The organism is Lacibacter sp. (genome assembly GCF_035299325.1).
Taxonomy (GTDB): Bacteria; Bacteroidota; Bacteroidia; order Chitinophagales; family Chitinophagaceae; genus Lacibacter.
The window spans coordinates 1-57671 of sequence record NZ_DATGWT010000026.1 but is presented as its reverse complement, the minus strand read 5'-3'; the positions used below and the strand labels follow the sequence as shown (position 1 = coordinate 57671).

Here is a 57671-nt window from a genome sequence, read left to right as displayed (position 1 = left end):
AACATTGTCAGCACTTGCGCTGAAATGGATACTGGATTTTGATGCGGTAAGCACAGTTATCCCGGGCGCTTCAAAACCTGAACAGGTAACACGCAATCTCGAAGCATTGAATGAAGCATCACTCAGCAGCGGGCAGCTGCAACAGGTGCAGGCTGTGTACGAAAAATATATCAAAGCATCGGTGCATCATTTGTGGTAGGATGATGATGCCGTCTGACGCCCTCGTCTGACGGATGAAATAATTTGCCATGATGCACGGAAATCACGGAATAAAATGAAGTTGAATAGAAATACTTTACTTGTTATTGCATTCCTGTTGTTGAGTTTTATTGCATCAGCACAGGTTCGTTCGGTCGTAAATTTCAACAACGGCTGGAAGTTCCTTTTAGGCAATGATAGTCTTGCGAGTAATACAAACTACAATGATTCCAAATTGCGGAGTTTGAACCTTCCGCACGACTGGAGTATTGAAAGTAATTTTTCTTCTTCATTTCCTGCAACCAATCAAGGTGGTGCATTGCCGGGTGGTATTGGTTGGTATCGTAAAACTTTTACTGTTCCTCTTGCATCAAAAAGCAAAACAACACGTATTGAATTTGATGGCGTGTATAAGAACAGTGAAGTATGGATCAACGGGCATTACTTAGGGAAACGTCCTTTTGGGTATGTCAACTTCTCTTATGATCTCACTCCACATTTGAATTATGGCAAACCCAATGTGCTTGCAGTAAAAGTCGATAACAGTCTGCAGCCCGACTCCAGATGGTACAGTGGCAGTGGTATTTACAGGGATGTTAAATTGGTGACTACAAATAAAGTAGCGATTGCAGAGGCTGGTGTATTTATTACAACACCCATCATCAACAGCAGCAAAGCAACCGTTTCAATTCAATACACTGTTGCAAACACCGGTAAACAAAATGAAATCGTCAACCTGTATACCGATGTGTATGATGCAGCAGGAAAGAAGGTTGCTACATCAAAAAATATCGTGAAGCGCACCATACCTGTTGGCGGTTATTCGTATGCCAGTCAATTACAAATTAATACACCCATTCTTTGGTCAACAGCAAATCCTTACTTGTATAAAGCAATTACAAGAATTGAACACAATGGTCAACTCGTCTATGAAGTAAAAACAACATTCGGTATCCGTTCATTCCGTTTCGATGCAGCCAATGGTTTCTTCCTCAACAATCAACCCTTAAAAATTCAAGGCGTATGTATGCATCACGATCTGGGTGCATTGGGTGCAGCCTATAATCATGCAGCAGCAAAACGCCAGTTGAAGATTTTAAAAGAGATGGGCGTGAATGCCATCCGCTTCTCCCACAATCCACCTGCAGCAGCAATACTAGATCTCTGCGATGAAATGGGTTTTTTGGTGCAGGTGGAGGCATTCGATATGTGGAAGAAAAAGAAAAACAAGTTCGATTACAATCTCTACTTCGATGAATGGCATGCACGTGATATTCAGGCCATGGTGCTGCGTGATCGCAACCATCCTTCCGTTTTTATGTGGAGCATCGGTAACGAAATAAGAGAGCAGTTCGACAGCACCGGTACAACCATCGCCAAACGTTTGGTTGACTTAGTAAAAGCCATCGATACAACACGTCCTGTTACCTGTGCATTAACCGAAAATTTCCCCGAGAAAAACTTCATCTGGAAATCGGGTGCATTGGATGTACTCGGCTTCAACTATAAGTTGTACGATTATGCAGATTTGCCCAAGCGTTTTCCCGGCCAATCATTTGTTGCAACAGAAACAGCATCAGCATTAGCATCAAGAGGTTCATACGATATGCCCAGCGACAGTAACCGTATCTGGCCTCCCGATGGTAAAACTCCAACAGTAAAAGGTAATGCAGATATGAGCGTTTCGGCATATGATCATGTATATGCTTACTGGGGTTCTTCACATGAAACAGCATTGCTGGCGGTGAATAAATACAAATTCATGTCGGGCATGTTTGTATGGAGCGGGTTCGATTTTATTGGTGAACCCGTGCCGTATGCATGGCCTGCACGCAGTTCGTATTACGGTATTGTTGACCTTGCGGGTTTCCCGAAAGATGTGTATTATCTCTATCAAAGTGAATGGACAACAAAACCTGTTCTGCATTTATTCCCGCACTGGAACTGGAACAAAGGCGATACGGTTGATGTGTGGTCTTATTATAATAATGCCGATGAGGTGGAATTGTTTTTAAACGGCAAATCATTAGGCAGCAAATCAAAAACAAAAGATGTCTTACATGTTAAGTGGCGTGTGCCTTATCAACCGGGTCTGTTAAAAGCGGTATCAACGAAGAACGGAAAAGTAATACTTACAAAAGAGATCAGAACTTCAGGTGCACCTGCAACAATTCAACTCATTGCCGACCGAACGAAACTCAAAGCCAATGGAACAGATATGTCGTTCATTACAGCGAGGCTGTTAGACAAACATGGCAATCTTGTACCCAACACTGATCAACTCATTCAATTCACTGTTACCGGCGCCGGTTTTTTAGCAGGTACCGATAATGGTTTTCAGGCCGATAGTCTTTCACTCAAAAGTTCTCAACGCAAGACCTGGAAAGGCATGGCATTAGCAATTGTGCAATCGCAAAGAAAAAAGGGAAATATTACCGTTACTGCAAAATCTGCCGGATTACCAATATCAGTTATTTCGGTAAAAAGTGAGTGATCACAGGTATAAAAGGGTTACGGGAACGATTGCGTATTTTTTTGGCGAATAGTAAAATGTTCCATCTTAATAGCAAAACCTTACATTTTTAAGGCTGACAGCAAATGTACCTTTAGTTCGTGAATGAGTTGATTGGATCTGTTCTGAAATCATTCGCTAAAAACGATTAAATGCTGTAGAATGAAAAGAAAGTTGCTTGCATATAATTCTTGTGTTTCAAACAAACTGATCAGTAGCGTTTCTCAATCGCTTCGTTTGTTTTCTGCAGGCAAAATCCTCCATTTACTTATTGCTTTTTTATCAGTAGCAGTTGTTCAAGGGCAGGAAAATAAAGCAGCTGATGCCAATTATATTAAAGTTATCACCGAACGTTCAGCAAAGATCGTCAATACACTTTCTATTAAAGATTCAGTACAGTATAAAAATGTATTAGCTGTACTAGTACAACAGTATAACAGTATTAATAATATACACGAAGAAACTAAACTCGCTTTAGCAGCAATCAAACAGCAATCGATCACCGCTCAGGAATCTGCTCTTCAGGTACAAAAGCAAGAAGAAAAAAAAGCTGCGCAGCTTCAGCAACTGCACAACTCTTTTCTTGCCGGGTTACAAAAGGTTATTTCTGAAGAGCAGATTGAGCTGGTGAAAAATGGCATGACTTACAATGTGCTGCAAGTTACCTACACTGCTTACCTCGACATGATCCCCACCCTTAAAGAAGATCAAAAAAAGAAAATTTTCGAATGGCTGACAGAGGCAAGAGAATTGGCTATGGACGGCGAATCAGCAGATAAAAAACACGCCATCTTTGGAAAGTATAAAGGCCGCATCAACAATTATCTTTCTGCCGCCGGTTACGATCTTACCAAAGAAAGAGAAGAATGGCAGAAAAGAATAAAAGCAAAACAAGAGTCTTCTAAATAAACAACTACTGATCATTTTCATTCAACCCCAAAAGCAAAATGCCATATAATATGAAGTATTTGCGACATCCAAAACTGCTGTTACTGACTGTCTTTTCATTACTGACAGTTACCATTTTTGCGCAGGAAGTTTCTATTACCGGAACGGTAACAAGTAAAGAAACCGGCGAAGCCCTCGAAGGTGTAAGTGTAAGAATTAAAAATTCTACTACGGGTACAACCACTAACAATCGTGGTCAGTTCTCAATTAAAGCTCCGTCTTCAGAATCCATCCTTTCATTTAGCTATGTAGGCTTTACAATTTATGAACGTAAAGCAGGACAGTCTGGTTCAATAACAATTGAAATGGACAAAAGCAATGACCGTCTTGATGAAGTGGTTGTGATTGGGTATGGCACTAAAAAGCGTGTAAACGTGCAGGGGGCAGTTGCCACAATCAAGGGTAAAGAAATTGAAGATTTGCCGGTGGCGAATCTTGGAAGTGCGTTAATCAATCGTATTCCGGGTGTATCGGTGAATTATTCTTCTGGTAAGCCCGGTTCAACCACTGATATTAATATCCGTAACTCCATTACGTTTCCCGGCACTGCTTCAGGAGTTACCACACAACCATTGTATGTTATTGATGGTATTATTATTAACCCGCAACCTTGGGCACAATCAGGCAATCCTGATTTTTTTGAAAACTTAGATGCCAGCCAGATTGAGGACATCACGTTTTTGAAAGATGCCTCGGCTGCCATTTATGGAGCTGCAGGTGCAAAAGGTGTAATATTAATTACCACCAAAAAAGGAAAAGCAGGTAAACCAAAGATTTCTTACTCAGGTTATTTTGGTACGTCTAATGAAGCAGTTAAATCACCAACACTCAGTGCTTACGAACATGCCAAATTACTCAATACAGGCTATGAGTTAAATAACTCACCTGCCAATCAGCGTTTTTCAGAAGCAGATCTTACACGCCTCAGGGCTATGCCAAATGAAAGCTGGTTCGATAAGTTATGGAGCCCCGGTAAAGTAAACAGGCATACCATGAATATTTCCGGAGGTTCAGACAGAATTACATTTTTCATGGGTGGAAGCTATTACAATGAAAAAGGAAACTTTGGCGATATTGATGTAAACAAATACAGCGTAAGAGGTTCTGTAACGGCTAAGATCATCGATGGTCTTACAGCTAACATGAACTTTGCAACTGATTATAACCAGGAGTTCAGAAATACATTGAGAGCATCAAACAGCGAAACAGATGATCTGAATATCCGTGCTTTATATTTAACACCAAAATGGGTGCCTTTGGAGATCAATGGTATTCCAACATTGTGGAATGGTCCCAATCCCCCGGGCAACTGGAGTATGATGGGTGTGTTAGGTTCGGGCAATTACGATCGTAGCCGTTCACAGGGTATTAGTTTTAATACATCACTAGAATACAAACCTAAATTCATTTCAGGTTTAACTGCTAAAGTTCAGTTTGGTCAAAATAACAGGAACGATGTATCAAAACAATATTACCCTCCTTATACAGTTGGTAATTTCATAAGGGATGGTAATAATGGGTTGCTTTATTCTGATCAGTTAAATGCAACAACTCCTTACACATTGGTGCAAAATAACAACAGGCTTTCAGAAGGTACTACCGTTGGCTCAAACTATCAGATCATTGGAACACTCAGCTATCAGAAAAAATTGGGCGATCATGATTTTTCAGCCATGGTGGGCATGGATATGGGCGAAGCGCAAGGCCGCAATATCTTCCTCACCAAGTTTACGCAATTGGTTGGTGGCGTTGATGAGTTCTGGGCCTTCAGTAACGATCTGTCAGGTATTGCATCTATTACAGATGTAATCAGAAACCCACAGGCAATTGCCAATTCAAAATTATCATACATCAGCCGGGCCGATTATTCATTTCAGGGTAAGTACTTTGTTGAATTCATTGGCCGTATGGACGCTTCGGCAAACTTTGCACCTGCAACCAGGTGGGGCTTTTTCCCAACAGTTGGTTTAGGTTGGAAAATAAGCGATGAAAAATTCTTCAGTAACAACATTGATTTCATCAATACACTGAAACTGAGAGCTACATTAGGTCTTGTAGGTGAAGATCGTGTTGCAAACAGAACGTATGTAAACCGGTTTACCCAAACTACAGGTTTCCTTTTTGGAAACACCATGACTAATGGATTGGATCCAAACATTTATCCAAATCCTGCTGCAACTTGGGAAAAGGCAAGAACGTTCAATGCCGGTTTTGATGCTACCCTTTTAAGAAATAAACTGTCAATCGGTTTCGACTTTTACCACCGCTACACCTACGATGCATTTAACCAGATGTCGGCAGCAGACCTTCCGCTTACTACAGGTTTAATTGCAGGTGTTGTAAACTACGGGCAGGCAGTTGCCTGGGGCTCTGAGTTTATGGTTGGATACCGTACCGATCTTGGTCGTGATTGGAGTATTAGTGCCGATGTCAACTTTGCATTTACAAACAGCCGTATTATCAGGCAGTTCTTTTCTCCAACAGATTTTGGATTATATGGTAACCGTGGGTTTGAAAATCCTATCGGAAAAGATCCCCGTCGTTATAATGGCAGCAATTATGGATATATTTCAAAAGGTCTCATTCGTACACAGGAAGAAGTGGATGCCCTGTTAGCAAAAAATCCAAACTACTTAATTGGTAATGCAAAACCTCAGGTAGGATTTATGGACTTTGAAGATATCAATGGCGATGGTAAAATTGATGACAACGATATTACGTTGATGTTTAACCGTACCAATGCTGCATTTTCATCAGGTATTACACTTGGTGTAACCTATAAGGAATTCAGACTGCAAACAAATATTAACCTCCGTGTTGGTGGTAAATTGATTTATGATAGCGAAGCAAGAAAAGTGGCAACCACAACGCAGAATGTACCGGCCTTTTGGGCCGATTCCTGGAGCCCCGAAAACCCCAATGCAAAATATCCCAGGGCCGATGCTCCGCTTGCGAGAGAAAACTCAACATTCTGGGCAGTTGATGGCACTATGTGCCGCATTAACAATGCAGTATTGTCATACTCCTTACCAAAGCGACTTGTGAGTCAGTATAAGTTACCCGATATGCGGGTCATGTTAACAGGTACAAATTTGTGGACGATTATCAATCCGTACAAATACAAAGATCCTTACACAGGCAACTTTGCAAGCTATCCTATTCTCAGAACTATTTCGCTTGGTGTTAACGTAAGCTTATAATAACAACAAAACAACAACACATGTTATTTACAAAATATAAAACAGCAGTTAAAGCCCTTTTGGTTTGCATTGGTATATCATCTGTTGTGGCTTCCTGTAAAAAAGATTTTTTTGAAATACCTGATCCAAACGGTTTAGATGATGCGATCATGTGGAAAGATGCGGGTGCTATCAACCTTTTTCTTAACAGAACCTATCAACTGGTGATACCCCAATGGCCAACATTAGGTGGCATCCACAACACATCGGATGAAGTGAACAATGCCAATACAGCTTTCCTGTATGGTACGTTGGAGGAAAATTCTGTAACAGATATTGGTACCAGCACAAGTATTACCGCCAACCGTTATGCAGATATCAGGAGATGTAATGTGGCAATTGAAGGAATCAACAACGGTGCTTTATCGCAAGCCGATAAAGATCGTTTGAAAGGACAGTTCTTTTTCCTGCGGGCTTACACTTATTTTAAATTGGTTCGCCTGTATGGTGGCGTTCCACTTATTTTAAAGGCCCAGAATATTGACGCAGAAGAACTGCAGGTTCCAAGAGCCAAAACAAGTGAATGTGTGGCGGCAATAGTGGCCGATCTTGATTCTGCTGCCTTGCTGTTACCCAAAACATGGCCGGCAACAGATCGTGGACGAATTACTTCAGCAGCAGCCCGTGCTGTAAAAGGGAAAGTGTTGTTATATTGGGCAAGCCCGCAGTTTAATCCTAACAATGATCAGGCTCGTTGGACAGCAGCTTACACCGCCAATAAGGAAGCCTATGATACATGCGTTGCACACGGTTATCAACTTCTGTCAAATTATGCAAATATTTTTTTAACGGAAGATAACAATGAAGTGTTGGTTGTTAGAAAATATGCACCCAACAAAGACCTTGGTCACAACATTGAAAACTTAACACGACCTTTTTCTGAATCAACAGGTGGTAGCGGATCAAATCAACCAACCTGGAATTTAGTACAGGCTTACACCATGAAAAATGGGTTACCTATTACAAATCCTTCATCAGAATATAATGCCATTCAATTTTGGTTAAACAGAGATCCTCGTTTTGATGCAACCATTGCTTACAATGGTGTAGTATGGCCATTGAGCGGAAAAGCAACACGTAAGCAATGGTCTTACACAGGTGTTTTAGATGAAACATCTGGTACCATTGTTACGGGTTTTTATTGCCGTCGTTTTTGTAACCCATCTATCAGTGCCGCAAATGCTGTTTATAACTCTAACAGCGGTGGTGGTAGTGGAATGGATTGGATTGAAATGCGTTTTGCTGAAGTGATTTTAAATCTTGCAGAATGTGCAAATGAGACAGGTAATTTAGCTGAAGCAAAAAACATGGTTCGTTTAACCAGGCAAAGGGCAGGCATTGTTCAGGGAACGGCAGATTATGGATTGGATATTGCTACAGACAAAACCTCAATGCAGTCATTAATTTTAAATGAGCGCCAGGTAGAATTTGCATTGGAAGGCATGCGTAATTTTGATTTAAGAAGAACCAGAAATCTCCATTTAATTACTGCAAGACTTGCTTATAAGATAGCACCAAAGGCGCCTTATTTTGCCGGTACCGGAACTGTTGCAGGAAGAATTTACTTAGATAAACCTGATGCATTTGGTGTAAGACCGAGAGATACAGCTAATCTCAACAATATCTCGGTTTACACAGCTATGTTCTCTGTTCCGCCAACACTCACAAACCTTGAAGGTTCAAATACCATCAACCTTCCGGACAGATATTATGCTTATCCAATGCCAAACATATTTATGCAAACACCAGCCATTCAGCAAACTATTGGCTGGGCCGGCGGTACTTTTAACCCATTTGAATAAGATTAAATAAATATTAATTATGAAACTGAAATCTTTCTTCATATTCTTATCTGCCGGGGTTATAATGAGTGCCTGCGATAAAGGGGCGCAACCGGTAGATGGAAATAATGCAACAGTAGAATTGAAAAGTGATGGTGTAAAGCAATTTGTAACAGGAAATATTACTGTAAATCCCAAGGATAGTATATTCTTCAATTATACAATTACATCGTCAATTGATATGGGTTACGTAAGCATTCAGAAAAATCCGGTAAATCAAACCGCTTTCGTTTTACGTGATACATTGAATGCATCGCAGAAAAATTCTTTTTCAGCGATAAAAGGATTACGTGCCGACAGCATTAACGGTTCATTTATTTATCGCATTGTGGCGCATACATCCAGAGGAGCTTACATAGGTCATAAAGATGTTATTGTAACAGTGAACCCTGATTTTAATTTCTGGTCGTATCGTATTTTACAAGTACCTGACTCTGTAAGTAAAACCAATAAATGTTATTATTCAACCAAGGATGGAAAACTTTACAGTTATACTGATGGTGCTGCAAATTCAGCTTCTATTGATTTTGGTTATTATTGGGACACCACGGGAAGAGGTACCACTGCAACCAATGACGATGTAAAACACTCTTTCTATTCGTTAAGTGCAGCACAACCACAATTAGGTTTTTATGATATCTCATCATGGACAAAAAAAGTTACGTTGTTAAAGAAAATGCCTAGCTCTGTAAATTTCGTAAGCCAATTAACATCTGCAGGCGCCATTCAAACATTGATCGGCGGTAATATGAATTCCGGCACATCTTCTAAGGTTACGTTATTGAGCACAACGGGAGGTAGTAATGTGATTGGGTTTAAAACGGCAGAGGGTAAATTTGGAGCAGTATCGATCCGTTATGTAAACGGTGATTCGCCAAATAAAGAAACATCTATTGAAGTAGATGTAAAAGTGCAGAAATAATTAGTTGTATAACACAAAACAGAAAAGAGAAAGTGTTATCACTTTCTCTTTTCGTTAGAGCAAGATTCAGTGTAAGAAATCGTCATAAAAAGACATAAATTAAGAGTATGAATTTCCTTCGCAAGAGAATTTACACAGCAGTAGTTTGTTTAGTGACAGCCGGAAGTGTAGTTGCACAGTATCCTGATATTCCCAAAGATGTGCAGCAGAAATCTGATTCATTAATGCGTGCAGCCAATAAACATTCCGATTCGGCATGGCAGGTGGCATGGCCCATTATTCAGAAAGAAGCAAGAGAAGGCAAACCTTATATTCCATGGGCTTCACGTGTGGATGAATTGCCGCAATCAGATATTCTTGCATTTCCCGGTGCAGAAGGTGGCGGCCGTTTCAGCTTTGGTGGCCGGGGTGGTAAAGTATATGTTGTTACAAATTTAAATGATGATGGTCCTGGCAGTTTACGTTGGGCTTGTGAACAGGGTGGTGCAAGAATTATTGTATTCAATGTTGCAGGAATTATCCGTTTACAAACGCCCTTGATTATTCGTGCGCCATACATTACCATTGCCGGACAAACTGCACCAGGTGATGGTGTATGTATTGCAGGTGAAAGTGTGTGGATCAATACACATGATGTCATCATCCGCTACATGCGTTTCCGTCGTGGTGAAACATGGGTTGGCAGAAGAGATGATGCAATTGGTGGTAATCCCATTGGCAATATCATTATCGATCACGTAAGTGCAACATGGGGGCTTGATGAGAACATGAGTATGTATCGCCACATGTATAATGACAGTACAGGAAAAATCGAAGATAAATTCGGCACCGTAAATATTACAATTCAGAATTCCATTTTTGGTGAAGCTCTCGATACATGGAATCATGCATTCGGCAGTACATTGGGTGGAGAGAATTGTACCTTCATGCGTAACCTTTGGGCAAGTAATGCCGGTCGTAATCCATCTGTTGGTTGGAATGGTATTTTTAATTTCGCCAACAATGTTGTTTTTAACTGGGTGCACAGAAGCATTGATGGTGGCGATTACAGAGCACAGTTTAATATCATCAATAATTATTTCAAGCCAGGTCCTGCTACTCCAAAAACTGCAATTGCTTATCGCATTCTGAAACCGGAAAGCGGACGAAGTAAACTGAAAGAAAAATATTATGGCCGTGCTTATGTAAATGGAAATATTGTGGAAGGCTATCCTGCAGTTACGAAAGACAACTGGAATGGTGGTGTACAAATAGAAGGTGAAAATGATAAAGTTGAATTTGATGCGAGTATGAAATGGCCAAAACCATTACCAATGGCGCCGATTACAATTTTATCAGCTGCTGACGCAAAAACTTATGTATTGGCAAATGCGGGTGCAACATTGCCAAAGCGTGATGCAGTTGATGCACGCATTGTAAAACAGGTTGCAACCGGTAAAGTGGAAGTAGATCCGAATGTAAAACCACCGGCAACGCAATTCAAGCATCGTCGTATGCCGATTGATTCGTACAAGATCGGTATCATTACCGATCCTTCACAAGTGGGTGGTTATCCCGAATACAAAGGAACTCCTTACACCGACAGTGATAACGATGGTATGCCGGACGCTTACGAAATGAAGAATCGTTTGAATCCGAAAGATGCTGCTGATGCAGCTAAAATTGCAAAGAACGGTTACAGCAATATTGAAAATTATCTCAACAGCGTAGTGGATGTAAAAAATGTGAAACCCATCCCGCCTGTTGTAAAGAAATAAAGATTCGGCAGTACATACTGTTTTTGTATCTTATAATCAGTTTGAAAGGAATGAATAAAAGAACAGTATATCGTTATTTAATTTTAATCAGTCTTATAACAGGTCAACAGGCTTTACTTGCGCAAAAGCAGGTAAAGCCTGTTCCTCCTTTATACAGTGAGAAAGGGAAATTAATTTATACCCCTGATCAACTGGGCAACCGTATTCCCGATTTTTCTTATTGTGGTTACAAAGCATCGGAACAACCAATACCGAATATTGACGTGAAAGTTGTGGTGCCTGTGAAAGCAGGTGATGCAACCTTGCGTATTCAATCAGCATTGGATTATGTAGGTTCATTACCAGCTGATGCAAACGGTTTTCGTGGAGCAGTATTATTACAAAAAGGAATTTATGAAGTGTTGGGTCAGTTACGTATTACTGCATCAGGTGTGGTATTGCGTGGAAGCGGCGTCCATGCAACAACTATTGTTGGTGCAGGAACAGGACGGTTAGCATTGATCAAGATCGTTGGAAAGAATACAATTGAAAAACAACTTTCCGGTTTAAAAATTACCGATGCGTATGTGCCGGTAAACGCCATGAGTTTTCACGTTGATCAATCCATCAACATAAAAGATCATTCAGATAAAATTATTATCCGTCGTCCATCAACAGCCAACTGGATCAACTTATTAGGTGCTGATCATTTTGGTGGAGGCATTACTGCATTGGGTTGGAAACCCGGCGAAAGAGATTTGTTTTTCGACAGAACAATTTCAAAGATTGAAGGCAATACAGTTTACATTGATGCGCCGATTACCACTGCACTCGATACAACTTATGGCGGTGCTTCAATTTATTTTTACAACAACGATGGTCGCATCAATAACTGCGGCGTAGAAAATATCAAACTGATCTCCTCTTTTAATAAAGCAAATCCAAAAGATGAGGATCATCGCTGGAATGCTATCAACATTGAAAATGCAGAGGACTGTTGGGCTCGGCAAATAACGTTTCAGCATTTTGCAGGCAGTGCAGTGAGTGTATTGGAGACTTCAAAAAGAATTACGGTTGAAGATTGTATTTCATTAGCACCCGTTTCAGAAATTGGCGGACAACGTCGGTATGCTTTTTTAACTACCGGTCAGCAAACGTTGTTTCAACGTTGTTATGCTGAGAATGGCTACCATGATTTTGCTGTTGGATTTTGTGCAGCAGGTCCGAATGCATTTGTGCAATGCGAATCTATCTTGCCATTCAGTTTCAGCGGAGCGATCGACAGCTGGGCAAGCGGCGTTTTATTTGATGTGGTGAATGTGGATGGGAATGCATTACGTTTTGGTAATCGAGGACAGGATGCAAATGGAGCAGGCTGGTCGGTAGCCAACAGTGTGTTCTGGAACTGTAGTGCAGCACGCATCGATTGTTACAAACCACCAACCGCACAAAACTGGGCATTCGGCAGCTGGAGTCAGTTTGCAGGCGATGGTTACTGGAATGAAAGTAATAATACCATTACTCCAAGAAGTCTATACTACGCACAGCTGCGTGAACGCATCAATAAAAATGTAGATGCGCAGGCACAGATCATGGATGTGCCTACAGAAGCAAGCAGCAGCCCATCTGTTGATGTTGCACAGGCGCTTACAAAAGAAGCATCGAAACCAAAGCAGCAATTAAAAGATTTTATTGCACAGGCATCTGCACGAAGCAAAATTTCGATTGCATACAATAATGTAAAATCGATCGATGAAATTGGTATACCGCAAAAAATAAAACCAACGCTTGCGCCTGCTTTACAAATTAAAAACGGCGTATTGGTAAGAGGAGATGAATTGGTAACAGGTAAACGTTCCGGTGTACAGTGGTGGAGCGGTGGTTTACAGTCAAAAGATATTCAGCAAGCGAAATGGCATATCACACGTTTTGTTCCGGGTCGCAGCGGAAAAGGTTTAACGGATAACCTTGATGAAGTGGTAACAGAAATGAAAGCAACGAATCATGTTGCAATCGAACATAATTACGGATTGTGGTACGACAGGAGAAGAGATGATCACCAACGTGTACGCAGAATGGATGGCGAAGTATGGCCACCATTTTACGAGTTGCCTTTTGCAAGGAGCGGAAAAGAAACAGCATGGGATGGATTGAGTAAATATGATTTAACGAAGTATAACCTGTTTTACTGGACTCGCTTGAAACAGTTTGCTGATCTTGCCGATCAGAATGGATTAGTGCTTGTACATCAGAATTATTTTCAGCACAATATCATTGAAGCTGGTGCACACTATGCCGATTTCCCCTGGCGTACGGCGAACAACATCAACAATACCGGGTTTAACGAACCGGTGAATTATGCCGGTGATAAACGTATTTTTTATGCTGAACAGTTTTACGATCTGTCGAATCCAGTGCGTAAAGAGTTACATAAAAAATACATCCGTCAGTGTTTGGCCAACTTCAAAGACAACAACGGTGTCATTCAACTTATCGGTGAAGAATACACAGGTCCATTGCATTTTGTAAAATTCTGGCTCGATGTGATTCGTGAATGGGAAAAGGAAACAGGCAAGCATCCGTTAATTGCATTGAGTGTAACCAAAGATGTACAGGATGCGATATTGGCATTGCCTGCTTATGCTGCAGTTATTGATATCATCGATATCCGTTACTGGCATTACCAGGCCGATGGTACAGCCTATGCACCAAAGGGTGGAGAAAATTTAGCACCACGTCAGCATGCTCGTTTGCTCAAACCAAAGAAAACAAATTTTGAGCAGGTGTATCGTGCAGTGAAAGAATACCGTACAAAATATCCTACCAAAGCAGTGATGTACAGTGGCGATAATTATCCGGAATTCGGTGTAGCAGTGTTAATGGCGGGAGGAAGTATGCCTGTGCTGCCTGAAACAATTGATGGAGCAATTTTAAAAGCTGCTCTTGGTATGAAGCCTGTTACATCAACCAATGCCAACGAGTATGTACTGAGTGATGGGAAGAGCAGCATAATTTATAATTCAGAAACGAGAAAATTTGAAAGACGTTAAGTGATGAAGAACAGATTGACAGTTTTGTTTTTAGTATTTGCCTTGTTTGCAAACGCACAGGTGAAGCAACTCAAAGTTTCGGCCAATAAACGTTTTTTTCAAACAGTTGATGGTAAACCTTTCTTCTGGATTGGCGATACCGGCTGGTTGTTGTTTGTAAAGTGCAGCAGGGAAGATGCTATCCGTTATCTCGAAACAAGAAAGCAGCAAGGGTTTAATGTGGTGCAGGTAATGGTGCTGCATGATATGAATAACACAAAGAATGTGTATGGCGATTTTGCATTGATTAACGAGGATGCATCAAAGCCGAATGTTACTCCGGGAAATAATTTCGCCGATACTGCTGCTTATGATTATTGGGATCATGTTGATTTTATTGTAGATGAAGCAGCAAAGCGTGGCATTTATATGGCGATGGTTCCGGTTTGGGGCAGCAATGTAAAAGCAGGTAAAGTAAATGCACAACAGGCCGAAGTGTATGCAAAATTTTTAGCTAATCGCTATAAAAACCGAACAAACATCATTTGGTTGAATGGTGGTGATGTACGGGGAACAGAAGGCATGGAAGTGTGGAAAGTGATTGGCCCTACCTTGAAGAAATACGATCCCAAACATTTGGTTACCTATCATCCACGTGGAAGAACTTCATCAAGCGATTGGTTTCATAACGAAGCCTGGCTCGACTTCAATATGTTTCAAAGCGGTCATAAAGATTATGCGCAGGATACCAGCAGCAACGAAACCAATCATTACGGCGAAGACAACTGGAAGTTCATTGCTGTTGATTACAACCTAAAACCGGTGAAGCCAACATTGGATGGTGAACCATCTTATGAAAATATTCCACATGGTTTGCACGACAGTTTGCAGCCTCGCTGGACAGCTGCTGATCTGCGTCGCTACGCCTACTGGAGTGTGTTTGCAGGTGGTGCAGGTTTTACTTATGGTGAAAATGCAACCATGCAGTTTAATAAAATGGGCGACTGGACAGCGAACTATGGTGTAACCATGAACTGGAAGCAGGCGCTTCTATCACCCGGTGCAACACAAATGGTTCATTTGAAAAAACTCATGTTGAGTAAATCGTATTACGATCGTGTACCTGCACAGGAATTGGTTGTTGACAGCGGTGAACGTTACAATCGTGTTGCTGCAACAAGAGGAACAAACTATGCGATGATCTATGTTTATAATGGAAGAGATTTTAAAATAGATGTATCGAAGCTGAAGTTTGTGCCAACGAAAGCAAACTGGTTTAATCCGGCTACAGGAAAACAGCAACCGGTTGAAGCATACAAAAAAGGTACAACAAGTTTTGATCCTCCCGGTGAACAGAAAGAGGGGAATGATTGGGTATTGATTTTAGAGAAATAGGCCATGCATAGGAAAATATTAATTATTAATTGTTCATTATTAATTCTGCTGGCTTCGTGCAGTAGCAAAGCTTACCTGTTCACTTCCTTTCACGAACCGGCCGATGCGGGTTTACGGATGCTGTACAGTTATGATGGAAAAAACTGGACGGATTTAGACACAGTTCTTTTACAACCGAAAGTAGGTAATCAAAAAGTGATGCGTGATCCAAGTATGGTGCAAGGACCTGATGGAACCTTTCATTTAGTATGGACCAGCAGCTGGCGTGGCGATCTGGGTTTTGGTTATGCTTCATCGAAAGATCTGTTGCACTGGAGTGAGCAACAGTTTATTCCGGTGATGAAGAACGAACCAACAACAGTGAATGTATGGGCGCCTGAATTGTTTTATGATGATGAAGCAAAGCAATACATCATCATTTGGGCCAGTTGTATTCCGGGGCGTTTTGAACGGGGTATTGAAGAAGACAGCAACAATCACCGTATGTACGTGACAACAACAACTGATTTTAAAACATTCAGCGATACAAAATTATTTCTCGATCCGAAGTTCAGTGTAATTGATGCGGTGATTGTAAAACGAAAAAAGGATGACTATGTATTGGTGCTGAAAGATAATACAAGACCTGAGCGGAATATTAAAGTGGCGTTCGGCACATCGCCGCTTGGTACGTGGACAAATATTTCAAAACCATTCTCCGGCAATTTCACCGAAGGACCTTCGGTAGTAAAGCTGAAAGATGAATGGCTGATCTATTTCGATTCGTACCAAAAGAAAATTTATGAAGCAGTCGCAACGAAAGACTTTGTGACGTTTGAGAACGTAACCACAAATGTGAAAGTGCCGGAAGGGCATAAGCATGGAACAATTGTACCGGTGAAGAAAAAAGTCATCAGGAAACTGATAAAGAAATAAATATGAGGATAGCATTTTCGATATTATTCATTATCAATTATTCATTATTAATTGCCCAGGACACCGTTCGGTACACAGGTACAACTTTATCGAACGTGGATTATCATCACGGGCAATTATCGCCTGCTGTTGGTGTACACAATATTCAAACCATGCGGGCCAATCGTGCAGATACCGGTGCAACATCATGGACCTACAATCATGCGCCCATGCTGGCGTACTGGAACAATACTTTTTACCTTGAATATTTAAGTGATCCTGTTGGTGAACATATTCCTCCCGGTCAAACATTGTTGCAAACATCAAAAGATGGTTACAGCTGGAGCAATCCTGTTGTGATCTTTCCCCCTTACAAAGTACCCGATGGTTTTGTAAAGCCCGGCAAAACAGATACTGCAAAGAATGCGTATGCAGTCATGCATCAACGGATGGGCTTTTATACATCCAAGTCGAAGCGTTTGTTTGCATTGGCGTTTTATGGAATTGTATTAGGACAAAAAGATGATCCGAATGATGGGAATGGTATTGGCCGTGTGATCCGTGAAATAAAAGCAGATGGAAGTTTAGGCCCCATCTATTTCCTGCGATACAATCACTCCTTCAATGAAAAGAATTCTTTGTATCCGTTTTACAAATCATCAAAGGACAAAGGCTTTGTTGCAGCTTGCGAAGAAATTCTGGGTACAGCTTTGTTGATGATGCAGACAGTGGAAGAAGCTGATCGAAACGATCCGTTGATTCCGCTGCGTAAAGATTTCAAAGCATTCAACTATTATCATCTGCCGAATGGCAATGTGGTAGCACTCTGGAAATATGCGTTGACCAGCATCAGTAAAGATGAAGGTAAAACCTGGCAGTACAACCCAACAAGAGCGCCCGGGTTCGTGAATGCCAATGCAAAGATCTGGGGACAACGCACCAGCGATGGCAACTATGCAACGGTGTACAACCCATCAGAATTTCGTTGGCCTTTGGCCGTTAGTGTAAGTGATGATGGTTTGAATTATAAAAATCTATTGCTGGTAAATGGAGAGATCACTTCCATGCGTTATGGTGGCGCCTACAAAAGTTATGGTCCGCAATATGTACGTGGTATTCAGGAAATGGATGGTAAACCTGCCGATGGAAACATGTGGGTAACCTACAGCATGAACAAAGAAGATATATGGGTGAGCAGGATTGCAGTTCCGGTAAAAAATAAAGTAGCAGCACCTGTCAACGATGTATTCAATAATCTGCCTGCAGGCAAAGAACTGAACGAATGGAATCTTTACAGTCCGCTTTGGTGCAGAACAGTTATTGAACAGCACAATAATCAAAAAGTATTGGCACTGCACGACAGTGATCCGTTCGATTATGCAAAAGCAGAACGCATTTTTCCTGAATCGAAAAATGTGGTGATTGAATTTACGTTAACAGCCAATCAAACAAACACCGGTAGCCTGGAAATTGAATTGCTGGATAAAAAAGGGATGGCGACACTCCGCATCATACTTGATTCAACAGGAAGTATTTTAACCAAGCAGGGATATCGTAACAAAAGCCTGGGCAAATACAATGCGGGTGAACAAATCCATTTCAAAGTTGGGTTGAATACCACGACACGTTTTTATACGGTGACCATCAACAATGGCAAACCGAACCTGAATGTATTTTTCCAGCCGGTTGAATCAGTGGAGCGGTTATCGTTCCGGACAGGATCTGTGCGTCGTTTCCCCAATGCAGATACGCCAACTGATCAGGATTACGATCTGCCCGGTGCAGATGCTAAGGCGAAAGAAGCAGTTTATTTTATTCATTCAGTAAAAAGTCTGAACCACGATTAATGGGATTAATAGGATGAAGAAGATGAAATACAGTCTATCAAGTAATATTAAGCCAAACAGAGGGATGGAACGGAAGCGAAAGTTCTTTGTGTTTCTCTGTGTCTCCGTGTCTCTGTGGTTCAATACTTCTGCTCAACTAAAACCATTTGTACTTAAACAGGACCAGTTCAAACACTACGTTGATTATTTCAATACAATGGAAGAACCGAATATTGAGCAGGCCATTCCCAATGTAAAAAGCTGGGAGTGGATGAAAAAGAATATTCCGTTGTTTGAATGTCCGCAGCAAAATTTTGAAGAAATCTTTTACTATCGCTGGTGGACCTTACGTAAACACATCAAGAAAACAGAAAAAGGATTTGTGTTTACTGAGTTTTTGGTGCAACGTAGTTATGCGGATAAATACAATCTCATCTCCAGCGGACTTGGTCATCATATTTATGAATCAAGATGGCTGCATGATAAAGCCTACATGGATAACAATCTGCAGGTGTGGTACCGTGGCAACGATGGTAAGCCCTTAAAGAAACTGCGTTTTTATAGCGGCTGGAATGAAGATGCGATTTACAATCGTTTTTTGGTGAATGGCGATAAAAATTTTATGCTTGATCTGTTACCGGATCTGCTAACCAACTATGCTGCTTGGGAAGCCGAACGGAAAAGAGGAGATGGTTTGTTCTGGCAGTATGATGTGCGTGATGCAATGGAAGAAACCATCAGCGGCGGCCGGACGGAAAAAAATCCACGGCCTTCCATTAACGGCTATATGTTCGGTAATGCCAAAGCCATTGCAGCAATGGCAGCAATGAAAGGCGATGCAGACGTTTTTGCTTTGTACAACCGTAAAGCCGATTCGTTAAAACAACTTACCCAAGCCAAACTCTGGAACAGCAAGCACACCTTCTTTGAAGTATTGAAAGAAAAAGGCGATACAGCTGCGAATGTAAAAGAAGAGATCGGGTTTATTCCCTGGTATTTCAATTTGCCTGATACGCAATACAGCAAAGCATGGCAAAGCCTGATTGACACGAAAACATTTTGTGCGCCATTTGGTATCACCACTGCCGATCGCAGTCATCCGGAGTTTCGCACACATGGTTGCTGCAAATGCGAGTGGGATGGTGCGGTATGGCCTTTTGCAACAGCACAAACATTAACAGGCATGGCCAACCTGCTGAATAATTACCAGCAGGATTATGTGGCTGACAGTAATTATTTCAGTTTATTGAATACGTATGTTGAATCGCAGTACTACCGTGGCCGTCCGTACATCGGTGAATATCTCGATGAGAAAACCGGCTTTTGGTTAAAGGGTGATGAAGAACGCAGTCGTTATTACAACCATTCAACATTCAATGATTTGATCATTAGCGGATTGGTTGGTCTGCGACCAAGAGCGGATAATACGATTGAGGTAAATCCTTTGCTTCCTGAAAATAAATGGAACTGGTTCTGTTTGGATAATGTGTTGTATCACGACAAGATCGTAACGATTATTTGGGATAAAGACGGATTGAAATATAAAAAAGGAAAGGGCTTGAGTGTGTGGGTGAATGGAAAGAAAGTGGCTTCATCGTTGAAGCTGGAAAAAATAACTGGAAAATTATGATTGGTTTATTTGCCACAAAGTCACAAAGACAGAAATCAGCACAAAGAAAATCCTTTGTGCATCTCTGTGTTCTTTGTGTCTCCGTGGTTCTCTTTTATCCTTTGTTTTCTCGTTCGCAGCAAACAGAAAAGGTTTATCTCTCTGGTACCGGCAGCGATCAAACGGTGCAATGGGATTTCTTTTGTACAGGTGGTATGAATGCCAACAAGTGGACAAAGATCGCTGTACCCAGCTGCTGGGAATTACAGGGCTTTGGAAAATACGATTATGGTTTTGCAAAAGAAAGTGTACGTGGAAAAGAAAAGGGTTTGTACAAACATCGGTTTAATGCGCCTGCCAACTGGAAAGGAAAAGTCATCAACATCGTGTTTGAAGGTGTGATGACCGATGCAGAAGTAAAAATAAACGGCAAATCTGCAGGGGAAGTTCATCAAGGTGCGTTCTATGCTTTTAAATACGATATCAGTAAACTGCTCAACTACGGAAAAGAAAATCTGCTTGAAGTAACTGTTGCCAAACATTCAGCTAACCAATCGGTGAATGAAGCAGAACGTAAAGCTGACTTCTGGATTTTTGGTGGCATCTTTCGTCCGGTGTGGCTGGAAGTGTTGCCTGCTGTGCATATTGAACAAGTGGCGATCAATGCAAAAGCAGATGGCAACTTCACAGCAAACATCAAAACAAATACAGCTCCTGAATCTGTATCGCTGCAATTATATACTTCAACTAATGAAAAGTTTGGCAACCCGATTGCCATGCAATGGGATAAAACAAGTGCTGCAATTGTTTTAAAGAATCAATTCACATCACACAAGCAATGGAATCCTGAATTACCTATTTTGTATAAAGCTGTTTTTACCATTTATAAAAACGGAAAAGAGTTTCATACAGTAACAAAACAATTCGGTTTCCGAACCGTAGAAGTAAAACAGCGTGATGGTATTTATATAAACGGTGTGAAAGTAAAAATGAAAGGTGTGAACCGTCATGCATTTCGTCCGGAAACTGGGAGAACCACCAGCAAACAGATCAGCATTGAAGATGTAAAGCTGATGAAGGATATGAATATGAATGCTGTGCGGATGAGTCATTATCCACCTGATGATCATTTCCTGGATGTGTGTGATTCGCTGGGTTTGTTTGTAATGGATGAACTTGCTGGCTGGCATGGCAACTACGATGAACCGACAGGGAAGAAGTTGCTGAAAGAAATGATCGATCATGATGTGAATCATCCTTCCATTATCATTTGGGCAAACGGCAATGAAGGCGGTCACAATTTTGCACTCGATAAATATTTTACAGATTTTGATCTTCAACAACGGCCTGTGGTGCATCCCTGGCAATTGTTTGGCGGCTTTGATACACAGCATTACCGTGAATACAATTATGGTATCGGCAATTATGAGAATGGGAAGGACATTGTCATGCCGACAGAATTTTTACACGGACAGTTTGATGGTGGGCATGGTGCAGGGATTGAAGACTATTGGGAAAAAATGTGGCACAACCCGTTAAGTGCAGGTGGATTTCTGTGGGACTTTGCTGATAATGCAGTTGTACGAAAAGACAAGAATGATTCGCTGGATACCGATAAGCATCGTTCTGCAGATGGTATTATTGGTCCGCATCATGAAAAAGAAGCAAGCTTTTACACCATTAAGGAAGTGTGGAGCCCGGTGTTTTTTGAACGCAGGGAAATTGCTGAAGGCTTTGATGGAAAACTGAACATTGAAAATCGCTATCATTATACCAATACAAAGGAATGTTCTTTCAGCTGGAAGCTGAAACGTTTTGACATTGCCACTTCAAAGGAAACAGAAGGTAAAGCAACAGCACCCGATATTCATCCCGGCGCAAAAGGAGTGGTACAAATTCCCTTACCAGCCGATTGGAAAAATTATGATGTGCTGTATGTAACAGTGAAAGACCGTTACCAAAAAGAATTATTTACCTGGAGTTTCCCGATCAGCAGTCCTGCAACAACAGGTGCAAGAATGATTGTAAAAGAAGGCAACAATGTTATCAATACTTCAGAAGCAGATTCATTGCTGACTGTTTCGGTAAAGGATGTAACGGTGGTGCTGAATAAGAACAACGGCTTACTTGTTTCAGTGAAGAATGCGAAAGGAGCGTTGCCATTTAACAATGGTCCGGTATTGCAGGAAGGCGTCAATAATTTCAAATCATTCAAACAGTATAAGGAAGAAAACAATCTTGTGCTTGAATCTTCTTTCAACCAGAAAGAAAGTTACAACACTTTGAAGTGGACGATCTATCCTTCGGGTTGGGTGCAGTTGCAGGTACATTATTTTCCTGCTGCCTACTTCACCAACTTTGCAGGCATCAACTTTTCTTTTCCGGAAAAAGAAATTCAATCGGTAACCTACATGGGCGATGGGCCATACCGTGTTTGGAAAAACCGTTTGAAAGGAAACCAGTTTGGCGTTTGGAATAAAACCTACAACAATACAGAAACAGGTGAAGCACCGTGGATCTATCCCGAGTTCAAAGGTTATCATTCCAATTTTTACGGAGGCTACTTCTTTACAAAGAACAATCGTTTTACGGTTGTAACCGAAACCGAAGGTTTGATCCTGCGTTTGTTTACTCCGGCATGGAAAACCGATCAGTGGCACAATTACGAACCGCTGTTTCCGACTGGAGATATTTCGTTTATGAATGGCATCAGCAGCATCGGCAGCAAAACACAACGCAACGAAACAACAGGGCCGATGGGCAGCAAAAATATTTTCTACGATTACGAAAAAGATCCGTCAAGGGCTTTGCACATCAACTTATACTTTAACTTCTCTGCACAATAACAATGAAACGAATTATAACCTTACTTGTTCTGTTTATTTCTGTTCAGCAGTTAACTGCACAGGTAACAGTGAGTAATCTCCGCTGCGAAATGTTGGTGAACCCACAGGGTATTGATGTGAAACAACCTCGCCTCAGCTGGCAGTTACAAAGTAATCTCCGCAACGTGGTGCAATCAAGCTATCAGATTCTTGTAAGCAGCACTCTGCAAAATCTGCAACAGAACAAAGGCGATGTATGGAACTCAGGTAACATCAGCAGCAATAAATCATTGCATGTACCATACATGGGTGCAGAACTCAAGCCGGGTAAAACCTATTACTGGAAAGTGCTGGTGCAGACGAATAAAGGCAAAGCGGTTGCTGCACAAACTGCTTTCTTCTCCACCGGACTTACGACAGAATTATGGAAAGCAAAGTGGATCGGGTACGATAAAGCATCTGCATGGGATAGTGTAACACAATGGAGCCGCTTAAGTGCAAGATACCTGCGCAAAGAATTTAGCAGTAAGCCTGCAGTAAAACGTGCCACCGTTTATCTCTCCGGGTTGGGAATGTATGAACTGTATATTAATGGTAAGAAGATCGGCGACCAGGTGCTGGCACCAAACCCGACTGATTATCGTAAAACTTATTTCTACAATACACATGATGTAACAACGCAGATAAAAGCCGGTAATAATGCAGTGGCTGTTGTGTTGGGTAACGGACGTTTCTTTACCATGCGTCAGAATTACAAAACGCATAAGCATAACACATTCGGTTTTCCGAAACTCTTGTTGCAGCTGGAAATCGAATATGCCGACGGCACAAAGAAAACCATTGTGAGTGATGAAAGCTGGAAGCTGAATGTGGATGGCCCTATCCGTACCAACAACGAATACGATGGTGAAGAATATGATGCACGCAAAGAATTTATTGGCTGGACGAATGCCGGATTCAACGATAGCAAATGGATGCAGCCTGAATTGGTAGAAGCACCAACAGGAAAGATGGTTGCACAAATGAGCGAACCGATGAAAGTAATGCAAACCATCAAACCTGTTTCTATTAAAAAAACTGCCAGCGGTAAATACATCCTTGATATGGGACAAAATTTTGCAGGATGGATCAAACTGCAAAATATCAATGGTAAGAAAGGAGAGAAGGTGACACTTCGTTTTGCAGAGAGCTTACAATCGAACGGCGAAATCTTTGTTGCCAACTTAAGAGATGCAAAAGTGACCAACATTTATACATTGAAAGGAACAGGCAACGAAGCATGGCAACCTTCTTTTGTATACAATGGTTTCCGTTATGTAGAGGTGTCAACGTTTCCCGGTACACCAACAATCAATCAGTTTGAAGGAAAGCTGGTTTACGATGCGCTGGAAACAACAGGTTCTTTTGAAACAGCAAATACAACACTCAATAAAATTTATCAAAATGCCTGGTGGGGCATCGCATCGAATTACAAAGGCATGCCGGTTGATTGTCCGCAGCGCAACGAACGTCAGCCTTGGTTAGGCGATCGTACAGTTGGCTCACAAGGCGAAAGCTTTGTGTTCAACAACGCAACGTTGTATGCAAAGTGGATGCAGGATATAGAAGACAGTCAAACAGAAGAAGGAAGTATTCCTGATGTGGCACCTGCGTTCTGGAATTATTACAGCGATGATGTAACATGGCCTGCTGCCTATTTCTTTGTTACAAATAATTTATACAACCAGTTTGGTGATGTGACGCCGATTCAGAAACATTATCCGTCCATGAAGAAATGGATGCTGTACATGAAGAGTAAGTATATGAAGAATTACATCATCACCCGTGATAAATATGGCGATTGGTGTGTGCCGCCTGAAAGCTTAAATCTCATTCATGCAAAAGACAGCAACCGTTTAACGGATGGTAAACTGATTGCAACCGCTTACTATTACAAGTTGCTGTCGTATATGCAACGCTTTGCCAATATCACCAACAATAAAGCGGATGCAAACTACTATGGTTTGTTGAGTGATAGTATCCGCACTGCCTTTCAACAAACATTTTACAATCCGAAACTGAAACAATACAGTAACAATACAGTTACTGCAAACCTGTTGCCGTTGTATTTTGGTATTTGTCCAGATTCATTGCGAGCACCTGTGTTTGAAAAAATAAGACATAAGGTGCATGTAGAAAATCATGGGCATATCAGCACCGGTTTGATCGGTTCGCAATGGATCATGCGTGGATTGACGGAGTATGGTTATGCTGATCTGGCGTACATCATGGCCTCCAACAAAACTTATCCCAGCTGGGGTTATATGGTGGAAAATGGTGCAACAACTATTTGGGAATTGTGGAACGGGAACACAGCTGATCCCGGTATGAACAGCCAGAACCATGTGATGTTGCTCGGCGATCTGCTCACCTGGTTCTATGAAAATTTGGCTGGCATCCGTACCAACAAAACAGATGTGGCGTTCAAGAAGATCATCATGAAACCAACCATACCTGCAGGTTTGGATTTTGTAAAAGCATCGTACAACAGTTTTCATGGTTTGATCAAAAGTGAATGGAAAAATTCCATTGAACAATTTGAATGGAAGATCAGCATCCCTGCCAATACATCGGCAACGGTTTATATTCCTGCAAACAGTGTAGAAGAAATTACGGAGAGTGGTTTGTCTTTTGCCAACAGCAAAGACATCAAATTTATGAAAGAAGATAATGGAGCAGTGGTGCTGGAGATTGCATCGGGCAACTATACATTTATCCGCAATAAGAAATTCAGAAAAGGAATTGTAAAAGATGAATTCATTTTTGATCGTGCAAGCTTTCCTGAAAGTCATGCAGCAACCATTGCAGAAACGCCGGAAGGATTGATTGCTGCATGGTTTGGCGGTACAAAAGAAGGTTACAAGGATGTGTGCATCTGGACAAGTCATTTCAAAAACGGAACATGGACAGCACCTGTAAAAGTAGCGGATGGAGTAATGAACGATACATTGCGTTATCCAACATACAATCCTGTTTTGTTTTATGCACCGAATGGCGAGTTGTTGTTGTTTTATAAAATAGGTCCCAACGTTGCGGGCTGGACGGGCTGGATGAAACGCAGCAAAGACAATGGCAAGACATGGAGCGAACGGGAAGCATTGCCCGAAGGGTTTTTAGGTCCGATTAAAAACAAACCCGAACTCATCAACGGCGTTTTGCTTTGTCCGAGCAGTACCGAAAAAACAGGTTGGAAAGCGCATATCGAATTCACAACAGATTTCGGCAAAACATGGACGAAGACAGATGCGATCAGCGATCCGAAAATTTTACAAGCTATTCAACCAAGTATTTTAAAATATGCAGATGGCCGTTTGCAGATTCTTTGTCGAAGCCGAAATACTACACTCAACGAAAGCTGGAGTACAGACGGTGGTAAAACATGGAGCACCATGCAGGCATCAGCATTGCCGAATAATAATTCAGGAACGGATGCAGTAACACTGAGAGATGGAAGACAGTTATTGGTGTACAATCATAATTTACCAAACGCTTCATGGGTAAATGGCAAGGGCCCACGTACACCGTTGAATGTTGCCATCAGCAAAGATGGTAAAGTATGGAGTGCCGCATTGATTCTTGAAGATTCGCCCATCAGCCAGTATTCCTATCCATCGGTAATACAAACAAAAGATGGACTGGTGCATATTGTTTACACATGGAGAAGAGAAAAGATCAAACATGTGGTGGTTGATCCGAGCAAACTGGAGTTGAAAGAAATTGTAAACAAACAATGGCCGGGAGCGAAAGAAGGAAGCGGGAAGACAACGGATGATTAGTTGAACCACAAAGACGCAAAGACACAAAGAGTTTACTAAGTTCTTTCTCTGTGTCTTCGTGTCTCTGTGTTAAAAAATAACGATGCACAATTTGCCATTTATCGATCTTGCAGTCATTGCACTGTACATGCTTGCCATGGTGGGCATTGGTTTTTATTTTTCACGCAAGAATAAAAACAGCGACCAGTTTACAAAAGCCTCCGGTCGTATTCCCGGCTGGGCCATCGGTCTTTCCATCTACGCCACATTTTTAAGCAGCAATACTTTTTTAGGGGTGCCGGGGAAAGCATTCGGCAGTAACTGGAATGCGTTTGTATTCAGCATTTCCATGCCATTGGCTGCATGGATCGCTTCAAAATATTTTGTTCCGTTTTACAGAAGCACCGGCGAAATATCAGCATACACACATTTAGAAAAACGTTTCGGCCCATGGGCAAGAACGTATGCAGTGGTTTGTTTTCTGCTCACACAGTTTGCACGCATGGGTTCTATCTTCTTTGGTATTGCATTGAGCTTGCAGGCACTCACCGGTTTCAGTATGCAATCAATCATGATCGTGATGGGTATCTGTATTATTATTTACACAGTGCTCGGCGGTATTGAAGCAGTGATCTGGACAGAGGTAGCACAAGGCATCATTAAAACACTCGGTGCCTTGTTGATCTTGTTTTTGGTGGTGAAAGAAATTCCCGGCGGCTTCTCAACTATTATTGATGTAGCAACAACTGATCATAAAACAAGTCTTGGTAGTTTTTCGCCCAACTTTACCGAATCGACTTTTTGGGTGGTGCTCTTCTATGGGTTCTTTATCAACCTGAATAATTTCGGGATGGATCAGAACTATATTCAGCGATATCATACTGCACAAACGGAGAAGCAGGCAAGTAAATCTGTTTGGCTTTGTGTGTGGATCTATGTACCGGCCTCGTTCTTATTTTTTGTAATTGGTACTGCCCTGTATGCATTTTATCAAACACAACCCGGCATGATCGATCCGGTGAAGTTACAGGTAGCAGCAGAAAGGTTAGGCGTAGCCGCAACATCAGCTGAAGCAAAACAATTGGCTGCAACATTAAGCCCTGCAGATTATGGTGATAAAGTGTTGCCGTTTTTTATGGTGAATAATATTCCAACAGGTTTGGTTGGTTTAATTGTGTCGGCTTTATTATCGGCTGCCATGAGCACCATCAGCAGTAATATGAATGCGTCGGCCACCGTATTTACCGTTGATATTTACCAGAAATATTTTAAGCCCGATATAACCGATAAACGCAAATTGTATTTGCTCCATGCATCAACCATTGCCTTTGGTGTAATTGGTTTGTGTACAGGTCTGGCCATGATCGGTGCAAAAAGTCTGCTCGACATCTGGTGGGAGCTGAGTGGCATTTTCGCTGGCGGTATGCTGGGGTTATTCTTGTTGGGACTCATCAGCCGTCAAACAAAAAATGCAGCAGCCATAACGGCCGTTATCATTGGCATCATTGTGATTTTGTGGATGACCTTCTCCGGCAAACTCGGTGAGAATTATGCGTTCCTGAAAAATCCCTTGCACAAGAATATGATCATTGTGGTGGGAACCTTGAGCATTTTTCTCACCGGCTTGCTCATTACCAAACTCCGTCCTTCGAAACAGTAAAATTGTACAGCAGAAAAGTGAAATGCTACATTGTAAACCCGTACCGATAAGGTCAAATTTATGCATTAAATAAAGGTTGTTATGCCCGATAAAAAATTTGTCCCGGTAATGATCACTCCTTACAATCTCAAAGCAGAGGTTGACCTGGATGTAGTAAGCATATTGGTTGAATTTTATTTGGCTGCGGGTGTAAAAGGTTTCTTCGCCAACTGTCTCAGCAGCGAAATGTTCAGCATTACAGAAAATGAACGTTTAGAATTAACTGCACATATTGTAAAGCAGGTGCGTGGCCGTGTACCTGTTGTTGCAACCGGTTCGTTCGGCCTAACCATCGCTGATAAAGCACTTTTTACCCGCCAGATATTTGATACAGGTATTGATGCAGCCATCATGATCACTGGTCATTTTGCAAAAGAAGAGGATAGTGATGAGGTGCTGCTTCGCAACTTCGAACAGATGTTCCAGGCAACAGGCAATATTCCATTGGGCATGTATGAATGTCCTGCGCCTTACAAACGTATTATTACAGCAGATGTATTCAGGCAATTGTTGTCTGCAAATCGTTTGATCTATCATAAGGATACTTCCATCACGCATGAAAATGTGCAGGCTAAGCTTAATATACTGAAAGAAACCCCGAACAATATGGAGTTTTATGATGCACATACACCTAATGCCATGTTCAGTTTGCTGCAGGGTGCAAAAGGTATGTCATCTATCTCCGGTAATTTTTATCCGGAAGTAATGGTGTGGATGGTGAACAATGCAACCAATCCCGATAAACAAGAAGAAGTAAAATGGCTGCAGGAAGAGTTAACAAAAGTGGATCCGTTGATTCATATTGCATACCCCATGTGTTCGAAATACTTTTTGCAGAAGAGAGGATTGCCGGTGCGAACTATCAGTCGTGCTGTTGCAACCAAGTTAACACCCGACCAACGAAATACACTTGATGATATTTATAACAAGTTTGAACACTGGTGCGAACGATTACAGATCCAGAAAGTGGATGTGCAGTCTATTGCCGGTTCAGGGTTTAAAGAAGAAAGTGTGTTTTAATAAGTCGATTATGTCTATCTCAGCATTTAAAATAATTTTTCCCGGTAAGTTAGTAACAGGTAATGGTACTTTGTCGCAATTGACAAATGATGTATTGGATCTGCAACCAAAGAAAATTTTTATTGCAACCATTACACCTCTGTTAAAAACGATTGAAGATTTTACAGGAATGTTCAAACAACAAAAGATCGAAGTGTTGGTTGATACATCCATTGTTGCAGAACCATCGTTCAGCGATTTTGAAACGTTGATGAAAAAAGTTGCACCGTTCAATCCCGATTTAGTGATTGGAATTGGGGGCGGCAGTGTACTCGATATTGCCAAACTTGTTGCTGCACAACTAGAGAATAAACAACAACTGAGAGATTATGTAGGCATTGGTTTGTTAAAGGGAAGAAAGAAAAAACTCATTTGTGTTCCTGCAACATCGGGCACAGGCAGTGAAGTATCGCCCAATGCTATTTTGGTTGATGATACAGATAATCAGAAGAAAGGAATTATCAGTCCCTTTCTTGTTCCTGATATTGTATATGTTGATCCGTTGTTGACTGTTTCTGTTCCGCCTGCTATTACTGCAGCAACAGGAATGGATGCATTAACGCATTGCCTCGAAGCTTATACAAACAAATTTGCACAACCATTTATTGATCTCTTTGCTTTTGAAGGCATGCGGTTGATCGCAGCGAATATTGTTACTGCTGTAAAAGATGGCAGCAATATTGAAGCAAGAGAAAAAGTAGCGATGGGCAGTTTGTACGGCGGCTTTTGTTTAGGCCCGGTGAATACAGCAGGTGTGCATGCATTGTCGTATCCATTGGGAAGTATGTATCATTTGGCGCATGGTTTATCTAACGCTGTGTTATTGCCCTATGTAATGGAGTATAATATTGTGGCAGCTGTAGATCGTTATGCAGATGTAGCGGTTGCATTGGGTTGCACACGTGAAGCAGATGCATGGACAACAGCCAAAGCAGGAGTGGAGAAGATAAAAAAACTGAACAAAGCCTGCGGCATACCAACAACGTTACAGGAAGTGGGAGTGAAGGAAGAAACGATTCCGCAAATGGCGATGGAAGCAATGAAGATCCAACGTTTGCTGAAAAATAATCCAAGAGAAATTACAGAACAGGATGCGGTAAGCATTTTTAAATCGGCATTTTGATGAAGAAGAATAAAAAGTTTAGTGGAGTGATTGTGCCGGCTGTAACGCCGCTTACAAAGGCGTTGCAGATAGATAATGTCGCTGTTGGAAAAATATTTGAACAGTTTTATGCACACAGTATTTCTCCGTTCATATTAGGAACTACAGGAGAGTCTGCCTCTTTATCTGCTGATGTAAAGGAGCAGTATGTAAAAGCGGCGGCAAAACACAAGAAATACGGAACGGTTTTATATGCCGGTATTTCATCGAACGTATTGAGCGAATCAATTGATTTTGCAAAGTTTTGTGCCGATCATGCTGTAGATGCTGTTGCAACAACCTTGCCTTCTTATTATGCGTTAACCGAAACGCAGATGAAGAAATATTTTGAAACATTGGCAGATGCGATTCCATTGCCATTGATCATTTATAATATTCCTGCAACTACTCATATGAGTATTCCGTTGCAGTTGATCGACGAGTTGAGTCATCATCCAAACATTATTGCAACAAAAGATTCAGAACGCAGTGATGAACGTTTGGCGCAATCATTGGCGTTGTGGAAAGACCGTGAAGACTTTGGCCATTTTCTTGGCTGGGCAGCAAAATCTGCTGAAGCATTGATTGGTGGCAGCGATGGTTTGATTCCAAGCACTGGAAATTTAATGCCGGAGATCTATGATGAAATGCTGAAAGCAGTTACGGCCGGTGATCATACAAAAGCATTTGAGATGCAAAAGATCAGTGATGTGTACGGCAACTTATACCAATCAGGAAAAACATTAGGTGAAAGTTTGTGGGCTTTAAAAGCAGTGATGCAGCACAAGGGAATTTGTGAAGATGTGGTGATGCCGCCGTTGCAGGCATTAGGTGAAGAAGAGAAGAATAATTTGATTAACGCATTTAAAAAATTAAGTAACCCCGTTGGCGGCTAAAGCCCCAACGGAGGGTATTTTAAAAATAAAAAGATACTTCAACCGCCGACAGGGTTTTCAACCGCTGTCGGGGTTTCAAATAAAAAACGAATAGATGAGCAAACCGGTTTTAGCCATTACCATGGGCGATCCTGCAAGCATCGGTCCTGAGATCGCAGTAAAAGCATTGTTGCAAAAAGAAACATATAACATTTGCAAACCATTATTGGTGGGCGATGCAGTAGTGTTTCAACAGATCATTGATAAACTGCAACTCAATGCAAAAGTGAATGCAATCAGCAAAGTTGCTGATGCAAAATTTGAATTGGGTACGATTGATGTGTATGATCTCGGCATTACAGATATTACAAAGCTTGAGTTTGGAAAGATCAATGCCATGTGTGGCGAAGCATCGTTCCAGGCAGTGAAGAAAGCAATTGAATTAGCAATGGCAAAGGAAGTAGATGGAACAGTAACAGGCCCGATTAACAAGAAATCCATCAACGAAGCCGGTCATCATTATGCAGGCCATACAGAGATCTATGCGCATTACACAGGCACAAAGAAATACGCTATGCTGCTGGTGGAAGATAACATCAATGTGATTCATGTGAGTACGCATGTATCACTCAGGCAAGCTTGTGATCTGGTAAAGAAAGAACGAATTGTGCAGGTGATCGAATTGATTGTTGATGGATTGAAACGATTAGGCAAAACAAATTTGAAAATAGGTGTAGCAGGATTAAATCCGCATGCAGGTGATAGTGGTTTGTTTGGTACTGAAGATGATGAAGAAATATTACCGGCGGTGATCGAAGCAAAAAATTTAGGTTATGATGTGGAAGGCCCTGTGCCACCCGATACCATGTTTGCAAAAGCAGCAATGGGAGCGTATGGTGGAGTTGTGGCCATGTATCATGACCAGGGACATATTCCGTTCAAGCTTGCAGGTTTTAAATGGAATGCAGAAAAGCAACAGATGGACAGTGTGAAAGGTGTGAACATCACCTTGGGTTTGCCTATCATCCGTACATCAGTTGATCATGGAACTGCATTTGAAATTGCAGGCAAAGGCATTGCCAGCGCTGATGCAATGGTATTGGCCATTGAAAGTGCAGTACAGTTGAGTAAACACAAGTAAAAAATGATTGCAGTAATAGCTGATGATTTTACAGGTGCGGCTGAGTTAGCCGGTATCAGTCTGCGTTACGGACTGAAAGTAGAATTATGTACGGCTGATATTGCTGCAACAGATGCAGATGTGTTGATTGTAAGTACAGATAGCCGCTCTTTGAACAAAATTGCAGCATTAGAAAAAACAAAATCTGCTATTAAGCAAGTGTTAGCGTTAAATCCATCGCTTGTTTATAAAAAGATTGACTCAGTGTTGCGTGGCTATGTGTTGGATGAATTGAAACTGCAGATGAAGTTGATGAACAAAAGCAAAGCCTTCATCCTTCCTGCCAATCCATCTTTAGGAAGAACCATCAGTAACGGCAATTATTATGTACAGGGACAACTGATCAGCGAAACAGGTTTTGCAAACGATCCGGAATTTCCTGTAAGCAGTTCGGTGGTAAAACAAATGCTGAAGGATGAATCGGTAAGCGTGCTCCCACACAGCAATGCACTTCCCTCAACAGGGTTCATTGTGGGTGAAGCAACAACAGAGGCTGATGTACAGGCTTGGGCTTCAAAAATGAATGATGAGTTTGTAGTAGCTGGTGCGGGTGATTTCTATGCAGCATTGCTCAACAAACAATTAAAAGAAGTAAAACAGCAACAACCGGAATTGCAGCTTCCTTTCTTATACGTGTGCGGTACAGCATACGATCAATCGGTGAAATACATCAAACAGGTTGATGAAAAGAACAAGACTGTTTTATATATCACCAGGCAGATGATTGAAAGCGGGGTTAAGGATGTTGCCTGGTTGCAGCAATGCAGAAATGTAATTGAGCAAAAGCAGAAAGCCATCATTGCGTTTAACAATGAAGTAATACCTGCCGAAATATCCGCTGCTGATTTACGCAGCATCATGGCAAAAACAGTGAAAACCGTTGTTGAGCAAGATAAGATCAGCGAACTGTTTATGGAAGGTGGGTCTACGGCAACAGCCATTTTACAGGAGCTGGGTATCAAGAAACTTTCACCGGTAAATGAATTAGCGAGAGGAGTGGTGCGAATGAAAGCAGGAGAATTATACATAACGGCTAAACCCGGCAGTTACGAATTAAGCAAAGAGTTCAAACAACTTTTCAAATAAATCTTACGAAGAATGATCTGTGTTAATCAGAGCAATCTGTGAGCAACCCAACGATCTTGCCAATGGACTATTTACATTTTATTGATTATTGCATCATCCTTGTTGTACTCGGCGTTACCCTCTATCTCGGCTTTCGTTTTGCAAACAAGCAAAATACAACCGAGAAGTTTTTTCTTTCAAAGGGTAATTTTCCTTCCTGGGCCCTGGGCTTGTCGTTACTCTCCACACTTATCAGCAGCGTAACATTTCTCGGGTACCCGGCACAGGGTTATACCAGTAACTGGATCTTATTGGTGCAGGGTTTAATGGTGCCCATCGTTTTGTTGGGAACCATCTGGTTTATCGTGCCGCTCTTCCGTAAAGTGATTGGTTTAAGCACCTACGAATATTTTGAAAAACGTTTCGGAGGCTTTGCCCGTTACTACAGCTCCTCCTCATTCATCATCCGTCAGTTTGCAGGCATGGGCACGGTGTTGTTTTTGATAGCTGTGGCCATTCATGAAATGACAACCATCAGTCCGTTTATTATTCTTGCAGTAGTTGGTTTTGTATTGGTGATGGTGAATTTAAAAGGAGGAATGCAGGCTGTTATCTGGCTCGATGTGTTCCAGGGCTTCATGTTATTCGCCAGTGGCATCATTTGTTTGCTGGTGATTTTATGTTCCATTAAAGGCGGAGTGCCTGAAGCAATCAAAGTGGCAACAGAAAATAACCGCACAGGGTTCGGTCCTTACGATTTTAAGTTTACAGAACTTACTTTGGTAGTCATGATCATTAACGGATCGTTCTATGCTATTCAGAAATACGGCACCGATCAAACAGTGGTACAACGTTATCTCACTGCAAAAACAGATAAGGCTGCAGCAAAAGCATCCCTGCTTGGTATCAGCTTAACTGTTCCTATCTGGACGATCTTCATGTTTATCGGCACCGCATTGTTTGTATTTTATAAACAGAATCCGTTGCCTGTTGGTATGAAAGCAGAAGCTGTGTTTCCACATTTTATTATGACACAGTTGCCAACCGGCGTCATTGGTTTTATTGTGGCGGCTTTAATCTCAGCGGCTATCTGCAGCCTCAGTGCTGATTTGAATTCGCTGGCTGCTGTTGGTATGGAAGATTACTATAAAAAGTTTCGTCCCGGTAAAACCGATCAGCAATACCTTTCTACCAGTAAAGCCTTGGTTGTGTTTTCGGGTTTGTTGTCAATTGCCATCGGTGCGTTTTATTTGTTAGCAGGTAACGAAGGTGTGCTGGGTGTTATCTTCACCATCTATGCTATTTTCTCCGGTGGTATTGTGGGTATTTTTCTCTTGGGTTTGTTTAGTGCAAGAGCCAATCGTCAGGGTGTGAACATTGGTATCATCACTTGTATTCTATTTACCGCATGGGCTTTTCTTACAAGTACTCCCGTTGGTATAAAGAATCCTAAACTCTTGCTCGATTTAGGTAATTTTAATTTCACACATCACAAACTCATGTTGGGTGTTTACAGTCATCTCGTCGTGATTGTGGTGGGTTATATCGCCAGTTTGTTTTTTCCAAAACCTGTCCTCGAACCAAATTTGTTATACAGTAGTTGGAAAGCAAACAGGCATCTTTAAAAAATGATTTATGATACCAGCTTCAGTTTTTCATAGCATCATCGTTGCGTCGCAATCCTTTCATCGTTCTGCTATCAGGGCAGCATTTTTCTTTTGCGTCTTACTGTCTTCGTGGCAAACAACATTTGCACAATTGAACACTGACAATCAATACAGCAAACCTTTAAAGGAAGTATTGAACGATGTACAAAAGAAATACGGCGTTACAATCAAGTTTGTTGACAGTATGGTAAAGAATAAAATGGTTACCTATGCCGAATGGAAATACCGACCTGATGTAGAAGTAACACTCGATAATATTTTGAAGCCGTTGGAATTAAAAGTGAAGAAAGAAAAAGACAAGCAATACAAGTTAAGTGCTTATGAATACTATCGCTGGCCGGTAGAAGAAGGCTGGGCCGAAATGGATCGCATCGCTGCACAATACAAAACAGTGGAAGACTGGGAGAAACGAAAAGCAGAATTAAAACCTTGTTTAAAAGAAGCACTGCAGTTAAATTATTTACCGGCAGCGCCAAACAGTAAACCTATCGTTACTGCTAAACGCATCTTCGATGGTTACAGTGTCGAAAATATTGCCATTGAAATTTTACCTGGCGTATGGATCAACGGGTCGTTGTACAAACCATTAAAGTTTAAGGGCAAAATCCCTGTTATCTTAAACCCCGATGGTCATTGGGAAAAACAACGTTACCGAGCCGATTGCCAATATCGTTGTGCAGCAATGGCAAAGATGGGTGCGATGGCGTTTAGTTACGATTTGTTTGCATGGGGCGAATCGTTACTGCAATTCAAAGTAGAAGATCACCGCAGAAGTTTAGCGATGACCATTCAGGCATTGGGTGCTATCCGCATTCTTGATTATTTACTGGCGCAGAAAGATGCCGATACAAATCGTGTAGCCATTACCGGTGGTTCAGGTGGCGGCAGTCATACAGTATTGATGACTGCACTGGATGATCGTATAAAAGTATCGGCGCCAGTTGTTTCATTGTCTTCATATTTCTATGGTGGTTGTCCCTGCGAAAGCGGTATGAACATTCATGCATGTGGCGGCAGAACAAACAATGTAGAGATTGCAGCTATGGCAGCGCCCCGTCCGCAGTTGGTTGTAAGTGATGGCGGCGACTGGACAGATAAAATGCCTGAACATGATTTCCCTTACCTGCAAACCATGTACAGATGGTACAATAAAAAAGAAAATGTCAGCAATGTGCACTTGCCAAACGATAAACATGATTTCGGCATTACAAAGCGTACCCCTGTGTACGAGTTCATGGCAAAGCAACTGGGATTAAACATTAAAGCCATACAAGACGCCAATGGTAAAATAGATGAATCAAAAATTACCATTGAACCGGAGAAGAGTTTGTATGTGTTTGGTGATAATGGAGAGAAATTACCTGCTCATGCAGTAAAAGGATTTGAAAATTTAGAAAGAGTATTTGCAGAAGAAATTGAAAAAGCCAGAACCAATCAACGTTATAAAATAGGATTGATCGATCTGATGTTGCTCAAGCGTCAGAAACTTGGCGCCATCACACTTACTGCAGAACTCAAAGCTGATGGCGTGGAAGTGGATATGGGTGGATTGGGTAATCGTCCCACATTCGATAATCAATTGCTCATCGACAGCGTGCGTAATCAGTTTATTCAAACAGCAAAAGATAGAAAAGTTGAGATATTCTGTTTGGCTATGACGGGCTACTATGCACAATCTTTTTGCGGCCGTGCAGAATATATCCGCAGCATTGAAGATTGTATCAAAACCATGCAGCTGATGAATGTAAAACATGCGTTCCTGCCATTGGGTGTACAATGCGATATCAAGAAGAATCCTGCTATCCGTGATTCAGTAATTGCACGTTTAAGAGTTGCAGGTAAGCTGGCAGAAGAAGCAGGAGTCATCATTGGTATTGAGACATCACTCACTGCCAAAGAGGAAGTGGAGTTGCTTAAACGGATCGGTTCACCTGCAATTAAAATTTATTTCAATTTTTCTAACCCGCTCAAAGAAGGCAGAGACCTCATCAGCGAAATAAAAATACTTGGTAAGGATCGCATCAGCATGATACACGCTACCAATAAAGACAGTGTGTGGTTAGAAAATGATCCGCAGATTGATTTGTACAAAGTAAAAAAGACGCTGGACGAAATTGGCTGGAGCGGTTGGCTGGTGATTGAACGCAGCAGAGATGCACGCAAACCTTCCGATACCAGGTTTAATTACGGAGCAAATACGGCGTATTTGAAGAAGGTGTTTCAGGAATGAGTGGGCATATAAAGTTAGAAGATGAAGTTTTATAAATGCTATTTTTTTGAATTTCTCCAGTCTGTTCCCTCCCAGAAATCGATTAGATAATCCCACATCAATTTTGACTCTGGCTTTAGCCATTTATTAAATGATGAATGGTAGTTAATTTCTTTGCCTCCAATATTTTGAATGCCTTCAAATAGTCCCACTATAATGAGATTTTGAGCATCGGCATCTCCATGGTTTAAAATTTCTTCTGTTTTTTCAAAAAACAATTCAAACTTACTTGTATCTCCTTTCTTAAGTTTATCAATAAGGAATTTGCCGATTTCAGCTATGTCAAAATAGTGGAGCATTAACGATTTATCACCGTTATATTCATTTTCTATATGCTTATGGAAAAAAGTATGTAGTTCTTTGTCGGTTGAAGTTAGAACTTGATAAACTTTGTCTAAGTCAGAGTAAGTATATTGAATTTGCAAAGGCTTAGTTTTCATCACAAAGATGTTATAAACTGTTCTATTTCATTGTCTGATTGCTTACCACTGATTATGATTCTATCTTGCGCCTGTTGTATTCCTTCCTCAATCGCTTTTTTTTGTCCAGGAGTAGTTTTATAAATCGTTTCGGGCTCCTGCAACTCAAACAAATTTGATACCTCAGCTAATAAAGCCGGGTCTTCAATTTCCCGAAGTTTATCGATGAGTTTATCTTTTAAAGACGGAGTAGGCATAACCTGTTTTTATAAAGTTACAATTTGTTATGAATGAATTCCGCTCATAATACCCTCAAAACAGGAAAATCGTCCATCATTATAGCAAATACATACATTTTTAAGGGGCGCAAACAAGGGTACATTTATCAGCGTAAAAGCCTGCTTTTGAGGCAGGTTAGAAAGCGACAACTGTATTTGGAATGAAACGATTGCACTCCAGCCTGTTTATCTGTTTTTTACTGCTTGCCCGGTTTGTGACGGCAACAGATATTTATGTTTCCCCCAACGGTTCCGATCGCAACGATGGTTCAAAAGAAAAACCTTTTGCAACATTAAACATGGCCTTGCGCAAAGCAAGAGAATTTCGCAGGTTGAATGATGCAACCATCAAAGACGGTATTCATATTATTTTACAGGGCGGCAATTACCCGGTGTTAGAAACCATTGTTATCAGGCCGGAAGATAGCGGCACCCATGAAAGCTCAACCTTTATTGAAGCAGCACAAAATGAACAACCTGTTTTGAGCGGCGGTGTGCAAATCAGTAATTGGAAAAAACTAACTGCTCCTGTCAACGGCTTGCCGGCAAAGTATCAGAATAAAATATGGGTAGCTGATGTGCCGCAGGTAAATGGAAACGATTTTAATTTTCGTCAGCTGTGGGTGAATGATGTAAAAGCAGTGCGGGCAAAATCTTCCAATGGTGATGCGATGCTCCGCATTCTAAACTGGAACAAAGCAGAGGCTGCTTGTGTAATTTCAACTTTGCCGTTTTCTAATCTTGATAAAGCAAAAGGACTTGAATTGTTCATTCATCAGTGGTGGGAGATTGCTAACCTGCGGGTGAAGAAAGTGCAGGTGATGGGCGATAGCACTAAACTGTTTTTCCATCAACCGGAAAGTAAAATCCAAAACGAACATCCATGGCCTGCACCATGGATCAGCAAAGAAACCGGCAACTCTGCTTTTTACTTAACCAATGCTATTCAGTTTTTAGATGAACCGGGTGAATGGTATTTAGATATCAACCATAAAAAAATCTATTACTGGCCACGCAACAATGAAAACTTAGTAACGGCAAAAGTAGTAGCGCCATTTACCGAAACATTGATCAGCATAGCAGGAACAATTGATAATCCGGTGAAGAATGTAGTAATAGATGGTATTTCTTTTCAGCATACAGGTTGGTTACGACCGTCGTTAAAAGGTCATGTGCCGCACCAGGTTGGTTTGTATATGACGGAAGCATACCGGTTAAAACCTGCAGGTACAAAAGAGAAACCGGGTTTGGATAACCAGGCATGGGTTGGCAGACAAGCGGCTGCAGTTGAATTGAGTTATGCCATTCGTACAAGAATTAAAAATTGTTCTTTCCTGCATTTGGCGGCAACAGGAATTGATCTGAAAAAAGGCGTGCAGGATAATATGACGAAGAATAACCTGTTCAGCGATATTGGTGGCACAGCTATCCTCGCCGGTAATTATGGCGATGAAGGAAGAGAAATTCATTTGCCCTTTGATCCGAAAGATGAACGGGAGAAATGCGATGTCATTTTCATCGAGAATAATTTCATCACCAATGCTGCCAATGAAGATTGGGGCACGGTGGGTATCGGTTGCGGCTTTGTGAGCAGAACAAGTATTCGGCATAACGAAATTGAAAATGTATCGTACAGCGGTATCAGTTTGGGTTGGGGATGGTCACCTGCACAGAATATAATGAAGGACAACCGAATCGTTGCCAACAAAATCCATCATTACGGCAAATGGAATTATGATTGTGCCGGTATCTATACACTGAGTGCACAACAGAATTCCATCATTGAAGACAATTATATCGACAGTATTTATAAATCACCCATTGCTCATTTGCCATCGCACTGGTTTTATATTTATACGGATGAAGGCTCTTCGCATATCACTGTAAAAAATAACTGGACGCCCTCACAGAAATATTTACAGAATAACAACGGTCCCGGTAATGTGTGGAGCAATAATGGTCCGCAGGTGCATGACAGTGTCAAGCAAAATGCGGGGCTGGAAAAGCGCTTTCACTATTTAACCGCCAATAAAACGGCGAAGGTTGGTTTCATCAACGAAGAACACAACGAAGTGATTGAACTGGTTGTGAAAGAGGGTATGCAGTTGAACTTACCCAAGCTGAAAGAATTGCTGGCGAAGAATAATATGGACAGCAATGCCATTTATCATTGGCAGAATCATTATGTCATCTTCGATAAAGTGCAGGACATTGGCGTAATGCAGGGACGTATCGCCAACAATTTTCCTGAGGCAGAAGTAAGCGTGTATCACGACATGTTTTACGAATACAGCAAGAAAAAACATTGCACAGATAAAACAGTGGCGAAAGAATGGCAGCATATCATCCTTACAGCAAACCTGGTGGCAGATGAAAAATTGCAGAAAGAATATCTCAGTTACCATGCCACACAGTTTGAAAAATGGCCGGAAGTTTCAAAAGGTTTCTGCAATGCCGATTTTCAGCAGTTGTTAATATTCAGGAATGGAAGGCAATTGATGTTGGTGATTAGTATTCCAAAAGGAGAGAGTTTGGATAAACTCAACCCAAGAACAACCGAGAACAATCCACGTGTGGATGAGTGGAATAAGATTATGAAAAAATACCAGGAAGGCATTAAAGGAACGAAACCGGGTGAGACGTGGGTGTTTCTCAAGCAAATGAATAATGAATGATGAGTAACCCTGACGGTGGTTGCAAACCCCGTCAGCGGTTTAGTTGAAATATATAAATCGAACGAGTTATGTTGACAATTGGAATTTTAGGGGTTGGTGAAGGCCGCAGTACCATGGGTGCAGCTTTGCAAAGCAAAAAACTGCATCTCAAGATCATTTGCGATCGCAACGAAGAGTTATGCAAACAACGTTGCAAGGAATTTAATTTTAATAGTTATACCACCAACTACGAAGATCTGCTCAACGATGCGGAGATCGACATCATCGCCATTTATACTCCCGATCACCTGCATGCCGATCATATTAAACAGGCACTGCTGCATGGCAAACATGTGGTGTGTACAAAGCCGTTTATTGATGATTTAAGCAGGGCGAACGAGTTACTGGAGCTGCAAGCACAAACAGGTAAGAAAGTATTTGTTGGACAAAGCTCTCGTTTTTTCGAACCTTATAAACGTCAACGCAAAGATTTCGAAGCCGGAGAGATTGGAGAATTGATCACCATCGAAAGTCATTACAATGCCGATCATCGTTGGTTTCTTGAAAAGAAATGGGCATTGGAAGATTCATTCAAATGGTTGTACGGTGGTTTGAGCCATCCTGTTGATTTTATCCGTTGGTATTTGCCCAACATCGAAGAAGTGATGGGCTATGGTATGATCAGCAGCAATGGTAAAACGGCAGGATTGAAAAATGAAGATACCATGCATTTCATCTTCAAATCAACCGATGGACGTATTGCAAGAGTGAGCGGAAGTTACACAGGCCCAACTCAACCAACTAAACGGGATAGTGGAATGAGTTGTGTGTTGCGTGGCACACAAGGCGCATCGCAAGCCGATTACCATGAGCTGCGGTATTCTATTACTGATAAAACAGGCGAAGAAAAAATTGTTCATTGGGGCGACAGCACATTGAAATATTATTTCCGTTTCGAAGGACAGAGTCATCATGCAGGGGAGTACCAGAATTACCTGGAATACTTTGTTGATTCCATTGAACAAGGTTTTACCGCTTATCCAAACATGCAGGAAGGAATTGGAACCGTGGCGTTACTGCAGGCAATGGATAAGAGTTTGAAAACCGGTGCGCCGGTGAAAATCGCAGACATTTTAAAGCAATACAATCTCGAATCACTAAGCCACTAAGACTCGAAAACACTTAAAGCTTCGTGCTCCTTTGTGTTCTACGTGTCTTCGTGGTTCAAATACGTCATGAACGAAATTTACAATAAACTCACAACGCTTGACTTTGCCATTGTAGCCATTTATCTGGTTGCATTGCTGGCCATTGGTTATGTTGCCAGTTTCCGAAACAAGAAAAAAGATGAAACGCTTTTTTTGGCGAGCAATTCACTCAACTGGTACAACATTGGTTTCAACATGTGGGGAACAAATGTGGGCCCCTCATCATTACTTGCTTTTGCAAGCATTGGTTTTTCCGCAGGTATTGTGGGTGGAAATTTTGAATGGTATGCCTTTGTGTTTTTAACGTTGCTGGCAATGGTGTTTGCACCACGTTACATCGCCAGCAAAGTCAGCACCATGCCCGAGTTCATGGGCAAACGATACGGCAAAAGCACACAGGATATTTTAGCAGGTTATGCGTTGGTGAAAATTTTGATCAGTTGGTTGAGCCTTGGTTTATTCAGCGGAGGAATTTTAGTGCGACAGATATTAGGCATACCCATGTGGCAATCAACAATCGTACTCGTTGCATTCTCCGGTTTGTTTACCTATATGGGCGGTTTAAAAGCCATTGCAAAAGTGAATGTATTCCAGATGATCCTCTTGATCATTGTATCATTGGCATTAACGTTTATCGGTTTGCAAAAGCTTGGTGGCGTAACAGCATTGATCGATAAGACACCGAGTCGCTTCTGGAATTTAATTCATCCTGCATCCGATCCCGGTTATCCGTGGCATGCATTGTTGTTGGGTTATCCGGTATCGGCTGTTGCATTTTTCTGTACCGATCAAAGTATGGTGCAAAGTGTGTTGGGTGCAAAAAATTTAAAACAGGGACAGCTCGGTGTAAACTTCATTGGCTGGTTAAAAGTATTGGCATTACCCATGTTTATTTTGCCGGGTATTTTGTGTTTTGCTTTATATCCTGATCTGACTGATGATAAATTAGCTTACATGACAATGATGACCAACCTCTTTCCTTCAGGATTGAATGGGTTGGTGATTTGTGTGCTGATCGCTGTGTTAGTGGCAACCATTGGTTCCTCCTTAAATGCATTGAGCACGGTGTTTACAAAAGATATTTATGTCAACAATATCAATCCAAAGGCAACTGTGAAACAACAGATCAATGTTGGTCGCTACACGGTGATTGCAGGTTGTGTGCTGGCAGTGTTAATGGCCATTGCTTTTGATAATATCCAAGGCAAAACCTTGTTCGATATTTTTCAATCCATACTTGGTTATCTGGCGCCGCCGTTAGCCGTTACATTTTTATTGAGTGTATTCTGGAAACGCACCACCAAACTGGCGGTGAATGTAATTTTATCCGCAGGTTCTACATTCAGCTTATTCGTGGGCATGCTCAACTTGTGGATTTTGCCTCCCGATGCAGTAACAGGTACCAACACTTGGTGGCCGCATTATTTCCTCATCTCGTTTTACATCTTTGCAATATTATTTGTTGCAGCCATTGTTATATCCTTACTCGATAAAAACAAAGTAACGGCCGCCATCGAAACAGCGCCATTGCCAAAAACAGATAAGCAGGTAAAAATTTTATTTGTCTTATTAGGACTTGTCATTCTATCTCTTTACATCATTTTCAACGGACATTAAACATGAAGAAGAATATTTTGTTCACCAGCTCTATTGCTACTATGATACTTCGGTTGTGTCACTCACTTGTGCCACACAATGCGAATGAACATTTTTGTGGCACCCCGCTGCAAGCGGTGGTACGTTCTGTTCGTTATGCAGCAAATAGAACCACTAAGACTCAAAGTCAGAAAGTTTCACTAAGTAAATCCTTTGTGTTTCTCTGTGTCCTTTGTGCCTCTGTGGTTCAATCCAACGCTCAAACCTGGATCTGGTATCCCGGCGATTTTGAAATTAATCTTTCAAACAAAGTACAGAACCGCCGTACAGAACGTGGTACCTTCTTTCCCGTGTTCTGGAAAATGGATAATCATTATGTACTGATGGATTTTCATAAAGTCTTTGATGTGCCCGCACCTGAAACAGTAGATATTTATGTGGAAGGCGAATACAATGTAAAACTCGATGGCAAGGCATTTGAAGGAAGCCCGAAGCGCATTACCGTTCCTGCAGGTAAACACAAGATCAACATCAAAGTATTTAACCAGGCCAACGTGCCTGCTATCTATGTAAAAGGGAAAACAATTGTGTCAGATGCTTCATGGCTCGTAACATTCGAAGACAAAGAATGGATCGATGAAACAGGAAAAACATCCGATATCTCTGCTACCAAATGGCTCAAAGCGGGAAGTTGGAATTTTAATTCGCCTTCACAGTTGCCTTCACAGTTTACATTGCCGACCAAAAAGCAATCAGCAGTATCAACTGTAAAAGGAAAGAACACCATGCTGGTTGATTTCGGGAAGGAAACACTTGGCTTTATCAAACTGCATGGCTTAAAAGGAAAAGGTAAGTTGTCGGTTTACTATGGTGAATCAAAAGAAGAAGCCTTATCAACCGAACATTGCGAAGCATTGGATAGGGTAGACGTAAGCAATGCAGCAAAGAAAGATCAAACTATGAAGCTGTCGAAAGCCTATCGTTTTGTAAATGTGCAGTACGATGCAGGCGTAACACTCGATTCAGTTTCGATGCTCTACGAATATGCCGATGTAAAACAACGTGGCAGCTTTACCTGTAATGATGCAGAGATCAATCGCATTTACGACGTAGCGAAATATACTTTTGAATTAAACACAAGAGAATTTTTCATCGATGGGGTCAAACGTGATCGTTGGGTATGGAGTGGTGATGCATATCAAAGTTATCTGATGAACTATTATCTCTATTTCGATAATGAAACAGTGAAACGTACAACTTATGCATTGCGTGGTAAAGATCCGGTAACAGGTCATATCAATACCATTATGGATTATACCTTCTACTGGTTCCTTGGTATATACGATTACTATCTCTACACCGGTGATAAAAGTTTTATTGCGCAGAACTACGACCGCATGAAAACGCTGATGGATTATGTGCTGGCCCGTCGTAACAAAGATGGATTGATGGAATGGATGCCCGGCGATTGGATCTTTATTGATTGGGCTGCAGGTCTCAGTAAAAAAGGCGAAGTAAGCTTTGAGCAGTTGTTATTGGCCCGTAGTCTCGAAACAATGGCTCTGTGTGCCAACATTGCGAATGATAAAGATGCAGCAACGCAATACAATACATTGGCAGCTGACATGCGTGCCAAATTATTCAGCATTTACTGGAGTGATACAAAGCAGGCATTGGTGCACAGCCGTATCGATGGAAAGCAAACAGAAAATGTAACCCGTTATGCCAACATGTTCTCCATCTTCTTTGATTATTTTAATCAGCAGCAGAAGCAGCAGGTAAAGACATCTGTATTGCTGAATAATAACATTCAAAAGATCACCACGCCTTATATGCGTTTCTACGAACTGGAAGCATTATGTGCCATGGGTGAGCAGAATTATGTGTTGAAAGAAATGAAAGATTACTGGGGTGGAATGCTCAAACTTGGCGCAACCAGTTTCTGGGAAGAATATAATCCAGCTAAATCAGGAGCAGAGCATTATGCCATGTATGGAAGAGAGTTTGGAAAAAGTTTATGCCATGCATGGGGTGCAAGTCCGTTGTATTTGCTGGGCAAATATTATCTCGGTGTAAAACCAACTGCACCCGGTTATGCGGCGTACCTTGTTGAACCAAATCTCGGTGGACTTGAATGGATGCAGGGTAAAGTGCCCACACCACAAGGTGAAATTGAATTGTATGTAAGTAAAGAGCAGGTAAAGATCAAGGGAGCAACGGGAGAGGGGACAATAAAATTGAAAAGTAAAACACAACCTTCGGGAAATAATGTAACAGCAGTTGCAAAAGGAAATGAGTTGTACGAGATTACGGTTCAACCTGGCGTTGAATATGTTATTAACTATAAAGCACAGTAAGATGAAAAGAATCAGTGCCGCATTCGTGCTGTTTATTTTGTTGCTGAATAATCTTTCAGCACAAACAAGTCTGGTCAACACGCAAGGAAGCAGTTATGCAAAGCTTACCGGTGTAGGCATCAGCGATGTGCAGTGGACAAAAGGTTTCTGGGCTGAGCGTTTTGCTGTTTGTCGGGATGCTATGTTGCCGCAGCTTTGGCAAACCTATACCAGCAAAGAGATTTGTTATTCGTTTCAGAATTTCAGAGTAGCAGCTGGTTTGGATACAGGTCGTTTTCGTGGCCCATCTTTTCATGATGGCGATTTTTATAAAACTCTGGAAGCAGTGGCAGCAATGTATGCATCAACCAAAGATCCGCAACTGGAAAAATGGATGGATGAAGCGATTGATGTAATTGGGAAAGCACAAAAGACAGATGGCTATATCTACACCAAGAACATCATCGAACAAAAGAAATCCGGAAAAGGGAAGATGTTCGATGATCAGTTGAGTTTTGAAGCATACAATTTCGGTCACTTAATGACGGCGGCCTGTGTGCATTACCGTGCAACAGGTAAAACAAGCTTGCTCAATATTGCAAAGAAAGCGGCTGACTTCCTGATTGGTTTTTATGCAACCGCCACACCGGAACTGGCACGCAATGCGATCTGTCCATCGCATTACATGGGATTGACAGAACTCTACCGCACAACAAACGAGAAAAAATATCTTGATCTGGTGATTCATCTCATCAACATCCGTGGTACGGTTGAAGGAACAGATGACAACAGCGACCGTGCACCTTTCCGTGCAATGAATAAAGTAGTTGGTCATGCAGTACGTGCCAATTATTTATTTGCAGGTGTGGCCGATGTGTTTGCTGAAACTGGCGATACAACCTTGATGAACACATTGAACAAAATGTGGAACAACGTCGTCAATACCAAAATGTATGTAACGGGTGGCTGCGGTGCATTGTATGATGGTGTGAGTGTGGATGGTACTTCGTACAAACCTGATACAGTACAAAAAGTACATCAGAGTTACGGACGGGATTATCAACTGCCCAACTTCAGTGCACACAATGAAACCTGTGCCAATATTGGTAATGTGTTATGGAACTGGCGTATGTTTTTATTAACAGGTGAAAGCAAGTATGCAGATATTGTTGAACTGGCTTTGTATAACAGTGTGCTGAGTGGCGTAAGTATGGATGGTTCAAAATATTTCTATACTAATCCGTTGGCAGCAACAGCAAACTATCCTTACCATCTGCGTTGGGAAGGTGGGCGTATTCCATACATCAGCAAATCAAATTGCTGTCCGCCGAATGTGGTGCGTACCATTGCCGAGGTAAACAATTACATGTACAGCATTGGTGAAAAAGGTTTGTACATCAATATGTACAGTGGCAACACACTGGCAACGGAGTTGCACGATGGAACAAATATTAAACTGGAGCAGACAACCAATTATCCATGGGATGGAAAGATTGTCATAACACTAAAAGAGGCAACTACTAATCCTGTAGATATTTTTTTAAGAATACCGGGGTGGTGCAAGGGGTATTCACTCAGCATTAACGGTTCTTATCCGAAAGTAAGAGATACGGAGGGCGGATATGTAATAGCCGGAAGAAAATGGCAAAAAGGCGATAAAATCGAATTGAATCTGAATATGCCCGCAACGCTTATCGAAAGCAATCCCTTGGTAGAAGAAACACGAAACCAGGTAACAGTGAAGCGTGGACCAATTGTTTATTGTCTTGAGTCGAATGATCTGCCGCAACAAAACGTATTTGATGTGGTGATACCATCAAACATTAAACTGCAACCTGTAGCTATGAAAGTGGCAGATGGCAATGTAATGGCGTTGACAGGCGAAGCAAGATTGCTTGATCAGAATCAATGGAATAATACATTGTACAAGGAAGTAAATACAAAACTCAAACCTGTCAACATAAAACTCATTCCTTACTATGCCTGGGCAAACAGGGGAAAGACGGATATGACAGTTTGGTTGCCGCTTACAAGATATTAAACGAATAATCTGAACTCTTTACTAATATTATTTGTGAAAATGAAACAACTATTTTTTCTTCCTGTTTTCCTTGTTTGTTTTTCGGCACATGCACAAATAGAATATGCCAAACAAATGGCTGCCACTATCATGAAGCAATACAAAGATTCAATGGTAGTGAAAAAGTATGCAAGCCATCTGGAACAGGATAAATTGCCAACAGGAGATCGTCCTGCCAACTGGAATTATGAAATAGGCGTTGTGCTGATGGGCTTTGAACGTTTGTGGAAAATGACGAACGATCAAACCTATATCGATTATACCAAACACATCGTTGATCATTTTATTACTGCCGAGGGAAAGATCAGGACATATGTGATGGATGAATACAACAGTGATAATATTCCTCCCGGTCGTCAATTGTTGCGTTTACATCAATTATATAAAGAAGAGAGATATAAAATTGCTGCACAAACATTGCGTGATCAGATCAGCATTCAGCCACGGAATAAGGTGGGCGGCTTTTGGCATAAGCTGAAATATCCTTCGCAAATGTGGCTCGACGGTTTGTATATGATCGAACCGTTTTACGCAGAGTATGCAGTGGTGAATAAGCAACAACAGGATTTCAACGATATCATCAACCAGTTTGTGTGGATGGAAAAATATAGTCGTGATACTAAAACAGGTTTGCTGTACCATGGCTGGGATGAAAGCAAACTGCAAGGCTGGGCGAATAAACAAACAGGTACTTCACCGGAGTTCTGGAGCCGCAGCATGGGTTGGTATATGATGGCGTTGGTGGATGTTTTGGATTTTATTCCTGCAACTCATCCAAGAAGAAAAGAATTGATTGCAATATTGAATCGTATTTCAACTGCAATTGTAAAATTCCAGGATGCAAAGAGTGGCGTGTGGTGGCAGGTAACTGATAAGGCGAATAAGGAAAAGAACTATCTCGAATCATCGGGTACAGCTATGTTTGTGTTTGCTTTGGCAAAGGGCATCCGCATGCATTATCTCCCTGCAACATTCAAAGCACCTTTGCAAAAAGCCTACAAGGGCATGATCAGCCAATTTGTAACAACCGACGCTAACGGTCAGTATCATTTTATACAGGCTGTTGCAGGTGCCGGTTTGGGCGGCATTCCTTATCGTGATGGTACCTATGAATATTACGTGAACGAACCGAGAAGAGATGATGATCTGAAAGCGATCGGGCCATTTATACAGGCATGTATTGAAATGGAGTTGATGAAAAAGAAAAAGTAAAATGAAAGAAGAGAAGAAAAATAGAACCACAAAGACACAAAGACACAGAGATATAATAAGTTTTTGTGTATTCCTCAGTGTGCTCAGTGTCTCTGTGCTGCAAACCGCATTTGCACAGTTGGTTGATAAAACACCGGCTGCCGTTCCTGTTGCGCCAACAATTTTTAACCGTGAGCCATATGAAGATCCGTATGTAAGCGGAATTAACAGAGATCAAGCAAGAACAACTGCTTATTCGTTTGCAACCGTTGCAGATGCATTAACGAACGACAGAACAAAAAGCAGTCGATATATTTCATTAAATGGTGATTGGGATTTTTCATTTGCATTAAAGCCTGCTGACGCATCCAAAGATTTTTACAAAAGCAAAGTAAGTGGATGGAAGAAGATCATTGTTCCATCGAGTTGGGAAATGCAGGGTTATGATAAGCCGATTTACAAAAGTGCGGTATATCCTTTCCGACCTGTGAATCCACCGCATGTGCCGCAAGATTATAATGGCGTTGGTTGTTATCAAAAAACATTTGCCGTTCCTGCCAACTGGAAGAACATGAACATTACGCTGCATTTTGGTGGTGTAAGTTCAGCGTATAAATTATGGATCAACGGAAAATTTGCCGGTTATGCAGAAGATAGTTTTCTGCCGAGTGAATTCAACATTACACCATACTTGCAGGATGGAGAAAACATCATTTCTGTTTGGGTGATCCGTTGGAGCGACGGCAGCTTTTTAGAAGACCAGGATCAATGGCGCATGAGTGGTATTCATCGTGAAGTATATCTGCATGCAGAACCTTCGTTGCGTATTGCAGATTTTTACTATCAAACAAAACTTGATAAGGATTATAAGGATGCATTGTTGAGTATTCGCCCACGTATTGAAAATTTAACTGGTAAGGATATGCCCGGTTATGTATTGAAAGCACAGGTATATGACGCAAACGATCAACCAGTATTACAACAACCGCTATCAAAAAAGACAGATGAGATCATTAATGAAATTCATCCACGATTAGATAGAGTGAAATTCGGATTGATGGAAACAAACATCAGTAATCCAAAGAAGTGGAGCCCGGAAGAACCGAATTTGTATAAGCTGGTATTGACATTGGAAGACAGCACAGGGAAAGTGCTGGAAGTAAAAACATGCAAGCTTGGTTTCCGTTCCATTGAATTTCGGAAGAGCGACAGCAAATTACTCATCAATGGTAAGCTCACTTATCTGTATGGTGTCAATCGTCCCGATCATCATCCCACAAGAGGGAAGGCATTAACAAGAGAAGATATTTTACAGGATATTAAAACAATCAAACAATTCAATTTTAATTGTGTTCGCCTCAGTCATTATCCAAGCGATCCATATTTGTTAGACCTGTGTGATGAGTTCGGCATTATGGTGATTGATGAAGCGAATTTAGAAACGCATGGCTTGGGTGGAAAGCTGAGTCATGATGCGGCATGGGCAGGTGCTTATGTGGATCGCATCAGCCGCATGGCGTTGCGTGATAAAAATCATGCGAGCATCATCATGTGGAGTTTGGGTAATGAAGCCGGCAGTGGTCCCAATCATGCAGCAATGGCCGCATGGATCAAAGATTTTGATATGACAAGGCCCTTGCATTACGAACCTGCAATGGGCAGCCCGAAAGAAGAAGGTTATATGGATCCGAGTGACAGCAGGTATTTAAAAAGCAATGATCATTCACATCGCATTCAGAATCCGGTGGATCAATATTATGTGGATGTGATCAGCAGAATGTATCCATCGGATTATACAGCACCATTGTTGGTAAATCAAAGCAATGGAGATCATCGCCCTATTTTCTTTTGCGAATATGCACATGCTATGGGCAACAGTGCAGGTAACTTAAAAGAATTCTGGGATCAATGGAGAAGTATACCCCGTGTAATTGGTGGTTGTATCTGGGAATTTAAAGACCAGGGCTTGGAGAAAACCGATTCAGCAGGAGTGAAGTTTTATGCATACGGTGGTGATTATGGTGAACGATATTTCGACAACTTCACCATCAAAGGCGTGGTGAATGCAGATGGAAAACCCAAAGGTGCAATGTATGAATGCAAACGCCTTTTTCAACCCATACAGGTTGAATGGGCTGATTCAATAAAAGGAATTATCCGCATCATCAACAGAAGTGAAGTAAAGAATGTAAATGCATACACTGCTTATATTGTGGTGAAGGAAGATGGAAAAATTATTTCGAATCAGCAGATTGGTGGCATTGATGTTGCTCCTGCAACAACAGTTGAGTTCCCTGTTTCGAAATGGCTACCAAAAACAAAAGCAACATCCGAATATCATATTGAGCTGAAGTTTGTGTTGCAGAAAGCAGAAGCATGGGCGCCGGCGGGATTTGAGATTGCAAGTAATCAATTAGTAGTAAAGCCTGCTTCGGCTGCAGCAAGTCGTTTTACTCCGGTTCCATACACAGAAACAGACGAAGGATATACAATTAAACAGTTTGATTATTCCATTTTCATCAGTAAGAAAACAGGTGCATTGGAATCGTACAAGCTGAAAGGGAAAGAGCAAATTTCTGCGCCATTGTTACCTCACTTTACGAGACCGCAAACGGATAATGACAGGCGTGGTTTCAAAACGCATCGTGTATTGAAAGCATGGTACGAGAATAAGCCAGTGTTGAAACATATTACTTTTACACAAGACAAGGGCAGAATATTTGTTGCAAGTTTTTATTCAATAGCTAAGGATAGTGCTCTGGCAAGGATAACTTATCGAATAAACAGTGAAGGAGTTATACAAGTTGATTTTATTATAAACGCTGTTTCAAAACCAGGTCTGCCAAATATTCCAAAAGTGGGAGTGCAGATGGGTATCAACAGAAGCTATGATCAAATCGAATACTTCGGTCGTGGTCCATTTGAAAATTATATCGATCGTCGTTACGGTGCAGATGTGGGCATCTACAACCAGAATATTTTTGATTTTATGGAGCCATATGTTGTTCCGCAGGAAAATGGTAACCGTACTGATGTTCGCTGGATGTACCTGCACAACAAAACATCAAAGGATGGATTGCTGGTGGTGGCCGATAGTTTGCTCAGCATGAGTGCATGGCCTTATACTGAAGAAAATATCCAGAATGCAAAGCATACGAATAAACTGAAAGATGCAGGCTTTATCACACTCAATATTGATCTCATTCAAATGGGTGTAGGTGGCAACGATAGCTGGAGTGAAGTGGCAGCACCATTGGAGCAATACCAGATCAAGCCAAAGAATTATCAATACAGCTTTTATTTAGTTCCGTTCAATGCAAAAAAGAAATCAGCCGGTGAGAGAGCAAAAGAAATTAAGTAAAAGGATGAACCACGAAGGCACAAAGGCACGAAGTTGCACAAAGTTTTTCTTGGTGTTTCTTAGTGTGCTTAGTGTCTTCGTGGTTCATGCGCAGGTGCCGCAGGAGGTGATGCAGAAAGTATATGAGGAAGTAAAAACTCCTTACAAATACGGCTTGGTTGTTACGCCTGAAAATGACACAAAGAAAATTGATTGTCCATCCGTTTTCCGCAAAGGAAATTCCTGGTATATGACCTACATCCAGTTCGACGGTCGTGGTTATGAAACATGGATCGCAAAAAGTAAAGACCTGTTGGAATGGAAAACAATCGGCAAGCTCATGAGTTTTTCTGACACGACAGATTGGGACAATAACCAGAAAGCAGGTTATATCGCTTTGCAGAATACAAAATGGGGTGGTAATTACAAGCTGGAAAAATACCAGAGCAAATACTGGATGAGTTATATCGGCGGAAAGGATCGTGGGTATGAATCCGGTTCTTTGGCAATTGGTATTGCCAACACAACCAACGATCCAACCAAACCACATGAATGGAACCGATTGTCAAAACCCGTCTTAAGTTCTACCGATGCAGATGTGCGTTGGTGGGAAAACAGGAAGTTATACAAGAGTAATGTTATTCGTGATAAAGACAAAACACTCGGCAGCGAATTTATCATGTACTACAATGCTAATGGCGACAGCAGCGGCAACAAACCAAAATGGCGTTGGTTCGAACGTATCGGCATGGCTGTTAGTGATGATATGGTTACCTGGAAACGTTACAATGCATATCCGGTGATGGAACACGGTGTTGGTATTACAGGAGATGCTGTGATACAGAAAGTAAACGATGTATGGGTAATGTTTTATTTTGGAGCATTCTGGGAAAGCCGGCCAAAAGAAACCTTCAATCGTTTTGCCTGCAGTTATGATTTAGTCAACTGGACCGACTGGAAAGGAAAGGATCTCATTAAATCATCAGAGTCATACGATGTCAAATATGCACACAAGAGTTTTGTGGTAAAGTGGAAAGGCGTTGTTTATCATTTCTATTGCGCCGTCGATGCGAAAGATAACCGTGGAATTGCGGTGGCTACTTCAGTTGACAAAGGAAAGAGTAAATTACAGTTCTAAACAGGCGGCTGTTGCTATATGCGAAAAAAAATCCTGCATACATATTGTTTATTGATTGCGTTGATCGCTTCTTCGCAAATTTCTGCGCAAACAATGGAGCAACGCTTTCTCAATCCTCCCCAATCTGCAAAGCCCTGGGTATTCTGGTACTGGATGCATGCTGCTGTTTCAAAAGAAGGCATCACGGCTGATCTGGAAGCCATGAAAGAAGTAGGTATCGGTGGTGCATACTTAATGCCCATCAAGGATACAGTGCATAGAATTCCGTTTCAACCCACAGCCCGTCAATTATCTCCCGAGTGGTGGAGCTTAGTTAAGTTCTCCATGCAGGAAGCGAAACGTTTGGGATTGCAGCTAGGCATGCACGTAAGTGATGGATTTGCATTGGCGGGTGGTCCGTGGATCACGCCGGAACTAAGTATGCAAAAACTGGTGTGGACGAAAACCTATGTGTGCGGTGGTTCAAACGAAAAAATTAATCTCTTACAGCCCGAAGGCAAAGAAGATTATTATAGAGACATTGCTGTGTATGCTTACCCCGCTGTAGGTAAAGCGGCTTTTTCAGAAGTGGTGTTGGTGCCATCTGTTACTACCAGTAGCGGTATCAGGGCATCTTTTCTTTCGTTCCAGGGAAGTAATAATCAGAGTTATAAAAGCGATAGTAGTTGCTGGATCCAATACAAATATCCAAAGCCATTTACCTGTCGTTCCATTCGTATAAAAACAGGTGGTAATTCTTACCAGGCACATCGTCTATCCGTTCTCGTGAGTGATGATGGTGTTAATTTCAGAAAGCATACGCAATTACAGGCACCACGTCATGGTTGGCAGGATGCGGATGAAGATGTTACACATGCCGTTCCGGAAGTTACTGCACAATATTTTCGTTTTGTGTATGAGAAAGAAGGAAGCGAGCCCGGTTCAGAAGATCTTGATGCGGCAAAATGGAAGCCGTCATTAAAAGTGATTGGTATTTATTTGAGTGATGAACCAATGATCAATCAATACGAATCAAAGAATGGTTCGGTATGGCGCATCAGTGAAACAACAACAAAAGAACAAGTGACGGATGCGATGGCGATACCAATGAAAAACATCGTCAACTTAACGGGTAAGATGGACGCAGATGGAAATCTTAATTGGAGAGCACCTGCAGGTAATTGGGTGATCGTTCGTATCGGTCATACATCAACCGGACATACAAACTATACTGGTGGAGCAGGCCTGGGTTTGGAAGTTGACAAGTTCAATGCATCGGCTGTAAAGTTGCAATTTGATAATTGGTTTGGAAAAGCATTTGCACAAGATGCAGCTTTAGCAAAGCAAGTGTTGAAAGTATTTCATGTTGATAGTTGGGAATGTGGCAGCCAGAATTGGGGCGCAAACTTTGCAAATGAGTTCAAGAAAAGAAGAGGCTATGATCTGATGCCTTACCTGTTGGTGATGGCGGGAGTGCCAATTGAAAATGCAACGAGGTCAGAAAAGATTTTGCATGATGTTCGCACAACCATTGCTGAATTGGTAAACGATGTGTTTTATACCACATTAAAAAAAGAAGCGCATGCATTGGGTTGTGTTGTAAGTGCAGAATCTATTGCACCAACCATGGTGAGTGATGGGTTGATGCATTATAAACATACCGATCTGCCAATGGGTGAATTTTGGCTGAACAGTCCGACACATGATAAACCCAATGATATGCGTGATGCTATCAGCGGTGCACATATCTATGGTAAGAAAATTATTCAATCCGAATCATTTACCTCGGTTCGTATGAATTGGGGCGAACATCCCGGCAATTTAAAAGTTGTTGGCGACCGCAATTTTGCATTGGGAATTAATAAAATGGTGTTGCATGTGTTTACACATAATCCATGGCTCGATAAAAAACCAGGAATGACATTGGATGGTGTGGGTTTGTATTTTCAACGTGATCAAACATGGTTCAAACAAAGCAAAGCGTGGATCGAGTATTTAACGAGATGTCAATCATTGTTGCAAATGGGCGATCCTGTTGTGGATGTTGCTGTGTTTACGGGTGAAGAAATACCACGTCGTTCTATTTTGCCCGATCGTTTGATAAGTACATTGCCCGGCATTTTTGGAAAAGAAAAAGTTGAAGCAGAAAAGAAGCGATTAGAAAATAAAAACCAGCCGTTACGACAAATACCTGATGGTGTAACGCATTCGGCAAACATGGCTGATCCGGAAGATTGGATCGATCCGTTAAATGGATACACGTACAATTCCTTTAATCCTGATGCATTGATGATGATGCAGGTAAAGAATGGAAGAGTAGTATTGCCCGGCGGAGCAAGCTATGGCGTGTTGGTGATACCGGGAAAGATGTTGATGAATCCAAATCCAACAATGAGTGCAGCAGTGCAAAAGAAATTACAGCAACTGGCGAATGCAGGAGCAAAGATGGTGGTGAATCAGCAATGGATAAAATTGTTTGCGAAGAATAAGAATGTGGCGGCAGCACCATATATGGAAAGTTCGTTTGAGAAGTTGGGTGTTAAGAAAGATGTGGAGATTGAAGATAATGATGAACATGCCATTGCATGGACGCATCGTACAACAAAAGATGCGGAGATCTATTTCCTTTCCAATCAAAGTGACAGCACCCAAAATTTTAAAATCAAATTCAGAGTTGGGCAATATGATCACGTTGAGTATTGGAATCCTGTAACCGGTGAAATTCTGGACTATAGTTTTTTTGGCGGTAATAGCAAATTTGGAATAGGTATGGCTCCGGGCGATGCTTATTTTCTTGTATTCAGAAAAACAAAAGAAACAAAGGCAAAACAACTTTCGGATGGAATTACAGAAGAGTCGGAAGTAGCTTTTAGTTCTACAGACTGGAAAATTCAATTTGCTCCAGAAGCAGGTGGACCGTCTGTGCCGGTTAAGGCAACAGAACTGAAAAGCTGGACAATTTCTGTTGATTCAACCATTAAATACTATTCCGGCACTGCAGTTTATTCAAGGGCATTTGAGTGGAAAGATGCTGTTACAAACCGACCTGTTTATTTGGAGATTGATTCATTGTACAACATTGCCACAGTAAAACTAAACGGTATTGAGTGTGGTACTGTGTGGACCTTTCCTTATTCGCTTGATGTAACCAAAGCATTGAAACAAGGAACAAATACAATCGAAATAGCTGTTACCAATACCTGGCATAACCGTTTGATCGGAGACCAGCTGTTGCCAGAAGCAAAACGAATTACCTGGACAACTGCACCATTCCGTTTAAAAGATAAACCGTTGTTACCGGCGGGAATTGTTGGTGAAGTGAAATTAATTGTTAGATAAAATCAAATGAAGGCATTCATACTTTTTCTTTCTATTATAAGTTTTGTTACGCTTAGTGCACAACAGAACTATGATGTTATTTGGAATACACAAAGCAACAACGCATCCGAATCAATGCCCTGCGGTGGCGGTGATATTGGTATGAATGTGTGGGTAGAAAAAGGAGAGCTGTTGATCTATGTTGCACGCAGCGGCAACTTTGATGAGAATAATGCCTTGATGAAATCCGGAAGAATCAGGGTGAAACTGTTTCCCAATCCGTTAACAGGTAAAAATTTTAAACAACAGCTCCATGTCGATAAAGGTTATGTAAGTATTGAGGCACGGGATAATGGCATTAATACATCTATAAAAATATGGGCCGATGTTTATAAGCCGGTCGCTCATATC

34 protein-coding genes (1 of these 34 running past the window's edge) are annotated in these 57671 nt (G+C 41.4%); 32 read left to right on the top strand and 2 right to left on the bottom strand.

Annotated elements, in window-relative coordinates:
* The 22 genes from VK159_RS15445 to VK159_RS15340 all read left to right on the top strand — a co-directional run.
* On the top strand, positions 1–199 hold the end of the coding sequence (locus tag VK159_RS15445; RefSeq protein ID WP_324231059.1) for an aldo/keto reductase. The gene continues 788 nt to the left of window position 1, outside the view; 199 of the gene's 987 nt are visible here — the last part of the coding sequence; its start codon lies off the left edge, out of view; the stop codon is at positions 197–199.
* 75 nt (positions 200–274) lie between these two features.
* A complete protein-coding gene (locus VK159_RS15440) occupies positions 275–2692 on the top strand; it encodes a sugar-binding domain-containing protein (RefSeq protein ID WP_324231058.1) in 2418 nt (805 codons plus the stop codon).
* A 180-nt stretch (positions 2693–2872) separates the two neighbouring features.
* Complete coding sequence (locus tag VK159_RS15435) at positions 2873–3619, top strand: DUF3826 domain-containing protein (RefSeq protein ID WP_324231057.1); 747 nt, start codon at positions 2873–2875, stop codon at positions 3617–3619.
* 50 nt (positions 3620–3669) lie between these two features.
* A complete protein-coding gene (locus VK159_RS15430; RefSeq protein WP_324231056.1) occupies positions 3670–6858 on the top strand; it encodes a SusC/RagA family TonB-linked outer membrane protein in 3189 nt (1062 codons plus the stop codon).
* Between the two features lie 20 nt (positions 6859–6878).
* Positions 6879–8699, top strand: coding sequence for a RagB/SusD family nutrient uptake outer membrane protein (locus VK159_RS15425; protein WP_324231055.1), 1821 nt, complete (start codon positions 6879–6881; stop codon positions 8697–8699).
* Positions 8700–8718: 19 nt separating this feature from the next.
* A complete protein-coding gene (locus tag VK159_RS15420; protein WP_324231054.1) occupies positions 8719–9660 on the top strand; it encodes a hypothetical protein in 942 nt (313 codons plus the stop codon).
* A 107-nt stretch (positions 9661–9767) separates the two neighbouring features.
* Positions 9768–11417, top strand: coding sequence for a polysaccharide lyase (locus VK159_RS15415; RefSeq protein ID WP_324231053.1), 1650 nt, complete (start codon positions 9768–9770; stop codon positions 11415–11417).
* 50 nt (positions 11418–11467) lie between these two features.
* Positions 11468–14446 carry a DUF6298 domain-containing protein gene (locus VK159_RS15410; protein ID WP_324231052.1) on the top strand — a complete coding sequence of 993 codons (2979 nt, stop codon included), beginning with the start codon at positions 11468–11470 and terminating at the stop codon, positions 14444–14446.
* Positions 14447–14449: 3 nt separating this feature from the next.
* Entirely contained in the window at positions 14450–15820 is a 1371-nt protein-coding gene (locus VK159_RS15405; RefSeq protein ID WP_324231051.1) for a glycoside hydrolase family 140 protein, read from the top strand.
* Positions 15821–15823: 3 nt separating this feature from the next.
* Positions 15824–16735, top strand: a complete 912-nt coding sequence (locus tag VK159_RS15400; protein ID WP_324231050.1) for a glycoside hydrolase family 43 protein — start codon at positions 15824–15826, stop codon at positions 16733–16735.
* A gap of 2 nt (positions 16736–16737) precedes the next feature.
* A complete protein-coding gene (locus VK159_RS15395; protein ID WP_324231049.1) occupies positions 16738–18561 on the top strand; it encodes an exo-alpha-sialidase in 1824 nt (607 codons plus the stop codon).
* Positions 18562–18583: 22 nt separating this feature from the next.
* A complete protein-coding gene (locus tag VK159_RS15390) occupies positions 18584–20170 on the top strand; it encodes an MGH1-like glycoside hydrolase domain-containing protein (protein WP_324231048.1) in 1587 nt (528 codons plus the stop codon).
* An 83-nt stretch (positions 20171–20253) separates the two neighbouring features.
* Positions 20254–22995 (top strand): glycoside hydrolase family 2 protein, encoded by a 2742-nt coding sequence (locus VK159_RS15385; RefSeq protein ID WP_324231047.1) that lies wholly within the window; start codon positions 20254–20256, stop codon positions 22993–22995.
* 2 nt (positions 22996–22997) lie between these two features.
* Complete coding sequence (locus VK159_RS15380; RefSeq protein ID WP_324231046.1) at positions 22998–26789, top strand: family 78 glycoside hydrolase catalytic domain; 3792 nt, start codon at positions 22998–23000, stop codon at positions 26787–26789.
* A gap of 82 nt (positions 26790–26871) precedes the next feature.
* On the top strand, positions 26872–28428 hold the full coding sequence (locus VK159_RS15375; RefSeq protein WP_294906466.1) for a sodium:solute symporter: 1557 nt from the start codon (positions 26872–26874) through the stop codon (positions 28426–28428).
* Between the two features lie 81 nt (positions 28429–28509).
* Positions 28510–29487: a dihydrodipicolinate synthase family protein gene (locus VK159_RS15370; RefSeq protein ID WP_294906469.1), complete on the top strand. Its 978-nt coding sequence runs from the start codon at positions 28510–28512 to the stop codon at positions 29485–29487.
* A 10-nt stretch (positions 29488–29497) separates the two neighbouring features.
* Positions 29498–30649 carry an iron-containing alcohol dehydrogenase gene (locus tag VK159_RS15365; protein ID WP_294906472.1) on the top strand — a complete coding sequence of 384 codons (1152 nt, stop codon included), beginning with the start codon at positions 29498–29500 and terminating at the stop codon, positions 30647–30649.
* Positions 30649–31563: a dihydrodipicolinate synthase family protein gene (locus VK159_RS15360; protein WP_324231045.1), complete on the top strand. Its 915-nt coding sequence runs from the start codon at positions 30649–30651 to the stop codon at positions 31561–31563. The genes VK159_RS15365 and VK159_RS15360 overlap by 1 nt, the downstream gene beginning before the upstream one ends.
* Before the next feature lie 94 nt (positions 31564–31657).
* Positions 31658–32683: a 4-hydroxythreonine-4-phosphate dehydrogenase PdxA gene (pdxA, locus tag VK159_RS15355; RefSeq protein WP_324231044.1), complete on the top strand. Its 1026-nt coding sequence runs from the start codon at positions 31658–31660 to the stop codon at positions 32681–32683.
* A 3-nt stretch (positions 32684–32686) separates the two neighbouring features.
* Positions 32687–33808: a four-carbon acid sugar kinase family protein gene (locus VK159_RS15350; protein ID WP_324231043.1), complete on the top strand. Its 1122-nt coding sequence runs from the start codon at positions 32687–32689 to the stop codon at positions 33806–33808.
* Between the two features lie 62 nt (positions 33809–33870).
* On the top strand, positions 33871–35412 hold the full coding sequence (locus tag VK159_RS15345) for a sodium:solute symporter (RefSeq protein ID WP_324231042.1): 1542 nt from the start codon (positions 33871–33873) through the stop codon (positions 35410–35412).
* 10 nt (positions 35413–35422) lie between these two features.
* Positions 35423–37684, top strand: a complete 2262-nt coding sequence (locus tag VK159_RS15340) for a sugar phosphate isomerase/epimerase family protein (RefSeq protein WP_324231041.1) — start codon at positions 35423–35425, stop codon at positions 37682–37684.
* A 38-nt stretch (positions 37685–37722) separates the two neighbouring features.
* On the opposite strand, the gene VK159_RS15335 is transcribed toward VK159_RS15340, so the two are convergent.
* Together VK159_RS15335 and VK159_RS15330 are read right to left on the bottom strand one after the other, a co-directional pair.
* Positions 37723–38163 (bottom strand): DUF7674 family protein, encoded by a 441-nt coding sequence (locus tag VK159_RS15335; protein ID WP_324231040.1) that lies wholly within the window; start codon positions 38161–38163, stop codon positions 37723–37725.
* Positions 38163–38399: a hypothetical protein gene (locus VK159_RS15330; protein WP_324231039.1), complete on the bottom strand. Its 237-nt coding sequence runs from the start codon at positions 38397–38399 to the stop codon at positions 38163–38165. Before VK159_RS15330 ends, VK159_RS15335 begins: the two co-directional genes overlap by 1 nt.
* A gap of 182 nt (positions 38400–38581) precedes the next feature.
* On the opposite strand from VK159_RS15330, the gene VK159_RS15325 reads away from it, so the two are divergent.
* From VK159_RS15325 to VK159_RS15280, 10 genes are all read left to right on the top strand, one after another.
* Positions 38582–41095: an L-rhamnose mutarotase gene (locus VK159_RS15325; protein WP_324231038.1), complete on the top strand. Its 2514-nt coding sequence runs from the start codon at positions 38582–38584 to the stop codon at positions 41093–41095.
* A 68-nt stretch (positions 41096–41163) separates the two neighbouring features.
* Positions 41164–42243 (top strand): Gfo/Idh/MocA family oxidoreductase, encoded by a 1080-nt coding sequence (locus VK159_RS15320; RefSeq protein WP_324231037.1) that lies wholly within the window; start codon positions 41164–41166, stop codon positions 42241–42243.
* 66 nt (positions 42244–42309) lie between these two features.
* Entirely contained in the window at positions 42310–43899 is a 1590-nt protein-coding gene (locus tag VK159_RS15315) for a sodium:solute symporter family transporter (protein WP_324231036.1), read from the top strand.
* 2 nt (positions 43900–43901) lie between these two features.
* Positions 43902–46235: an alpha-L-rhamnosidase C-terminal domain-containing protein gene (locus tag VK159_RS15310; protein WP_324231035.1), complete on the top strand. Its 2334-nt coding sequence runs from the start codon at positions 43902–43904 to the stop codon at positions 46233–46235.
* A 1-nt stretch (position 46236) separates the two neighbouring features.
* Positions 46237–48255: an aceric acid hydrolase gene (locus VK159_RS15305; RefSeq protein ID WP_324231034.1), complete on the top strand. Its 2019-nt coding sequence runs from the start codon at positions 46237–46239 to the stop codon at positions 48253–48255.
* 39 nt (positions 48256–48294) lie between these two features.
* Positions 48295–49506: a glycoside hydrolase family 88 protein gene (locus tag VK159_RS15300; protein WP_324231033.1), complete on the top strand. Its 1212-nt coding sequence runs from the start codon at positions 48295–48297 to the stop codon at positions 49504–49506.
* Positions 49507–49585: 79 nt separating this feature from the next.
* Complete coding sequence (locus VK159_RS15295; RefSeq protein ID WP_324231032.1) at positions 49586–52846, top strand: glycoside hydrolase family 2 TIM barrel-domain containing protein; 3261 nt, start codon at positions 49586–49588, stop codon at positions 52844–52846.
* Positions 52800–53963, top strand: coding sequence for a glycosylase (locus tag VK159_RS15290; protein ID WP_324231031.1), 1164 nt, complete (start codon positions 52800–52802; stop codon positions 53961–53963). The genes VK159_RS15295 and VK159_RS15290 overlap by 47 nt, the downstream gene beginning before the upstream one ends.
* 18 nt (positions 53964–53981) lie before the next feature.
* Positions 53982–57281 (top strand): glycosyl hydrolase, encoded by a 3300-nt coding sequence (locus tag VK159_RS15285; RefSeq protein WP_324231030.1) that lies wholly within the window; start codon positions 53982–53984, stop codon positions 57279–57281.
* Between the two features lie 6 nt (positions 57282–57287).
* A partial coding sequence (locus VK159_RS15280; RefSeq protein ID WP_324231029.1) for a DUF5703 domain-containing protein occupies positions 57288–57671 on the top strand: 384 nt, incomplete at its 3' end.

Coding starts and splice junctions, on each gene's coding strand:
- VK159_RS15440 (WP_324231058.1), top strand. CDS start 275: ATGAAGTTGAATAGAAATACTTTACTTGTTATTGCATTCCTGTTGTTG.
- VK159_RS15435 (WP_324231057.1), top strand. CDS start 2,873: ATGAAAAGAAAGTTGCTTGCATATAATTCTTGTGTTTCAAACAAACTG.
- VK159_RS15430 (WP_324231056.1), top strand. CDS start 3,670: ATGAAGTATTTGCGACATCCAAAACTGCTGTTACTGACTGTCTTTTCA.
- VK159_RS15425 (WP_324231055.1), top strand. CDS start 6,879: ATGTTATTTACAAAATATAAAACAGCAGTTAAAGCCCTTTTGGTTTGC.
- VK159_RS15420 (WP_324231054.1), top strand. CDS start 8,719: ATGAAACTGAAATCTTTCTTCATATTCTTATCTGCCGGGGTTATAATG.
- VK159_RS15415 (WP_324231053.1), top strand. CDS start 9,768: ATGAATTTCCTTCGCAAGAGAATTTACACAGCAGTAGTTTGTTTAGTG.
- VK159_RS15410 (WP_324231052.1), top strand. CDS start 11,468: ATGAATAAAAGAACAGTATATCGTTATTTAATTTTAATCAGTCTTATA.
- VK159_RS15405 (WP_324231051.1), top strand. CDS start 14,450: ATGAAGAACAGATTGACAGTTTTGTTTTTAGTATTTGCCTTGTTTGCA.
- VK159_RS15400 (WP_324231050.1), top strand. CDS start 15,824: ATGCATAGGAAAATATTAATTATTAATTGTTCATTATTAATTCTGCTG.
- VK159_RS15395 (WP_324231049.1), top strand. CDS start 16,738: ATGAGGATAGCATTTTCGATATTATTCATTATCAATTATTCATTATTA.
- VK159_RS15390 (WP_324231048.1), top strand. CDS start 18,584: ATGAAATACAGTCTATCAAGTAATATTAAGCCAAACAGAGGGATGGAA.
- VK159_RS15380 (WP_324231046.1), top strand. CDS start 22,998: ATGAAACGAATTATAACCTTACTTGTTCTGTTTATTTCTGTTCAGCAG.
- VK159_RS15375 (WP_294906466.1), top strand. CDS start 26,872: ATGCACAATTTGCCATTTATCGATCTTGCAGTCATTGCACTGTACATG.
- VK159_RS15370 (WP_294906469.1), top strand. CDS start 28,510: ATGCCCGATAAAAAATTTGTCCCGGTAATGATCACTCCTTACAATCTC.
- VK159_RS15365 (WP_294906472.1), top strand. CDS start 29,498: ATGTCTATCTCAGCATTTAAAATAATTTTTCCCGGTAAGTTAGTAACA.
- VK159_RS15360 (WP_324231045.1), top strand. CDS start 30,649: ATGAAGAAGAATAAAAAGTTTAGTGGAGTGATTGTGCCGGCTGTAACG.
- pdxA (WP_324231044.1), top strand. CDS start 31,658: ATGAGCAAACCGGTTTTAGCCATTACCATGGGCGATCCTGCAAGCATC.
- VK159_RS15350 (WP_324231043.1), top strand. CDS start 32,687: ATGATTGCAGTAATAGCTGATGATTTTACAGGTGCGGCTGAGTTAGCC.
- VK159_RS15345 (WP_324231042.1), top strand. CDS start 33,871: ATGGACTATTTACATTTTATTGATTATTGCATCATCCTTGTTGTACTC.
- VK159_RS15340 (WP_324231041.1), top strand. CDS start 35,423: ATGATACCAGCTTCAGTTTTTCATAGCATCATCGTTGCGTCGCAATCC.
- VK159_RS15335 (WP_324231040.1), bottom strand. CDS start 38,163: ATGAAAACTAAGCCTTTGCAAATTCAATATACTTACTCTGACTTAGAC.
- VK159_RS15330 (WP_324231039.1), bottom strand. CDS start 38,399: ATGCCTACTCCGTCTTTAAAAGATAAACTCATCGATAAACTTCGGGAA.
- VK159_RS15325 (WP_324231038.1), top strand. CDS start 38,582: ATGAAACGATTGCACTCCAGCCTGTTTATCTGTTTTTTACTGCTTGCC.
- VK159_RS15320 (WP_324231037.1), top strand. CDS start 41,164: ATGTTGACAATTGGAATTTTAGGGGTTGGTGAAGGCCGCAGTACCATG.
- VK159_RS15315 (WP_324231036.1), top strand. CDS start 42,310: ATGAACGAAATTTACAATAAACTCACAACGCTTGACTTTGCCATTGTA.
- VK159_RS15310 (WP_324231035.1), top strand. CDS start 43,902: ATGAAGAAGAATATTTTGTTCACCAGCTCTATTGCTACTATGATACTT.
- VK159_RS15305 (WP_324231034.1), top strand. CDS start 46,237: ATGAAAAGAATCAGTGCCGCATTCGTGCTGTTTATTTTGTTGCTGAAT.
- VK159_RS15300 (WP_324231033.1), top strand. CDS start 48,295: ATGAAACAACTATTTTTTCTTCCTGTTTTCCTTGTTTGTTTTTCGGCA.
- VK159_RS15290 (WP_324231031.1), top strand. CDS start 52,800: ATGCAAAAAAGAAATCAGCCGGTGAGAGAGCAAAAGAAATTAAGTAAA.
- VK159_RS15285 (WP_324231030.1), top strand. CDS start 53,982: ATGCGAAAAAAAATCCTGCATACATATTGTTTATTGATTGCGTTGATC.